The sequence below is a fragment of the Nitrospira sp. genome (assembly GCA_024760545.1).
Lineage (GTDB): Bacteria > Nitrospirota > Nitrospiria > Nitrospirales > Nitrospiraceae > Nitrospira_D.
The window spans coordinates 573,499-631,169 of the sequence record CP060501.1; the positions used below are offsets into that span (position 1 = coordinate 573,499).

Consider the following 57,671-nt stretch of genomic DNA (forward strand, 5'->3'; position numbering starts at 1 on the left):
GTAAGAGGCCGCATGGTCTCGTACAGGTCGTGAAGGCCGGCGTTATCTATTTTCTCGTCGCGATTGGAACGGGATTAGTTCTTGAGGTGATTCGAATGCAAGTGGTTGCGCTGCATGTCAGCGAACGGCTGGCCGAGATAATGGAGATTCCGAACGTTCTGCTGGCCACGATCGTCGGAGCGCGCTGGGTCATCGACCGATTTGCGTTGCCTCCCCTGCCAGGCATCCGACTTGGCGTGGGTCTCGTGGCCCTCTGCCTGATGCTTCTGCTGGAATGGACAGTCATGCTCCCCATCCACGGCCTCTCATTCAGGGAGTACGTCGATGGCCAACAGACCGTCGTAGGAATAGTTCCCCTCGGAGCGCTCAGCGTGTTGACGGTCATGCCCTTTCTCGTCGGGTACCGATGGGAGCGCTGAGAGGGTCTCAATTCATATGATGAATGTGGGATACCAATCTAATCCCGCTACGTCTCCATCATCTCCAGCCTAGTATCGAACTCATGCCCGCAGGCCGTGCAGCGGATACAATCGGATTCCACCACGAATTCGTCGGTTCGGACCCCCATCCCGCCGCAATCCGGACACCTGGCCAGATGGACCCGTTCGTCGTTCACCGTTTCGTACTGAGTCCCACGAAGACAATACACCGGCTTTCCATCGAGCAACCACGGCTGCCCTCGCTTATCGACGACCGGCAACACGAGATAATGATGGTTCACATAGGTTTCAATGTCCTGCCGGCTCGCGAAACCGTCTTTGATCAACTTCCCTCCCAATGCCTCGTAGAGGGCATACTCTTTCACGATCGCCTTCGTCGGACCCATATCTCCCTCCTATCTCTAAGGTTTAGGCCAACCCCTTCGATTGGTGCTGAGATTCCACTCATGAATCCTGTCATTTCAACCGTACAGCACCTCACGCTGGTGCGTGTCTAAAGATCAAGCAACATCCCGCTACTATGCTGCCCTCCTGCTGGTAACCGACGGTGGTATAGGAACGTCAACTGATCTACCGGTACTTTGCTTCGTTCCCTTCTGATCTCTACCTCCTTTTGGGTTGAGCATGGTCATACACGCAAGCAGCATCACGACCAAGGTTGCGAGGCCGATCACGATTCCCCAGTATTCCAATGACATAGGTCACGCCCTCGCGTCCCCCCACGCGAGTCCTTCTGTGAGTTCCCACAGCTCATCTCCGCCTTCGAATGCCATCAGTCTCTCGTACATGCAATCTGGTACCCTGTATAAGGCATAGCGCACCAGGGACACGATGCATTGATTTCGCAGTGTCAGAAGATAGGACTCGTCTAATGAGGAACACACACCCAGCAAGTCCGAACCGTTGGAAACATGCTCCACGGAGGACCATCGTCACCACCTTCAGAGTGAGGCGGCTGTGAAAGGACATTCTCAGCCTACGCCTCGAACGATGGACAGGTCAAGGGGGAGAGTATCGAGACGAGATCATCCCTACCGTAATTTCTATGTTCCGGAGTGTGTCGCTCATCAGGTTCGTCTATCCATTTGTGCAATACTCCGTCCACTCGCCATAGACCAGTCGAAATAGAACAAGTACAATGCCTCGCTGCAGTCCATCAGAAGGGGGGCATATGTTCAAGACGATCGTGGCGCTCAGAACCCTTGGAGTTGTCGTAGCAGTGGGACTTGTTTTTGATTTCGTCATTCCCGGTGTGATGCCGGATGCACAAGCGGAGTCCTTGAATGTCAAACCCGGCGCGTGGGAGATGACGGTTACGACGGTTGCGTCGGGGATGAAACTCTCGCCAGAGATGTCGGCTAGGATGACGCCACCACAACGCACCCAAATGGAGCAGATGATGAAAGCCCGCGAGGGCAAGCCACACACAACAACCGCGCAGTCATGTATTACGAAAGCGGATGTGGCTCACGATCGCATTATCAAAGAGATGGAAGAGGAAGAAGATGATGAGGTGCCATGCAAGATCAAAGTGATCTCGAAATCCTCCTCAAAGCTGGCACTTGATCAGATTTGTCCAGGCCCTCCACCCTCAACGACCCATTTCACGATCGAGGCCAAGACGACGGAAAGCCTTGTAGCAATCGGTGACAGAGAACAATCGGGATCAGGTAAGGTACATATGGACATCAAAGGGAGGTGGCTGGGCGCCGACTGTACCGGAATCGACGATTAGATCAGGAGCTGGCCTTCAGCGACCATCTTGAAGCCATGATGCCGGACACTTCTCTTCGAGTCATTGCGCGCGTCAAAGCCAAGGAGGACCAGATCGCTCAGGTTCGAGAGATCCTCTCGGCAGTCGTCGAGCCAACTCGCCGAGAGGCAGGATGTCTGAGTTATCAGCTTGTGGAGAATACCTCTAGCCCCGCTGAATTCGTATTTATCGAAGAATGGGCAAGTCCTGCAGCAGAACAGGCACATTTTTCGACTCCACACATTTTAGGCGCATTGCATCAGTTGTCGGGACTTCTGATGACGGAGCCGGAGATTTGCCGGTATGTCATTGTGAAATAAGTCACCGGACATGACTTGTAACACCACCGCAGAATCTACAATCGTCATATAGGCACAGCAGCAGTACTTGAAATGATGGGCAGCTTACTTTGCCATCAGTTGTTGCAATGGTATATTGACTGACTGTGAAGCTTGTGACCGCGGATACTGAACTCTCCTTGTCGTTTCAGCAGCAGCGCGCTGTTGTATCTCCGTGGGGCGGGGCATTGCGACGGTATTGGTTGCTCGACGATAGCGGACAGGAAACCGACATCGTGTGGGGCTATTCAGGCGGAAACCACAAGCGAGGTGGACAGGGTGATGTGCTCATTCCATTTCCCGGGCGAATCGGCCATGGGCGTTACACGTTCGACGGGGAACAGTTCCAGCTGGAATGCAACGACAAAGAAGGCCCCAATGCCATTCACGGATTCGTGCGAAATTTGCCGTGGCATGTGCGTGAAGCTCAGGCGAACAGGGCGACGTTTGACGTCCGTCTTGACGCCGATGCGTATGCCGGTCGAGGCTATCCCTTTTCACTTGAGGTGCGGGTGACGTATGAACTCGACGCGCAAGGGCTATCATGCTCGTTTACGGTAAACAACGTAGGGCCACGTGCAGCCCCCGTTGGAGTCGGGTTTCATCCCTACTTCACGGTCGGGACGTCATTAATCGATGAAGCGGAGGTAGAGATCCCAGGTGCTGGCTGTTTGGAATTCAACGAGCGACTCGTCCCTACGGGGGCCATTCTAAATGCGGCCGGCACGCCATGGGACTCTCGCCGCTATCGTGAGATCGGGCGGCAACATTTCAATCATTGCTATGTGCAACTCGAGCGCGATGCGAAGGGAATGGCCACGGCATCTCTGCGCCATACCGCAAGCGGCCGCGCGATCGACGTTGTGATGGATTCCGCCTTTTCCGCAGTAGTCGTCTACACCGGAGATGCGATTGCAGACGCACCACGAGCTGCGCTCGCCATCGAGCCGATGACCTGCGCAAGTGATGCCTTCAATCACCCGGATTGGGGACTGAAGCGGCTCGCTTCCCGTGAGACATTCTCAGGACGCTATTGGGTGAGGCATCGCCGGATATAGTCGAATGCTTTGGAACTAGTGGTACCGAAAGATTCCGATTACATGCGAAGAGAAGGTGTGCAGAGATGATAACTCTTGAATGGATTGGATCTCAGGCGACTTTCCGTAGATGAGTAGGTTTGCCGGCGGTCAAGTCGCGGCAGAGCTGGCGAAGTTTGAACTGCACCTCATCAAAGGACTCCCCTTGAGCCGAATGGTCGGGGTAGCCCTGCAGATAGCCACGCCACTTGCCCTGCTCCTGCGTGAGCACATACCGTGGCGCTTCTACGTGGCCAGACCCTGCCTTGGGTGGTTCAATGCGGGGGATCTCTCGGGAGCTTTTGGCAATATCGCGGCTCAGCTGTTGGACCTTGAACTGCAGCTCGTCGAATGACGCCGCTTGTATTTCGCGATCAGGACAGCCCTCAGGATGCGCACGCCACCTGCCCTGCTCCGGCCAATATACCCAATTTGGTCGTTCCATTCTGGCGATCATAGCGAGACGTTGAAGATCTGACCAGCAATTTCGAAATTTTTGCACGTACGCATATGGATCCGAACTTCTCCGGCACACCGGCCCTATCGTTTCGCCATATCTCAGCGAATCAGCTATCGTTTCACGTCGCTATGGCAGGAACCGGGAATCGATTGGTGCTCTGCCTGCATGGATTTCCTGAATCCGCCGTCTCGTGGCGGCACCAGATCCCTTCACTGGCCCAAGCCGGGTATCGGGTCTGGGCTCCCGATCTCCGGGGATACGGCGGCACGACACGACCGACCGGCGTCGAGGCCTATCGAATTGAGCCCTTGATGGAAGATGTGACTGCGTTGCTTGAGGCTGCCCAAGTTCAGCGCGTCATTCTCGTTGGACACGACTGGGGTGGCATCATCGCTTGGTACTATGCGATGCGGCACAGCGATCGTGTAGAAGCCCTTGTGATTGTGAACGCTCCCCATCCCGCCTGCTTTGAGCGAGAAGTACGGCACTGGCGGCAATTGCGCCGCTCCTGGTACATGGGCTTCTTTCAAATTCCTTGGCTCCCTGAAGCCGCCATGTCCGCCGGCCATGGTTATGTCATCGGCGCAATTTTCAGACATATGGCGATTGATCGCCAATGCATGCCTGACGACCTTGTGCGGAAATACCAACAACAGGCATGCGAACCCGGAGCCCTCACCGCCATGGTAAATTATTATCGAGCAGCCTTACGCGGCGGCGCGTTTCGCCAGCGGCAACTGGGATATCCAGCCGTCGCGATTCCTACGCTGGTGATTTGGGGGCTTCAGGATCATGCGCTGGCCGCTGAGAATCTGGAAGGTTTGAGCAATTGTGCGACTGACTTGACGGTGGTGAAGATCGCCGACGCTGGGCATTTCGTCCATGAGGACAAGCCGGAACAAGTGACGCGTGAGATGCTGACTTGGTTACGCAATAGATTACCGCACGACTGATGGTCATCCGGGTGTCGCGATTGCAGAAGGTGTCGTCCCCGCTGGGAAGGGATTTCCAAACAAAGGGCTTAACGGTGCAAGTCCCCCAGTTCCTTGCGCGATGGCATAAGCCGACACACGACCTCCACGATTCACCACATAAAGAAATTGGCCATCCGACGAGAAGGTCATTGCCACAGGCGTGGTGCCCGCAGGTGCGGGGTTCAGGCTACCCGCTGAGCTCGGCACGAGCGTCAACAGTCCGCCGCTTCCAATAGTAAATGCCGTCACCGTACCTCCGCCATTGGCCGTGTAAACAAATTGGCCATCCTGGGAGATGACAATGGCATTAGGAGTCGTGCTCCCGACCGGGATGGGGTTCGCGCTGGACCCCGCCGGCGGCACCAAGCTTAGGAGGCCGTTTGCCGCGATCTGAAATACCGTGACATCATTGGAGCCACTGTTCGCGACGTAGAGAAACGATCCATTCGGCGAGATAGCGATTCCCTTCGAAGCCGTCCCACCGGTCGAGATGGGATTCCTGCTCGTCCCGGACGGGGGTATGAGCGTTAAGAGCCCTGTTCCTCCGATTGAGAATGCCGAGACATCGTTGGATCCACTATTGGCCACAAAGAGGAATTTTCCAATTGGGGAAATCACTACGGATGCAGGATCCGATCCGCCAACCGAAACGGGGTTCGAGTTGCCGGCCGCCGGCGGTATAGGAGTCAAGACCCCAGCGGCCCCTATATTGAACGTGGTTACGTTATCAGAGCCACCATTGACCACATACAGATACTTTGTGTCAGAGGAGATGGCCATTGCTCCTGGGGTTGTGCCGACTGCAGCCGGGTTGGGATTGAGCCCAGTCGATGGCACCAAGATGAGGCCACCGTCCGTTGACACTCTGAACGCCGTCACATTATTCGCTCGACTGCTGGCCACAAACGTGAAAAATCCATCGGACGATATCGCAATCGCTGACGGACCTGAGAGGTTCGCAAACGGAGAGCCGGCAATCGGCACCAACGCACCAGTCGCCGCATTGATGCTGTATCCGGATACATTATTGGAGCCGCTATTGGTGACATACATGATCGATGTCGTTCCAACACCACCTCCTATGGTTCCTAAACCTCCAAACGCGCCCCCTTCCCCGCCTCCATCGCCACAGCCGGATAGAAGCCACGCGAATGTGAAGAGCCATACCATTAGCCATTTTGTCATGCTCATAGCCTTGTGAATCGTGTGGATAATCACATCTCGGGTTATACCACTCCCACATAGTCAAGACAACGAAGCAGCTGTGGACGGGGCAGTGTTATACAGAAGGAATGTGCTAGGGTCTGCACCGGCCAAATCGGTGGCGAGTGGCTTGTCGTGGTTCTTTTACGTTGGCTGCCGTGACTTTATACATTTTCAAGCGAAGCGTCACCGCGATGAATGCTGCCCGCGGCACGGTGGCTGACCCGCGGGCTATCAAAGTCCCGGAGAAGGCTTATGGTCGGCCTGGTGTGGCAATGCCAACGGGGGTCGCTCCAGCCGGAAACGCCGCACCTAAAGAAACCAACTCACCGGTGCCTGCTGTAATTCGATAGCCGGATACATTGCCACCTCCGCCACTGTTTGAGGCATACAAGAATTGCCCATCCGGTTCTATGGTAATACCGCTTGGAGCTATTCCGGCAGGCTCCGTTTCCACGTTGTTCAAATCACCAGTTGTCCCGTTAACACTGAACACCGATACATTGTTCGATCCTTGATTGCTTACATACAGAAACGCTCCATTGGGTGACACGGCCACGCCGCTTGGCGCCGTTCCCGCTCCAAATGGAGAGTTGATGACCTGGGTCAAGGCGCCGGTGGTTCCGTTGATACTGAACACCGACACATTGTTGGAGCCCTGGTTACTCACGTAGAGAAGTGCGCTGTTCGGTGATACGGCCACGCCGCGCGGCGAGGTCCCCGCATTTTCGTTTTCTTCGAACGTCAAGGCGCCGGTGGTTCCGTTGATTCTGAATGCCGACACATTGTTGGAGCCCTGGTTACTCACATAGAGGAAGGATCCATTCGGCGATACCGCGACCGCGCTCGGTGTTGTTCCTGCAGCAATCGGAGCGCCGACTACGCTCAATGCCCCGGTTGTTCCACCAATACTGTAAACAGATACGGTACCGTTATTGTTCGCAGCGTAGAGAAACCGATCGTTCGGTGAAACCGTCACTGCGTTAAAACCGCTTCCGGAAACGAATGGCGATCCTGTCACCGATGTGAGACCCCCCGTCGTAGCACTGATGGCGAATGCATAGATGCCATCGTTGGTTGCGACAAAGGCGAAGGATCCATTCGAAGACACTGCAATGGATGATGGAACGTCGGTTGTGAGTGAAATGATACCTGCATCCACAAGGCTCCCTCCCCCACTGATCGTGTAAGCCGACACTTCGTTGGGTCCACTGCTCACGACATACGCGACTGGTACTGCCCCCCCTTCAAACCCACCTTCTCCGCCTCCTCCACTTGGACAGCCGGTCACCAGCGCCAGCACCGGTAACATGAGCCATGACAAGAATCGCGTGTTCATATCGTGTCCTTTTGCTGATGTCCTTAATCAGATGCCTGTTTCCCGTATAGCACGGGTGAATACGTACACCAAATGAAATGACTTTTTTCGTTGGACTCCGATCGATTCCCGCTGGCACACTGCACCTCTTAGCACGGAGCACGATCGGGCCTTGCATCAATCACTGACCATTCTCGGATCCGGCTACACCGCCAAGTTCCTCTTGCCGCTCGCCGAGCAACGCTATACCCGAGTCTTTGCCACCAGTCGGAACCCCGAGCGGCACCTCAGTCATCTACGACCTGACCGACGGGTACGATTCGATCTGGCACAACCTGATACATGGCCGTCGATTCCAATGGCGACCGACATTCTGTGGTGCTTTCCTGCAGTGCCGATTGAATTGGTCCGGCAATTCGCTGAAACGGCATCTCTGCAGACCCGTCGCCTCGTGGTGCTGGGGAGCACCTCCGCATACACCGATGGCATCTCTACCGGATATCCTCCATCCTGGGTGGATGAGACAGCACCCATCGATCTAACAAAAGAACGTGTACAGGGAGAAGAACTATTGCGGACGACTTATGGCGCCATCGTGCTGCGGGTCGCAGGGATCTATGGGCCGGGTCGCAATCCCATCGATTGGATCAGAACAGGCCGCGTGAACCGCTCACGCAAATATGTCAACCTCATTCATGTCGAGGATTTGGCTGCGACCTGCCTTGCGGCCCTGACCCATGCCGAACCAAGCGGAATCTACAATGTGAGTGATGGCAATCCCATGACCTGGAACGATATTTGTGAGACGGTCGCGCAGCGGTGGGACATTCGCTCCTCCACCTCTCGGGAACCGGGGCCAACCGGCAAGCGGGTATTGAACAAGCGAATGAGTGAGTTACTGAAACTGGATCGTGTCGGTTTGCGCTACAGTAATCTATTCGAAGCGCTTGAGCTGATGCAGCGGAGTTCGCTCAACGAAGCAAGGCCATCACCGTAAGGCACACCAGCAAGTTATTCATCGCATGGGCGGCCATGCTGGGAACCAGACTCCCTGTCCGCTCGTAGATCCAAGCCCAGAGGAACCCGCTCCACAAGACACTGATGAAGCCGATCAGGCTATAGCCGTGGGCCAACGCAAAGATGCCGGCACTGATGAGTGCGGCGGGAAAGAATGAAAACCGGCGACGAAGCATCGCATAGAGCAGACCGCGAAATACAAGCTCCTCGAAGATCGGCGCGAGGATCACATACTGGAGCAGGCTACTCGCCAACACAGAGGGTGACGCCCAGACGAGATCCTCATCAAACCATTCCGTCCAATGGTTATTCAGATTCAGGAACTCGGCGGTCCGCCCCATCATCCATTCGCCCCAGATCCCCGCAGCGACAACGGCAAGAATGATGCAGGTCAGGCGTCCGAAGTCGGCTCGTTTAACATGGAGGCCGAACCCGTTCAAGAACGTCAGGCCGGAGGGCTTGAGCAGCTGAACATACGCAATCGCAAGCAGGGGAAGGTTGGCCAAAGGGATGGCCAATGCCGACACCGACGCATGCTCGATGGATGGAGCGAATAGCAAGACCGACGTTGCAATCACTCCTAAGGCACCACCACGGAGAATAACCGCAGCAGCATTTCCTCCGGACCAAGGAGGAGGAACGCCTGGTGAGTGCAGGCGCAAGATGTCCACCCGCTGACCCTTGAGCCTGACAATACCCAACAGCATGACTGACCCGATCACCAGACAGATCAATTCGAACAACAGCAATGGGCGAATCCTTTGCTGAACCTGATCCTCCTTGAGCACACTCTGGTTTTTGACCGTCACAAGAAGTTCCTGATTATCAGCTCGTTGCGCGAGCCTGGCGGCAAGATGATCGTAGAACCATCCGGTCGGCAGCGTTTCCGCCAGCAGAGCTTGTAATTCGACTTCATGTTCCCTATTGAGGGGTTGCGCACCATACGCAGCTTCGATCAGTTGTCCAAAGAGCACTGCAGACGTCCCACGATCTTGCCATCCCTTGGCTTCGACTAGTGCCGCCGCTTCACGCCCGGATTCTCCAAGTAGGATCGCCAGCCGAAGCTTGGACAGTGGGTCATCAGTCGTCTCAACCAGCTCGCGATACCATTGGATGGCTTGCGCAGGAGTCTCGTCCTCGCTCCCCATCGTCCATTCCGCAAGCCATTGCTGCCATACCGGGGCTCGTCGAAGAGCGTCTTGTGCTTCCATCATACGGCCGACCATCAGATCGAGCGCACGGTCTGGTTCCTCGAATCGCTGAAGTTTTGGAAAGGTCATCGACACCCACAGAATGTCCCCGAGCGCCGCAATCAGGATGGCTGCGCAGACGACATTCACAAACAGTGACCATCGAGAGCTGTAGGGTTGAAGTGGTGACTGTGAGGCCATAGGGGTTTCGGCATCTGGAAGACCCTGCAGTTGTCCGATCGAACAGGTCTGGTCGCTCATGGGTGCCTGACTATAACACGTGCCTCCGGCGCTCCAAATCCCCTCAAAGTAGCTACTGAGTAGGACGGCGTGGAATTTTCCGCATGGCCTTGCCTTCTGAAGTTGGCTATACTAACCCCGCGACATTCAAAGGGCCTTTTTTGTGATGGACGAATTTACTGCACCGCGCAGATTGCTCTTAGGCCCCGGTCCGAGCATGGTTCATCCCCGGGTGCTGCGTGCCATGGCGACTCCGATCGTGGGACATTTGGACCCGACTTTCCTGCGAGTGATGAATGACATCCAGTCCCTCTTGCGCCATGTCTTTGCGACCACCAATCGTTTTTCGATTGCGGTCTCTGGTACCGGGTCAGCTGGTATGGAGGCAGCGGTCGTCAACGTGGTGGAGCCGGGTGATGCCGTGATCGTAGGCATCAACGGGGTGTTCGGCACTCGGCTCGCAACGATCGTTGAACGTTGCGGAGGCAAGGCTATTCGTGTGGAGGTTCCTTGGGGCCAGATCATCGAACCGGACGCAATTTCGTCGATTCTCCAACGGTCGGGGCCGGTGAAGGCGGTTGCACTCGTCCACGCTGAAACCTCCACGGGTGCGTGGCAACCCATCGAACCGATCAGCGCGATCTGTCGCACATACGACGTCCTGCTCATAGTCGATGCGGTCACGTCGCTTGGCGGGGTCCCCGTAGAGGTCGATCAATGGGGCATCGATGTGTGTTACGGCGCCACGCAAAAGTGTCTCAGCTGCCCACCTGGCTTGGCGCCCTTGACCTTAAGCGAGCGCGCACTTTCTGTAATCAAGAATCGGCGTGCTCCCTGTCAAAGCTGGTATTTTGACCTAGCCCTGATCGCGGATTACTGGGCAGAGCATAGTCGGACCTATCATCACACCGCACCGATTTCTATGCTGTATGCCCTGCGGGAGGCCTTGCGTCTGATCAAAGAAGAAGGACTTCCTGCCAGGTTCGCCCGGCATGAATTGAACAGTCGCGCGCTGATGGCGGGACTGATCGCGCTCGGGTTGGAGCCGTTGCCTCCTCCTGATCACCGACTTCCGACGCTGATCTGTGTCACGGTTCCCACACCTATCAATGAAGCGAGCGTCCGATCTCAATTGCTCGAAACATCGGGCATAGAAATCGGCGGAGGCCTCGGGCATCTTAAGGGGAAAGTCTGGCGAATCGGATTGATGGGAGAATCGTCTACCGAAGCCAACGTGCTGACTTTCCTGAATGCATTGGAAGAGATCGGCATTCGAAACAAGTGGATTTCGACCCCAGGCATTGCACTGCAGGCGGCAGCGCATACCTATAGTGTAGGACGCTAGGTTGTGACGATTGCCATTCATCACGCTCGCCTCATCGATGGGACGGGAGCCGTTCACGACAGCACGACGCTGCTCGTGCGAGATACCAGAATCACGGCGGTCGGCCCAAGCAACGCTGTCACGATCCCGAAGGGGGCTATCCGTATCGACGGCCGCGGCCTCACGATTCTTCCGGGACTCATCGACTGCCATGTCCACCTCTGTTTGGGAGGCGAAGCAGATGTGGTCGCCACGCTGGAATCAGAACATCCGTCGTATACGTTGCTGAAATCGGCCAAGCATGCGAAAGCGACGATCGACGCAGGATTCACCACGGTGCGCGACGTAGGATCTCGGGATCATTCGATTTTTACCCTGAAACAGGCGATCGATTCTAGCCTTCTCCCTGGGCCGCGAATCGTTGGTGCAGGTCTTGCCATCTGCATGATCGGTGGTCATGCGCGGTTCATTGGACAAGAAGTCGAAGGAACCGAGCAAGTCAGGCAAGCTGTCGCTAACCAAGTTGCCGCCGGGGCGGGGGTCATCAAAATCATCGCTTCGGGAGGAGTGCTGACACCCGGCACCTCGCCGGATGAGGCGCAAATGACCACGCAGGAACTTGCGGCCGCAGTCGATGCCGCACGCCAAGCGGGAAAAAAAGTGGCGGCCCATGCCCACGGAGCCTCCGGGATGAAGAACGCGATTCACGCAGGTGTGCATTCGATCGAACATGCAACGTTGTTGGATGATGAATCTGGCGCACTCATGAAGCGGTATGGGGTCTACATGGTTCCTACCCTTTCAGCCCTGGCGACCACGGCAGCCTGCCGACCGAGTTGCGGCATTCCCGAGAGTGCGTTAGACAAAGCCAAGGCCATGACCAAGCGCCATCGGGCCAGTTTCAAACATGCGCACCAAAGCGGCATCTCCATCGCCATGGGGACCGATGCCGGAACACCGTTCAACTACCATGGAGACAATGCGCAGGAACTCGAGCGTATGGTGGCCTTCGGCATGACACCGATGGAAGCCATCGTCGCCTCGACTTCGACGGCGGCTCAATTGATCGGGATCCAGGACTCAGTCGGAACACTGACCAAGGGAATGGAGGCTGATCTTGTCATCCTGAAGGGAAATCCCCTTCGACGGATCGAGATGCTGCGAGACCGTGACAAGATTATGGGGGTGATGAAGGCCGGAAAATTCGTGTCAGGTCTGCTCGCCAAGTAACGCCATCACTCGATCGACATTTGTCACTGTGATGAATCGTCCGGTTTGGCGACTTGACGAAAGACTAAACAGTTCTAGCTGTCTCCCCCCTACACCTCCCCCTTGGAACGGAGTCGATCAGCGAATCTTCAATACTGCTCCGAATTCACGCCTCCACGCACGCACCAGGCGGGGAACGTGTAAGACGCATTGCCGCTGATCGAAAACTTCGATGGTGTTGATGTCGACCAATAGATGGTCGACTGGTGGCCAGAAAAGGCACTCGCTGAGACAGACGGCGACGCCATCGACTGATCCTGCACACTCTTGAGCTCCACCATCGAAGGCAACCGCCACCCAATTGTGCCCCCCGCCGTCTTGCTCGCACAGTAGCGAGTCGCATCGGTCCAGGTCCTGAGAGTGGCATCGGGCGTCTCTTCCCATACCAATCCTGTCTGCTTATCCAGAACCGCACCAGGGAAGGCTGCGACAAAGCGCGTGGCAGACGAGTTGGTGATACCCTTCGCAGGGTGAGATCGCTTGATTGATGACTCCCCGACGGGCGCTGTGATCTGACTCAGCCTGTCGATCATCACAGTCAGTTGATTGGCCAACGAAGTCTGAGTATTCGCCGAAGGGACCTCGGTCCCATAATTCATCAAGAGTCCACTGCCAGCGAGGACGACGCTTACGACCGCACCCGGCCATGTGTATCGCATGGTATTCATATAGCTCCCCTCCTCTGTTGAGGGTGGATCACCTCTGTTCTCGCGTACGTGATACCGAAATACTACCGGCTTGACGCTTGCTACGTAGAAATAGCAAATCCTGTGCTTTTCCCCCGCAACACGCTTCAAATTCTCTGACTGGCACAAGCATTGTGGAAAATCAGGTGGTTTCGCGCGTGCTCGCGGGACCAGAGCTGGCTGTTTTCAACCGACTGTATCGAATCGGTTGAATGGGAACCGATCCAGTGAATCTGATCTGATCCGATCCGATCCATACGGCATCCTCAGTATTCGAATCACGAATGGAGCAGGTGATTCACCGGCCTATGCAAAAAGTCACGGCTGTTAGGCCGTGGAGGAATAGGCGACAGCCGAGTCATGGGATGGGTGACGGTGAGGTACTGATGAGGAAATACTGAGTTGTGAGTCCTGCGGTTGAATCCTAAGGACTGAGCGCCAAGTCAAGTTGGAATGGCGAGATGGCGACGATACCCGGCGGTAATGATTGTTGCTCAGCGCCGGACTCGCCGACCCTGGCCGTGTCTCACAAGGGGATGGGTTGCTGGGAGAGGCTACCCAGCCTCTCCCAGCCTGGGACTTGCTCTATGTGCGCAGCAAGTCCTGTGCTGTCGTCGGCGCACACACTGAAATCCGATGAACAGCCTAATCACCGTGGAAATCATGCCGCTTCGCACGAACTCGCGCAGTCAGGTCTAGCCGACTTTGACCGACTGTATCGAAATCAGCTGAATGAAAACCTATGCTGGTACATCGGGATTGATTCATCTGAATGTGCGCACATCGCTAGAACGTTAAAAATGTACCGGCCTCATTCTCCGCACTAGGCAGCTCTACTTCATCCGGCATCGAACGAGACTATCGCCGTTCGTAGAACAGCTCCAGCGCCGACGCCACGCCTTGGACACGGCCTTTGCAGAAACCTTCATCCAGGCGAGCGCGGAGTGACCGGATTGCTCGTTCATCCCCCCGCTTGACTATCCCCTGAGAGACCATCATCTCCATGGCTACCTCGACGAGGCGTCGCTTCCGCTTATTCATGTCCTCCGTGACGAGGTCTTCCATGATTTCGGACGCCCGGGTCGTGACTATCGGCTCCAGGAATGAATCATAGCCCTGTGCTTGGATTGTCCGTTCTCGAATCACCTTCAATTCCTCGCGCACCCGTGCGACATTCGGTATCAAGATCGCGAACACTTCCTTCCGGCCTTCATCGAACAACTTCTGCTCGATTTCATCGAGAATGAGGCCGGGATCAGCCGCCGCTGAGCGCGGCTCATCTCCCCAACTTAACCGATCGTAGCTCTTGCGCTTTTCTGGGTCACCGACGATCTCATAGGCGACGTTGATCTCGCGGATCCGTTCTTCGGCATCCGTCTTGTGAGGATTGCGGTCGGGATGGTGCTCAAATACCAGTTTGCGATAGGCCTTCTTGATCTCGTCGTCGGACGCCTCCCGTGAAACGCCCAGCACCTGATAGTAGTTCGATCGCGCCATGCGACGAACTATAGCATGGGGTCTCATCAGCTTCACCTTGACAGTAGCAGAGATCCTCCTTAGCCTTGCGCGCACTGTAGCGCCGACCACTGCGCTGACTGAAGAAATCTCGCAGACATAGATCGACAGCATGACTACTCTCTCTTGGCGATCCGGGGTGACCAGCTATCAGTGGTTGGTCTTATTCGTCGCCTGGTTGGGATGGGTCTTTGATGCGATGGACGCGACAATTTACGCGATTGTCCTCCATCCGGCCCTCCACGATCTGTTGCATTCCGCAAGCGGTGGTCCTCCGACGACAGAGCAAATCGGATGGTACGGCGGGATCATCTTTTCCATCTTTCTCATCGGTTGGGCGATCGGCGGCATCACGTTCGGCGTGCTCGCCGATCGATTCGGACGCACGAAAGTCCTGATCGTTACAATCCTTATTTACGCCGTGTTCACCGGGGCCGCTGCATTGGCTGAGACCTGGTGGCATCTTGCACTATCCCGCTTTCTCACAGCACTCGGCATCGGCGGTGAATGGGCGGCAGGTGCCGCGATTGTGGCTGAGACGTGGCCGGAAGATAAGCGCGCCAAAGCGGCGGGTGTTCTCCAGTCAGCGTGGGCGGTGGGATTTTTTCTGGCTGCGACGATGAATCTCACATTGAAGGAAACCTATGGATGGCGCGGCTTGTTTGTGATCGGTATCGCTCCTGCGTTCGTTGCCCTCTTCGTCCGGTGGTGGGTCAAGGAACCGGAACGCTGGACCCATGCACATGAGGAGCACGCTATCCCATTGACGGCCATCTTTCATGGTGATTTACGGCGATCAACGTTGGTGGGAACCGCGCTTGCCTTTGTCGCGGTATTCGGTCTCTGGGGTTCCACAAATTGGGCGCCGACCCTTATTCGTGAGTTGCCGGACCTCAAGGGAGAGGATCCGGCGACGCTCACCAAATACGTCAGCTACGCCATAATGGCGTTGAACGCCGGGGCGATCTTTGGCTACCTGGGCTTCGGCCCACTTGCTGATCGCTTCGGGCGTCGACCGGTGTTCGCTCTGATGTGTTTGGGGAGTTTCATCATGTTACCGGTCACTTACCTGATACCATCGAGTTATAGCGGGATCTTGATGCTCCTACCGATCTTAGGATTCTTTAACAACGGGATTTTCAGCGGGTTTCCGATTTATCTCCCGGAATTGTATCCGACGAAGTTACGGGCAACCGGGGCCGGATTTTGCTTTAATGCAGGTCGCGTGCTGGCCTCGGCCTCGCCATTTCTCACGGGATGGCTGGTCACGACGCTCGGCTCCTTCAGCCGGGCGGCCAGCACCATCGCCCTTATCTATTTGATTGGACTGGTAGTTTTGCTCTTTGCCCAGGAAACCAAAGGTCGTCGTCTGCCCGACTAGAGTCTTTCCACCCTTGACTTTAGATTTTTCGAGTTTATTCTGAAACTTACGATGAACACACCCAATCAAACCCCAAGAGTCTTGACCCATGACGAGCGAAAAGCTGCAGAAGCGGCGTTTTCAGGTCGTCCATTCAATCCTGGTTGGTCGGAATCTGCGAGGAGAATCTATGACGGGCTGATCCAAGCGCTTCCGATTCTGCCAGATGATTCGACCTTGGCGCCTAGCGAAGCGATTCGAGAAGAGAAGGAAACGGTTCAAGCAGATCCCTCGCTGCCGACAGCGGAAGAACCAAAGCTCGAAAGTCCCGCAAGCTTAGGAAAAGCACCCGAGGTCAAGGCAGAAGGACCGGTGAATCAGTTGATCACGAATCGGCAAGAAGCTATTCAGTCTGGTTTCCTGATTGATGTGACAACGGATGCCCAAAAGCTGGGTATCAGTTTCCCGATTACCGTTACGAAGCCTCTGTGGGAAATGGGCATCGCCCCTTCTCAGGCGCTATCGGAGGAAGCCAAGTCCGGACGCCTGCGTGACGTATTGATGGCCTTCCGTATCCGTCTCGCCAGTCAAACCACACTCTCGCCGCTGATCGATTTTCCGGCGATGTTAGCGTTGCCGCCTGAAGGCGTGCCGCAGCCTGTGCCGCTTTTCGCATTCATTCAAGCGGACGAACAGAACCGACCGATGGCCACCCTGCTGCTGCCCAATGAGGTCTCAGCCTCGATCATTCCGACGAACTAGCGAGTCTTCCTAGGCCGGCGAGTTTAGTCGCCAAGTTCCTCTCTTCCGATTCCGTTTTGATCTCCCTGTTCAGGCCTGCATCGAGCAACCGGTCGAGGATCTTCCTAAATTGCGGGCCTGGTTTTAATCCCATTGCCTTCAGATCGGTACCCGTCAGAATCGGCTTCACATGCTAAAACGTGGTGAAGAAGGCCGACACCTGCCGCTTGATCGTTTCTCCTTTGCTCTTGGCCATGAGGGGCAACAGCGTTTCATCGGATAGTCCAGACAAGAGGTGGTACACTTCTGCCGGTTTGTGTGGTCGTTTCGATGCAAACCGACAAACCACGTTGGTAGAGCGCGGCTACTGGTATGGAGTACACGGCTCGAACTGATTCATGGTCTCTGCACGGCCACCATGAGCAGGTTACTGACAGAATCTCGGATCACTTCCATCAGTGGTCCTGGATAGAGTCCTAACATGAGAATGATCGAGGCAACGAATCCCAGAGAGAAAGCAGCCGTCCAGCCTGCCGTCTGGAGAGATTGGATAGGCAGTCCTTGAAGAGCGGTTGCCTGTGCCGGCTCTTCGTCGAACAACGTCACGATCAGTCGCAGATAGTAGTACAGGCTGACGACGCTGTTCCCGATCAGCGCCAGTACCAGCCACCACAGACCGGCGTCGACGCCAGCCGCAATTGCATAAAACTTCCCAATGAACCCCGCTGTCACCGGGATACCGGCCAAGGACAACAGGCTCAGCGCCAGCATGGCGGCGAGCCAGGGCCGCGTCCAAAACAACCCTTGATAGTCCTCGAAACGATTCTTGTCCCCTCCCTCGCTCGAATACACCGTCACCACGCCAAAGGCACCCAACGACATGGCACAGTATACGATGACATAAAAGGTGACTGCTTCGGCAGCGGGAGGACCACCAGCCAGCAGCGCGACCAGCACATAGCCAAAGTGGGCGATTGAGGAATAGGCCAGGAGCCGTTTCACATTCTGTTGTAAGAGCGCAAGGACATTCCCCGTGACCATTGACACAACCGCCAGGAGGCTGAACAGATGGACAACCGGAGGCAGTTCCAACACCCCAACCTCGGTGGCGAATCGGAGTAGCAATGCCACCACTGCTGCCTTGGAGACGGTTGCGATATAGGTCGTGATGGGAGTAGGCGCTCCCTGGTATACATCGGGAATCCACATATGAAACGGTGCGAGCCCGAGCTTCAAGGCGATCCCAATGAGAACCAGGATTAATCCTCCTAACCACAGTGCAGGAACGGACTGCGCCTGTTTCATGATTGCTCCCACACCGTGAAAGGTCATGGCACCGCTTTCGAAATACAGAAGCGCTAGACCGAACAGAAGGAGCGCGGACGCGGTGATGGACAACAGCAGGTATTTCACCGCGGCTTCGAGCGGATGGCGTCTCGTGCGTAAGTACCCGATCAGACTACAGAGGGACAGACCGAGGAGTTCGAACCCAAGAAAAAACGACACGAAATGCGCAGCCGTGGTTAGGACCAATCCCCCGAAGGTGGCCAGCAGGAGAAGCAAATAATATTCCTCCACACCTTCCTTCTCACGAAACTGGAAATTCAAGTATCGGTAAGATAATGCGATGATGACCATCGTGGCAGTCAGGACGAGTCCCATGTACAACAAGGCATGTCCATCCACGACCAGCAAGGTCGTCACGGCTCGTGGGGCCACCGTGGCCGCCCAGGGTAATGTTGCCAGCGTGAGGAGGCATGACACAAACGCGAAGATGGCGATGCGTGCATGGTGTCGCCGACAGGCAATCGCGAGCATGGTCACAAGGGAGAAGGCCCCAAGATCTAGGAGTGGTGAAAGGGCAATGAAGTCTTGGAGTGTCATGGGGCACTCCCTTGCGAGGTCCCAATGTGGGACGACAGCAGAGATCCTGATGGCGAGTGAGTCGGATTGGGTGACGCCACTACCGACTGTACAAGCTGTTCCATGACCGGCCTCGCGGTGGTCAATACTATCTTCGGGTAGAGACCAAGCCAGATCTGCAGGACTGCCATGAAGAGTAATGTCCCAAACGCGACATTCGACAGGTCCGGAGCCATACGGGCATCTCGTTGCTGGCCAAAGAATGTACGCTGCATCATGCCTAAAGAATAAATGGCTGCCATAACCATGCCGATGGATGCCAGAATGATCATGAACGGTTGAGCCGCATAGGATCCGAACAGGATGAGAAATTCACCGATGAAATTGGCCATGCCAGGCAACCCCAGTGATGCGCAGGCAAAGAAGAGCGCCATCGCGGCAAGGCGTGGCGTCACACTCCACAGTCCTCCCATCTGCCCCATCTCCCTCGTCTGGTAACGCTCCTGAAGCGCGCCAGCCAACAGGAAGAGGCCGCCGGTGCTCAACCCATGCGCCACCATCTGCATCACCGTTCCGTGCAGCGCCAACTCCGTCCCAGCAAAGGCACCGAGCAGGATGAATCCCATGTGGCTAATGCTGCTGTAGGCCACCAGTCGCTTGATATCCGTTTGTGCACAGGCCAACACCGCTCCATAGAGAATACTAAGCGCCCCAAGTCCCATGACTAAGGGAGCAACATCACTGATCACTTCCGGAAACATCGGGACCGTGAACCGCAGCAACCCATAGGCGCCGGTTTTAGCCAAGATCCCGGCGAGGATGATCGTTGCTCCGGTGGGCGCCTCTGTGTAGCTATCCGGCAGCCACGTATGGAAGGGAAGCGCCGGCAGCTTTACAAGAAACCCAATGAGAAATGCCAGCATCAACCACCTGGCCATCTCGCTGGATAGGGTCAGTCCCATCAGATCGGCATAGTCGAAACTCGGTCGTCCTGTCGCCTGTTGATGCAGGAGTGCGAGGGCCACAATCGCAACAAGCAGCACCAAGCTGCCTGCCTGCGTAAACAAGAAGAACTTGAATGAAGCGTGCCGGCGCTGTGCATGGCCCCAGATGATGATCAGGAGATACATGGGAACGAGCATGAGCTCCCAAAAGAAGAAAAACAGAAACAGATCGATAGCGAGAAACACCCCGATGACCCCACCAAGGGCCAGCAGGACGTTACAATGAAACAATCCGACCCGGTTCTGGATTTCTGTCCAGGAGGCAATGATGGCAACGACCCCAACGAAGGTCGTCAACAGAATGAGGATCACACTCAGCCCATCGAGGCCAAGATGCAGGCTGATGCCCCAGCGGGGAATCCAACTGACGTGACTTTCTACAAGCCATGCCCCATGGCCTGACGCCTGAAGCGAGAGACCTTGGCTCCCAAAGAAGGACGCCAGCAGAAAATCAACGGACATGGCACTGAGTGCGATCCAACGAGGAGCATGGCGCGACCACTGCTGCCCCATCCAGGCGAGGGGCGCCGCGAGAATTGGAATGAGTATGAGCAGCCAGAGGACCATCGCATTCACATTGCAAAGAGACCGATTAACATCAGTGTCCCAACGGCAATGGTGGCGGCATACCACCGGACATGCCCCGTCTGAGTGTGACTCATCCAGCCATGACAGGATGCAGCGCCAACGGCCAGCCACTCATACCCGCGATCGAGAATATCACCTGGATGTCTGGTCAAGGAGCACCATGGTCGCACAAACATGCGATCATACAGTCGATCGAACCCCCACCCTCCTTGCAGTAAGGTCACCGAAGGCCGATCCTTGGATTGATCTGACCATCGCGCAGTAAAGAGGGCGCCAGGCAGGAACAGAAGAGCGGCCAACCCAATCCCAAGCAGTGCCGCGACTGTGACGGCAATCTGTTCACGAGCTTCATTTGATTCATCCATTCCAGGAAGCAGCTCCATTGCTGGAAGCGCTTGCGACAAGTAGTCACTGAACAGGGTCACATTTCCAAGCGTGTGAGGCATCTCGAGAAAACCAACGGTGAGCGCAAGGAAGGCCAGTACCACCAGAGGTACACGCATGGCCAAACCTGGTTCGCCGGTCGGCTGCGTGCGGACCTCACCAAAAAACACTCGAAAGATCAGCCGGAAGCTGTAGAGGCCAGTCAGCAGCGCCCCGAATAAGGCACCAAACCAGATCCACCGATGGCTTAAGGGTGAGGACCAGGCAGACCACAAGATCCAGTCTTTGCTGTAAAACCCTGACGTAATGAGAGGAACGCCTGACATAGCCGCGGCCCCGATCAAGAATGTCCAAAAGGTCCAGGGCAGATGCCGCCGAAGTCCGCCCATCCGGAAAATGTCTTGTTCATGATGAAGGCTGTGGATGACTGATCCAGCTGCAAGGAAGAGCAAGGCTTTGAAGCACGAATGGGTCAGAAAATGAAAGAGCGCGGCTGACCAGGCGCCGACACCGAGCGCCAGAAACATATAGCCGATCTGGCTCATCGTCGAATACGCGAGCACCCGCTTGATGTCGTGTTGAACCAGCGCGCTCGTCGCAGCAAGCAGCAACGTGGCCAGGCCAAGCACCGCGATGATCTCTTGCACCAACGGGGCAAGCGTAAACAGATGATACATGCGGGCAATGAGGTAGACCCCTGCCGTCACCATCGTGGCCGCATGAATCAGCGCGCTCACCGGCGTGGGGCCGGCCATTGCGTCCGGCAACCACACTTGGAGCGGCAATTGCGCCGACTTCCCGACCGCCCCGATCAAGAAGAGCACCGCCACGATCATGGCAAGGTTTGACCCAACCGGCCACGCCTCTGTCGCAAGGCTCTGGACCTGTTGGATCGACAAGGTTTTGAATTGCGTGAAGAGGATAAATAGCCCGATGGCAAACGCAGTGTCTCCGATGCGAGTGACGATAAAGGCCTTCTGCGCGGCAGTGCCGTATTCTGGTTCGCGATACCAAAACCCGATCAAGAGGTAGCTGCAGAGTCCCACCCCTTCCCAGCCCAGATAGAGCAGAAGGAGATTGTCCGCCAGCACCAGCGTCAGCATGGCGGCCACGAACAGATTCATATAGGCAAAAAATCTGGCGTATCCCTCATCGTCTGCCATGTACTCGGCGGAGTACAGATGGATCAAAAAGCCGATGCCGGTGATCACCGCCACCATCAAGAGTGACAGCGCATCCAGGTACCAGGAAATGCCGACCGTCATCCCGGACGTATCGATCCAATTCCACAACGTTTGATGGTAAGACTCACGACCGGGAAAGATCGGGAGAAAATCCGCGGCGACAAGCGCAGTGGCCACGGCTGCTGCCCCCACTGAACCACAACCGACCCACGCAACCTGGTGCCGGGACAAACGCCCTCCGCACAGCGCCAACACCAGAAAACCGGCGAGCGGAAGCACTGGAATCAGCCAAATCAAGTTGATCATCTCGTCTCTCGTCGTACGTGAATCCCGCTAGAACACGTTTCGTGCCTCGAGTTTCCTGTTTCGAGACGGATAAAGCACACCATGAGACCAGAAACTCGAAACCAGAAACCCTTTGTCCTTCGATCGATCGTTCACATGCTCACCCTCTCATCTCGCAGAATGCATCGGCGTCCAATGTTCGAAACCGATGTGACAGCTGCAGCACGATCCCCAGTGCCACAGAGACCTCAGCCGCCGCCAGGGTGAGGATGAACAGGAACATGATCTCGCCATCGACTTGTCCCCAACGGGCTCCCCCGGCAATGAACGCGAGAGCGGCGGCGTTCAACATGATTTCGAGCGACAGGAGCATGTACAGGATGTTCCGACGACTCAATAAACCGATCAATCCAAGACCGAACAGCATGATGGCCAACACGAGTGCAGGCGTGCTCAACATCAACGAGATTCCTTTGGTATACGACGCCCCAAGTGATAGGCGCCGATCAGCCCAGGCAGCAACAACATGGAAGCCAATTCCACCCCAATAATATAGGGTCCATAGAGGGCGATAGAGATACCTTTCTGTCTCGTTTCCGTGGCAACAATCGCGGTATGGTCCCCAGCCGCAATGAGGTATCCCACTTCCCCCAGGAGGATCAGAGCCAGGATACTGGGTCCCACCCATGCGCCGGGCGTGAGCCAGGTCCGTTCCTGTTCAACCGCGAGCGGCCCCAACAGCATCACGACAAAAATGAAGAGCACCATGATGGCACCGCCGTAAATGATGATTTCGAGCGCCGCGGCAAACTGCGCGCCGAGCAAATAGAAAATCAGTGCCAACGCGATCAGCGCCACGACCAGGTAGAGGAGCGCGTGGACCGCATGCACATGCGTGATGACGCGCACCGTCGCAAGTAGAGTTACGGCGGCGGCGATGTAGAAAAGAATTTCCATAGTACAAGAGTGAGTGCTGAGCAAAACGAGGCTTCGTGCTCAGCACTTCTTCAGGGCATCAAACTTCTTACATCCACCGGTGGAAGCTCGTGTTCACCTTGCCCCTTGTCTTTGTCGCGTGTCTTCACGCCGGCCACTCGATAAAAGTTATAGTCGGGATACTTGCCGGTCCCGCTGATGAGGAGGTCTTCCTTCTCGTAGATCAGGTTCCGCCGTGCATATTCACTCTGTTCGAAATCCGGGATAAGTTGGATCGCATTGGTCGGACAGGCTTCCTCGCACATGCCACAATAGATGCACCGCGAAAAGTTGATCCGGAAGAAAGCAGGATAGCGACGTTCTTGAGCTTCTGGATTGTCCGCGGCCTGAAGCGCAATACAATCGACAGGACATGCCGCAGAGCAGAGGTAGCAGGCGACACAGCGCTCTTCTCCGTCTGGATCTCTGGTGAGGACGATCCGCCCCCGCCAGCGTGGGGGCAAATAGGGTCGCTCTTCTGGATACTGAACGGTGACCGGCTGCGTAAAGGTCCGTTTAAAGACGATCCATAACCCCACGACCAGATTACGGGCATATATCCATGTGCTCTTCATACGTACGGCAGCTCTACAAGTTCGATTTCTCTTCGCCCCAGACCCGATCCATCATGACTGCGGCATGGTGAGTTCCTGTTATCCGGCTCTCCACAACACCACTCCTCCGGTCACCAAGAGATTGATCAACGCGAGCGGCATCACAACCTTCCAGCCGAATGTCAGTAGCTGATCAAAGCGGAATCGTGGCCAGGTTGCCCGAATGAGGATGATCAGGACGATGAAGCCGGACATTTTCAAGGCAAACCACACCACCGGCGGCAACCAGGGTCCGTGCCAACCGCCAAAGAAGAGGATCACGGTCATGGCCGAGAGGAGAATGACACTGAGGTATTCGCCGACAAAAAACATCCCGAATTTCATCCCGCTGTACTCCGAGTGGTAGCCGGCGACCAGCTCGGCTTCAGCCTCGGGCATATCGAACGGGGTGCGATGCGCTTCAGCCAATCCCGCCATAAAGAACCCGAGAAACCCGAGAAATTGAGGAATCACGAACCATTGATGCCGTTGTGCGTCGACAATGTCACTCAGGTTGAATGATCCAGCCAAGAGCACCGCGCCCATCAGCGACAACCCCATGAAAACTTCGTAGCTCAATAACTGCGCGATCGCCCGAAGACTGCCGAGAAACGCGAATTTGTTGTTGGAGGCCCAGCCTCCAATAATGACACTGTAGGCGGCGAGGCTCGACATGGCCAGAAAGAACATGACGCCCATATTGAGATCGGCGACGACAAAGCGGGGAGCAATCGGCACTACGGCAAACGACATGAGTGCGGTGATCACCACGATGGCCGGCGTGATCACGAAGACCGCCTTATCGGCGAAAGGCGGAACCCAGTCTTCTTTCGTGAAGATCTTGATCATATCCGCCAGGGATTGCAGGCACCCGCCTGGCCCCAGACGGTTCGGGCCGTATCGTTCTTGCCAGACCCCTAGCAGTCGACGTTCGACCCAGATCAACATCCCAGCCAAGGTCAATCCACCACCAAGCATGACGGCGATGGTGAGCGCGGTGTGGCTCCAATCGATCATGCCACCCTCCGCCTTTGGTCGGTCTGGATCGCCTCAAACAGATCGACCTGAGTCGGCACGCTTACGCTGGGCATCTCAGACCCACTGAAGAGGCCTGCCGTACCCACCGGGGTAGAAGGATCGAGGCGCACAGCAAGCCGGTATGACGTCCCCTGCACCACCAGATCGATCGTACTCTGCTCCTCCAGGCTCAGCCGCCCTCCATCTGATGGATGCAAGGACAGGAACGGGTGGGACATCCGTTCGACGATCGCCGGAGAGCGATTACTGAGTTCGTCGCTCCCAAACACGGCGAACCGTGGAAGGAGCAACCATTGACGGGAGGCCGGCTGAAACGCACGTGGAATGGCAGTAAACCAACTGGGTGCCTTCGTCACGACTGGCTCAAGGAGCCGAACCCCCGGCATTTCCTCACGCAACGGTCCGCCGACTTCATCCTGATAGGTATTCACGGCCTGGATAGAATTCCAGCCGGGAGCCCAGAATTGGGAAATCAGCGGTGAGGGAAGCGGTCCTCTGTACCCCTCCATCGTAAATCCGAGCGGTGAATCTGGGTCGACAGGGGGGGACGGTTCGTGGATGGTCAGATGAGAGATCAGGGAGGTGCGCCCGCTACATCGCTCAGACTGCCTGGGAACTTTTTGACCCACCAGACGAAAACTTGCAGGGGGTGCGACCTCTCCGATTCGTTCCAGCTCAGGGGCAGCCGCCGCCGTTGCGGAAACCGCATCGTCGAGGTTGCGCCAGGTCGCTACTCCGGATCCGGTACCAGTCTCCTGTGAGGTTGCACGAGCAAGGTCGCTCAGCCACCGCCAACTCTCTTTGACATCATCGTCCGGGACAAACACCTGGTAGAACCGCTGGGCTCGCCCTTCTTGATTCACAAGGGTTCCGTCGGATTCCGGGCCTGTAGCGGCCGGAAGCAGCACGTCGGCTCGCGCCGTTGTGCGATGCTCAAGGGAATCGATCACAATGACTGTTTGGGCGGTATCCAAGAAGGCGTCGATCTTCACCTGCTCCGCGCGTCGATACAGGTCATTCTCCAGCACAATCACGGTATCGGCCTTTCCCTGACTGATCGTGTCGAACGCGTCATTCAGGCTTCTGCCACCGAGCAATGCGAGACCCGCACTATTACACTCCGGAAGAACGAAACTGAGCCGAGGCTGTTTTCCTTGTTGGTGCAAGGCCCAAGCAACATTGGCCGCCGCTTCTATCGTCGCCTGAGAGCCGCTTCCCGTACCGGTAATGATCAGCGGACGTTGGGCATGAGTGAGCGCCTCGGCAATGCGCTGAGCGAGGTTGCGGACGTCGTCGGTGAGATCCGAAACGATCGGCGCATCGGGTCCGATTTTTTCAGCCACCGCGAACCCCAGTCGTGCGACGTCCTCTGGCGCGGCGAAATAGCTGTCTGTTGCGTGCTCATGCAACCAAGTCCGCCGATGCCCGGCCATGAAGAGAGGTCCTCGTCGATTCTGCACCGCATTGCGCACTGCGGCCTCATCCCATCGGGGAATCTTCAACTCGTCGACCCGTTCCATTGGCTGTTGTCGGACTGATTGCAGAAGGGCCAGCGCTAATCGAGGCGCATTATTCAAGAGATCTTCGCCCAGGACGAAGACGGCGTCTGATTGTTCTGCATCGTGAATGGACGCGGAAGGCACCGGTCCGGTCCGAAGAATGGAGAGAATGCCGGACAGAAGCCGGTGTTCCTGTTCGTCAACGCCAAGAAAAAACTGTTGTGGTCCGACCAATGAGCGGAGCGCCGCATTTGCCTCGATTGAGGCACGGGGCGAACCAATGCCGACGATCCCACGGGCACGCTGTAAACGCTCTCCAATAATGTCGAGAACCTGAGACACTCCCTCCGGCTGCGCCGGCTTGGCCCGATCGAGTGCCGGCCGCATGAGGGCTCGCTTGATCCGCTTGTCGCTATTGACATACTCATATCCAAACCGCCCGCGATCGCACAAAAAGTACCCATTCACCTGGCTGTTAAACCGATTGGTGATCCGACGCAGCAGGCCAGATCGCTCGCCAGCGGTCGTATTGCAGCCAAGGCTGCAGTGTGGACAAATCGATTGGGCTGATTGCAAATCCCACTTCCGCGCATAGTGATGGAAGAAGGTTTTGTCGGTGAAGACTCCGGTTGGACAAACCTCCACAAGATTACCGCTGAATTCATTCTCTAAGGTGCCATCCTGTTCCCGACCAAAGTAGAGGGCGTCATGCGCCCCGAATACATTGAGATCTCGTCCACCGGCATAGTCTCGGTAATATCGTACGCAGCGGAAGCATTGGATACACCGATTCATTTCATGGCGAATGAATGGGCCGAGGGCCTGATTGCGATGTGTCCGTTTTGGGAAGCTGTACCGACGGTAGACATGTCCGGTCATGACCGTCATATCTTGCAAATGACACTCCCCTCCTTCGTCACACACAGGACAATCGTGCGGGTGATTGACCATCAGCCACTCTATGACCGACGCACGAAAGGCTTTGGCCTCTGGATCATCAATTGAGATGCGAGTGCCATTGGCTGCTGGCGTCATGCAAGACATCACCAGCCGACCAGACTGATCACGATCGTCTTTGAACTGTTTGACCGCGCACTGGCGGCACGCTCCAACTGACCCCATCGCCGGATGCCAGCAGAAATAGGGCACGTTCAGCCCATGCCCGAGGCATGCGGCGAGCACATTCTGCCGCTCATCGACCGTATACGACTTGTTATCGACGATAATGGTAGCCATACAATTAAACTAAGACCCTCAATTGCGCTGGCTTGTTACTCCAGGGGCATCGCCCTAAGCTGATGTGCTGTTCAAAGTCGTCGCGAAAGTATTTCAAAGCCGATTGCAGGGGGGCTATCGCACCAGGTGCGAGACCGCAGAATGTATGACCGGGAGCAAGCCACTTCGTATGCATGTCTAGGAGTGCCAGATCGTCGTTCGTCGCGCGCCCTACCTCGAACGACTGGAGGAGTCGAGCGACCCACGGCAACCCTTCCCGACAAGGCGTACACCAGCCACAGGACTCACGGGCAAAGAACTTCTCTAGATTCAGCACAAACCCAACCGGACAGGTGTGGTCATCCAGTACGATCATGGTAGCAGTGCCAAGACGACCGACCTCAGGCGGGATCGACGAAAAATCCAACGGGAGATCGACGTGCTCCTCGGTCATGAACGAAGTGGATATGCCGCCTGGCAATAGGCCCCGAAAGTGAACACCATCGGCCATTCCCCCGGCATATCGTTCCAGAACTTCACGCGCTGTGGTGCCGAGTGGCAATTCCCACGATCCAGGATTGGTGACGCGCCCACTGATGCCATAGATCTTCGTGCCACCGTCCTGAGTACGACTCAAGCTGTGATACCAAGCGGAGCCGTGATTCACGATATGCGGGAGGTTGTAGAGGGTCTCGACGTTCTGCACGATGGTCGGTTTCCCCCATAAGCCGACCGTTTGTGGAAAGGGAGGTTTTGCGCGGGGAACGGCTCGCTTCCCTTCCAGCGCATTGATCAGCGCGGTTTCTTCTCCACAGATATACCGGCCGGCGCTGGAATGGAGATGGAGGTCAAAACGAAACCCCGTCCCAGGGAGGGGCTTGCCAAGATACCCTGCCGCATAGGCTTCCGCAATCGCTTGGGTCAGACGCTGGGCAGATAGATGATATTCCCCGCGCAAGAAAATGTAGCCGATCTCCGCGTCGATGGCATAGCCAGCGAGGATCATCCCTTCGATCAGGCCATGAGGGTCCCCCTCCATCAGCACACGATCCTTAAATGTGCCCGGTTCCATTTCATCACCATTGGCCACGATATACTTTGGTTTCGGCGCATCGGGGCCCATCGGGACAAAGCTCCACTTTGTGCCGGTGAGAAACCCGCCACCGCCCCTGCCGCGCAATCCCGCTTCGGTCACCAGTCGCTGCAGGTCCTTGGGCGCCAGCCCGGTAGCGAGCCGTTGAACGCAGCGATATCCACCATCCTTCACGTATTCGTGTAGCGACCGCGTGGTGCCATCCGCATGAATGCGTTGAGTGAGTGGTCGTTCCATCTTCACAATACTAGATTGAGGTTAAGACCAAGACTTTAGCGAACTCCCTAAACCTCAACTGTAAACTCAGCCTTTGCCTGTCTTATTTGTATTTCTCCACGATCTGTCCGATCTTTTCGGGGGTCACGTCGCCATACACATCCTGATCGATCATCAGAGCCGGTGCCCGTTCACACTGTCCTAAACACGCGATGGGCAAAACGGTCAGACGCCCGTCTGGCGATGTCTGTCCCAGATCCACTTCATAGAGTGTTTTGATCTGCTCCTGCACTTGCTCGCAACCCTTGATCCAACAACTAATGCTGTCGCATACGAAGGCCACATGCCGACCGACGGGTTTCCGAAACACGAGGTTGTAGAATGTCGCGATGCTATCCAGATCCTCAGCCGTGATCTCGAGAAATTGCGCAATCTCGAGAAGCGTGTCATCCGAGATCCAGCCGCGCCGTCGCTGGATGGTCAGCAGGGCATCGATGGCAGCTCCCCGTTTATCAGGGTAATGCGTGACAGCGTCTTCAAGTTCTCGTCGTTCAGCGTCTGACAGCATATGGCTGAATCCTGCGTGCTGAGTTATGAGGTTTGGCGCCCGTCGGCTTCATGCTCAGCACTCAGCACTGTGCTTCAGCGATCCACATCGGATAACACATAGTCCACGCTTCCAAGGACGGCCAAGAGATCTGATAACAATTCTCCACGCGCCATCAGTGGCACCATCTGAATGTGGGCGAACGAGGGGGTGCGAATTCTCGTCCTGTACGAGAGCTGCGACCCATCACTCGTCAAGTAATAACTGGTCTGGCCTTTTGACGATTCTGTGGGAACTTCTGCTTCACCGGGGGGAAGCACCGGCCCCCAACTCACCCCGACAAAATGATGGATCAGCGTTTCGATGTCCCGCATTGTGTGTGTCTTCAACGGTGGCGTCGCAAGTGGATCGAGTGATGTATAGGCACCGGACGGCATGGCGTTGAGACACTGACGAACGATCGCCAGCGACTGGCGCAACTCCAAGACATGCACCACTGCTCGGTCGTAACAATCACCATTTGAAGCGGTTGGAACTTCAAAGTCGAACTGGTCATAGCCGGAGTACGGGCGGGCTTTGCGCAAATCCCACGGCAAGCCGCAGGCTCGCAACATGGGGCCGGTGGCACCCCACGCGATGGCGTCATCGAGGGACACGGCGCCGATCCCGACGGTCCGTTGCTTGAGAATCGGATTGTCCATCACGAGGCGCTCATAGTCATCGAGCCGGCTTGGAAACCACTCGACGAACTGTTTGACCAGTGTGTCCCATCCGATGGGAAGATCCCGTGCTACCCCACCGATCCGGAGCCAATTCGGATGCATACGGCCACCACAAATGGCTTCGGCGATCGCAAGGATTCGCTCTCGATCGTTGAACATGTAAAAGACCGGTGACAAGGCGCCAATGTCCGCCGCAAAGGTCCCATACCAGACGAGATGACTGGCGATTCGATAGAGTTCGGACATCATGACTCGGATGACTTGCGCCCGTGGTGGCACGGTGACACCCGCCAATCGTTCGACCGAGAGACAATATGGCATTTCGTTCAGCACACCCTGGAGGTAGTCCACACGGTCGGTGTAGGGGATGAAGGAATGCCAGGTTTGCCGTTCAGCGATCTTTTCCTGGGAACGATGGTGAAAACCGATATCCGGGACGATATTGATGATTTCCTCACCCGCGAGTTGCGCCACGAGTCGGAGCACGCCGTGCGTGCCGGTATGTGCCGGGCCGAGGTTGATGAACATATAGTCGAAGTCGGAGTCGTGATCGTGATGGGTTCTGGCTAACCCCCAGTCCTCGGGCTTGAATTGCAACGCCTCCTGGGTCATGACCAGCTTGTCCGGCGGCAGTTGGAACTGCCCGATTTCCGTCGCACGCGAGGGATGATCCTTGCGAAGTGGATACCCTTCCCACCACGAAGGCATGAGGAGGCGGCGCAGAAATGGGTGTCCGTCGAAACGTATCCCAAACATGTCGAAGATTTCTCGTTCATACCAATCGGCGTTTGGCCACAGATCTCTGCTCGACGGCAGAGAGAGCGGCTCACCATCGAGCGCCACCTTGATGCGAAGTGATTGGTTCCGATCAAAGGAAAAGAGGTGGTAGAACACGGTAAAAGTTCCGATTGGCAATCCATCATAATGGCGGCGGAGCCGTTCGTCTGTCGCACTCAGGTCGAACAGCATGGGAAACGGACGAGGGAGTTCAGTCTTGACATAGCGGAGAACTTCACGAAGCCGGTGTTTCTCGACCCAGATCGTCGGTATCTCATCCTTGGTGGCTTGCACGGCAGTCAGATATCCTTCCGAACCGAAGTGCGTCATGAGCTCCGCAACCAGTCCAGTTTGTTCACCGATCGTGGTGTCTCGTAGGGCCGAGGATCGTGGAGTCATGACTTGCCTTTCGAACGGCCGTCCGGCTGCCCTGCAAAGTGAGGGGAGAGGAGATCGGTCCGAGGGAGCACATCGATACCCGGATATTCACGCTGACTCATCCGCTCGGCCCGTTTTGCGTCCCGCATCGAGGGCACAATGGGTCTCTGAACTTCCTGTGGACCAAAGTGCCAGCTCAAGGGTCGGCGCTCTGATCCCACCATGTTCTGGAGGAGCAGCAGACATTCCATAAAAGCATGTGGCGGCGGCGGACATCCCGGCATATACACGTCCACAGGAATGAATTTATCGACGCCTTGCACGACAGAATAGGCGTCAAACATGCCTCCGGAGTTCGAGCAGGACCCCATCGAAATCACCCAACGCGGCTCCAGCATCTGTTCATAGAGCTGCTTGATGACGGGAGCTACCTTCATAAACACCGTGCCCGACACGACCAGCACATCGGCCTGCCGCGGTGAACCGCGTACGACTTCTGCGCCAAACCGAGACACGTCGTAGACACTGGTCAAACTCGTCGCCATCTCGACGAAACAGCACGACAAACCGAAGTTCAACGGCCAGAGTGAATTCTTCCGTCCCCAGGCCAGAAGATCCTGAAGCTTTGCAAAGAGGACCGAGTCACCAACGACAGCGGTCAACGAGCCATCGCCGCCATCGGTAATCCGCACACCCTCCAGTCGTCCGTTACGCCACTCGGTCATCGTAGAACTCCGTTGACTCATTCATGCGTGGCGGCTGCTCATGACGAACCCGCGGACGTTGAGACTGTGCATACCAGTCGAGCGCTCCGGTGAGCCACAAATAGGCAAGGGATGCCAAAAGAATGCTGACGAAGATCGTCACTTCAATAAAGCCAAGCCAACCGGTCTCCGGTACCGCGACGGCCCAGGCATAGAGGTACGCCGCCTCCACATCGAAAATGACGAAGAACATGGCGATCAAATAATATTGCACCGGTGGACGGACTTGAGCGTTGCCAGTCGGCCGAATCCCACATTCATAGGGGATGTCCGTTGCGCTGTCGGAGCGGCGCTCAGTCTTTTTCCAGTGGCGCTCGCCAAGCAAGGGCGGGAGTCCCAGCATGACGGCGATCACCAGGCCGACACATATCCCGTAGACACAAATTTGCCAAATAGCGTCATCGACCATGGCAACAGTTAATGATGTAATTATGTTAACTATAGTCTTCCTAACTTGTGGATATCATGTTGAGTTCGGTTTGGCTCCCAAAAATGAAAATTCGGCAATCGTTGACGGGAACACTACTGCGAACAGTGGGGAGAGAATTAGTGGAGAGACTATTCCTGCGGGTACTCTTCGGTTCTAGGTGCGTAGGCTCGCAGGCTGTTGAGCAAGTTCTCCTGCGTGCACCATTCCATACTTCGCATGCTTGATCCGATTTTTCCGATACTTCAAACAGTTCGCTTTTGGTCTCAACCTACCTGTTGAACCAGCTGTCGTTCCTCTGCCTCTGTCTTCACCTCCCCGTTCAGACGCGCGTCAAGCAACCGGTCGAGAATCTTCTTGAACTGCGGACCCGGCTTAAGTCCCATGGCCTTCAACTCAGTACCGGTCAGCACCGGCTTCACGTGTTGATAGGTGGTGAGGAACGCTGACACCTGCCGCTTGACCGTTTCTCCTTTGCTCTTGGCCATGAGGCTCAAGAGCGTTTCATCACACAGTCCTGACAGAAGATGATAGACGTCCGCCGGCTTTGGCGGCGGTTTTCTTCCAAGCCGGCGAAGTACCGCATGGCTACCCATCCGGGATGTCTTGAGGCACCTGGCTTCCAATTCGGAAAATGGGAAACGCTTGAGAGTCTCCAGAACGGGGCGTTCCGGCAAGACTTCCAGTAGCGCCATGAAATACACCAACCACACGTCCATCTTTCGATCGAGAAACAGCAGCCGATACCAATCAACCGCCTGATCTACGGCATCGAGCAGCGACTCCAAGCGGCTGGACCACACTAACTTAGGATGGATGAACTTGAGCAAGTCGAGATCGGCCAGTCGCTTCAGAGCCTGTTTTGGTTCACGCTCTCCTAACAGCAATTTCAGTTCTTCCAGCAGACGGTGACCAGATAATCGTTGAAACAGATTCATCTTGACGGCGCCGGCGATCAACGCCGCGGTATCCTTGCCTAAATGAAATCCGAACCGGGATTCAAATCGCACAGCCCGAAACACTCGGGTCGGATCTTCGACAAAACTCAGCCCGTGCAAGACTCGGATGACCTTGTCATTCAGATCTCGTTGACCCCCGTAGAAATCCAAGACATCGCCAAAACCTTTTGCGTTCAAGCGGATGGCCAACGCATTCATGGTGAAATCCCGGCGGTACAGATCTTTCTTGATTGAACTTTGTTCAACCGTCGGCAAGGCGGTGGGATACTCATAATATTCTGTTCTGGCGGTTGCCAGATCGAGCTTGAATTCATCCGGCAGGAGAAGGATCGCCGTACCGAATCGCTCATGCACCTTCACACGGGCGTGCATCATTTCACCGAGTTTTCTGGCAAATGAGATTCCATCCCCCTCCACGACGAGATCCAGATCGAGGTTCTCGATCCCCAGCAACAGATCTCTGACGCAGCCGCCGACGACGTACAGCGGCACATTGCAACGATCAGCGAGGCGCCCTGCTTCTTTGAGAAGCGCTACCACGTGCTTCGGCATGCGGTTCTGAAGCAATCCCGTCACGTTACGATGGGCTCTTCCGGTGAGATGCTCTGATGGATTAGGCAGAGCCTGCCTACCGGCAAGCTTGAGAACATCCTCGTGCATCACTCTCAGCAAGTCCGTCCTGGTAATGACCCCCACGATCTTCGTCCCTGCTAGAACAGGGACGAACCGCTGATTCCGTTCGATCATGGCAACTTCAACGTCATGAAACGGCGTGTCTGGCTCTGCCGTATAGGCATCAGTCTGCATGATGTCCTGAACAGGTGCTTTTCCGAGCCGGTGAAACTCGGCTTTTTGAATCAACTCACGGCTCACTATTCCTATGAAGTGATCATTCTCATCGAGAACCGGGAAGACATTGATTCCATATTTCGTCATCCGCTGCCCGGCGGCTGCAATCGTCGTTCTCATTCCAATGCATTTCACCGGCGTCGTCATCACGTCGCGCGCCAACAGCGTAGGCCGATAGCGAGTCGTCAACAATTCGACAAGACGTTCTTTGACTTCTGAGAGCGGTCGTCCTTTGACTGTCGCGGCGGCTGCGACGGCATGGCCGCCGCCCCCAAATTCCCGGGCGATCCATCCCACGTCGATTTCTGGACGGCGGCTTCGTCCGATCACCTGCACCCGGTCTTCCATCATCACGGCGACAATGACAGCATCGACGCCCTGCATTTCGGCAAGCAGGTGTACGACTCCGGCCGCTTCACCCCGGCGGCGATCGATGGCGCTCGTCGCGATCAGGACTTTTCGCCCCTCGAGGTAATGGACGTCGCTGTGTTCCAACAAATCGTTCATGAGTGCGACGGTATCGGGATCCAAAGGACGGCGAAGGGTGTCCAGCACGACGTTTAAGTCTGCGCCCATTTCAAGCAGGAACGCCCCGGCTTCAAGATCTCGGGGAGTCGTGGAGCCAAAGCCAAACGAGCCAGTTTCTTCGTAGAGACCCAGTGCTATCACGGTCGCTTCAAATGGTGACACCGCGACGCGGCGCTGACGTAACTGCTCAACCAGTAACGTCGTCGTGGCACCGACCGGTTGGACGACGGACAAAAGAGAGCGGCCGTTACATATAGATTGGTCTTCAACATGATGATCGAACACCACCACCTCTACCGATGGATTATCAATGCAAGATTTCAGCACACCGATTCGATCAGGATCCTGAGTGTCGACCAATATGAGTCTGGAAATCTGAGAGAAGTCGATCGATTGCAGTTTACTGAGTCCTAGGTCGTGAGCGGCGAGAAACGTGCGAACCGCCTCCTGGGCTCCGGCCGGCAATATCAGCTTGGCGTCCGGAAAGAGTTTGCGGGCGGCAACCATGGAGGCCAGGCCGTCAAAATCCGCATTGCTGTGCGTGGCGATCACATCCATGTCGGCATTCTAGCAGGGTCTTTCTCTACACGAAATGCCGCGTTGAATCATGGCTGGAAGGAGAGAAGACAGAGAAGCACCGTGGCGCCCCACGCTAGCCGCTGCTCAGATCTGCACAGCGACATGCCGTTTTTTTTCCACCTCAGAGAGACCATCCGCTGCTTCATCCGGGAGGATTCGTAAGCCACGGAACTACCCGGTCTTTTTGTGCGCATGACGTCCGGCACATGCTTTGCTCCATAAAGCCCTCCAGTCCGAATGATTCTTTATACTGGAGGCGCCCAATGACAGAACATCGTAGGAGTACCATGATGGTCATCTTGGGAGGGCTGGCCGCTATTGCATTGGTCACACCATCTCCCTCCACAGCGAGTTCAAAGAATGAGAAGAAATCCCCTCCTCATTCCGTCTCCTCGGCAGCAGAAACCTCTGTGTCTTCCGGCGCAAGCCATTCGGACCTCAGGCCAGGTCCGGCATGGAAAACAATTGGAGGCACTGTTAAAAATATTGCCGGGGACGTCTATACAGTCGAGGACTATGAGGGGAACCGGGTTCAGCTCTATGTGAGCCATGAAACCAAGCAATTGCGAGGTCACAAGAAAGTTGGTGATCCGGTTCGCGCCGAAATCACCCAGAGCGGATTCGCTAACTCCATTCAATGATCACCATCAGCACCCCTTAGATTACCCTAGAGGGTCGGTTTGAGCTGGAAACTCAGGCCGACCCTTTATGCCGTTCGCTCTCGAGCCATCACCAGTCTCAACGCCGATGGATCAGAAAGGAGTTGTCAGACCTGCGTCAATTCCCGTAGTCTGCCTCTCAGGAGGCCACCATGGATGAACCGAGCAGGCTAACGAAGACCAAAGAGCAATGGGCCAGGGCTCGGCGAGGCGGAGAAGAACGTGAAGTGTTCTATGAAGGAGACGACCGTCTCCCCCCCGGCCAACACCTCGTCGAGAACTTCCCCGTGTTGGATCTTGGGTTCAAGCCCGAGATCCTGTTGAATGAATGGAAGCTCAGCATTGGTGGATTTGTCACCACACCTGTCACATGGACATGGGAGCAATTTTCGGCCCAGCCTCCATTCAACGACCGATCGGACTTTCACTGTGTCACGTCATGGAGCCGGTACGACAACGATTGGGAAGGGGTCAGTTTCAAACACCTCATATCTGTCGTGAAACCGTTGTCGCTGGCGCGGTTTGTTCTCTTCAGGTCATACGACGACTACACGACGAATTTACCGCTCGATGTCTGTGACGACGCCGATGTGCTGTTGGCCCACAGCTGGAACGGAAAACCTCTCTCTCGAGACCATGGCGGGCCCGTACGTGTGATCGTCCCAAAACGCTATGCCTGGAAGGGAGCGAAGTGGGTGAAGGAGATTACGTTTTCAGATCGGGATGAAAAGGGGTTTTGGGAAGTGCGTGGGTATTCCAACACCGCATTGCCGTGGCAAAACGATCGCTATGGGTAGCGATCATCTCTTGATCCAGCCGCCCGGTCCTTCAACAAAGTTTCCCGGTCTGGTGTTCTGTATGGCTTTCTCTCCTGCCAGCGATTCAACTGATTGGACGTTGGTCCGGTTTCGTTTTGCGATATCCTCATAGGCCCGCCGACGTTTCTGATTCACGTCCTCAAGCAACGCCCGGGCTTCCGCATCGGGAGGGATGACCGCCCCCAAGTAACCGTTGGCCTTCTCCCCCACCAAACCTTTCATTTTGGCTTCCTCCAAGGATAGCGCCAAGACAGAGGATTCAGCCATGAACCAGGTAGCCAACGCACATAACACCAGAACCAGCCGACGTCTGAACATCTGTTCCCCCACAGCTAAAATAGTCCGCTCTCATTCGACAAGACCTGATCCAATTCTTTGTCGACTTTCACACGGATCTCATGATCAATTTTCACGTTGAGATTGATCGTAATCGGCTTCTCCGGCGCCGTCACTTCGACCCGTGGGGTACAGGCGCCCATCATGACCAGCAGAGTCCCCCACGTCACGAGCACACCGCTTATCCGTACAACCTCACTCAGCATGGTCAGCCTCATGATGTTCATAATCGTTTGTATTTCTTCTCGATTGTGCCTTGAATATCTTCCACCAAACGAAGGCTTTTCAAGAGCGTGGGAATATGTTCTTGCACGGTCAGGTTGAAGTGAATCGGCGGTGTCGTCTTCAGATCCGGATTTCTGCCTTCCAACCGTGCGATCAGATCCAACATTCCGTTCTCACCGTATTTCATCCCCACGCGCAACACGCTGTAATGAAAGTTATTGAGGGCATGGGCTACCAGCCGGAGTTGGCTGTCGGACTCTGGAAGCACCCTCGATGACTCCGGTGGTGACACATATTTTATGACCCCACCGGGAGGTTGTGCCTCGACCACTCCGTCCTTCATGATGACCCCGCCACCGGAGGTGATCGTCACAGGAAGTGTCCCGTTCAACGTTCCCGTTCCGTGGAGCCCTTTTTGCTGCTCCACACTGAGAATTTTCGCCAGATCGAGATTCCGTAGAGAAAAGGTCGTCCCAAAGGGAGGTCGGGCCACGTTTCCCACCGGTCCCAGACTTGCGACAGTGCCTCCGAAGACCTCGCACTGAAAGTCATTCACGTCAACGACCGGCCGCTCTTCCGCCAACTTCCATCTCATCTGGAACGAGGCTGCGAGGTTGGTGACTTCAACCCCGCTCTGTATCGAAGTCACGAAAATGGGAGCCGGCTGGGTCGTGGCAACCGACTCCAGTCCCGGCGCGCGCAATTCCATCGCGGTGCTAAAGCCCTTTACAATATGATCATAATAGAAGCCTGACAGCTTTTCGGCCACAACCTTCGTCGTCGCCGACGTTAATTTCATGCCATTGATCGGGTCGCCGAAGCCGCCGGACCAGGCCGCATCGAAGCGAACGGTAAAGGTCCCATCTATGAGATCGATCGAGGGAGGCAGGCCCATCATGATCCTGCTGAGTCGCCGCTCGGCCCCATTGAACGTCAGAGGACCGATGGCGCCATGCAGAAGCCCTTGAGCCGCCTGCAACGGTTGCTCGATTCTGGCTGTCATGAGCCCTTCTTGCACGGGAGTATTGACCCGAAGGTCGGCTTTGATGCCGGTCTGACCAGCCGTAAAACTGACGACCCAATCACTCGTGGAGGGGCCCCAAGAACCTGAATCCGGACTCACTCCATTCACCGACAATGTCCCATGGGTGCTCCAAGCAGTTCCTGCGGTCTCGAGTTCCTGAACTCTCAGAAGGCCTTGTGCGACATGAGCGTTCCAGCCGCCTATTCTCATTGTCGGGGCCCGCACCGTTGCGATCATGGGTCCCCCATTGCAACGAATCGCTGTCAGATCGCATTCCACTGTCAGCGGCTCCGATAGATGCAATGTCAGGGTGGAAATATGCGTCGTGCCGCGTCCGATCTGTTTGGCCGTCACCGAGGATGTCGGCGACAGAACTCCCTGCACATGTGTCCGGGCCAGTTTCACCGTCCCTCGGACTCCTCCCATCGCTTCTTTGGCCGAAAGGAACTCGGTGACTGCTTTCGGGAGGCTACCCTCCAAATCGTAGGCCCCCTCGGCCAACACCAGCTCATTTCCGAGACCTTCGGCGCGGGTCGTTTCAAACTGCGCCACAAGCGGCCCAGGTGTCCGCCCGTAGGTCACATGTAATGGTCCTTGCGCCACCATGCGTACAGGCGCTTCCGTCCAATATAAGGTCCCCTGTACGGGTTTCCTATTTTCGATCCGCACCGGCTGATCACCGCTGGGGAGAATTAATCGAACCACTTCTGGAATGATACGAGGTTGAGTGTTAATTGTGGCCGTGAGCAGAACACCGGGGCTCAATGCCCACTCGACCTGTTTCGCATTACCTCCGAACGTCCCCTCATAGGCCACGGCGATGTCCTTTGCCACGCCCTTCAAGGCCGGCAAGGTGGCATTCACTCTCATATTGCCGTCCAAATGCGTGTGCTCGTCCTCCCACAAAGAACTCAACGTCGCTTCGGCCGCCGCGTTTCCGGCCCAATCTATCGCCACATGTCCCGTGACCTTCTCCAATTCCGGACCAATGGGAACAAGAAGCGCGATAAAGGGAGCCAGTTCTTGCACATTAATCTGGAGATTCCCATTGACTTGAATCTGCGAGCCGTTTGGATGCGCCTGGGACTGCCATGACACAATGGGTGCCGCTTGAGGCCGTTGGGATGCCAAGGTTGCCGACCAAGTACTTGCGGAATTCCCGACCACGGCGAGGCCATAGGAGGCCGTATCGCGTCCCCGGAACGACAAGTGACCTCCCAACTCTCCGCCTCGATAGGTGAGACTCCCTTCTATCGTCACCTTGCGGAGCGGTCCTGTCGCCTGTTCACGAAAAATGGTGAGATGATCGAGTTGCAACTCATCGAACGGAAGAATCGGCAGGCTCCGCAAGAGATCGCCCGCGGTCAACAAGCTCCACGGTGATTCTTCGTCATCGACACGATCGGCGGCCCTGCTGTCCGTCTGAGTTGGACCTGTCGACGGAACGTTCAGCACATGGACGGCGGCGTCTCGAAGCACAATATGATTCACACGGCCTTGGAGCAACTGAGTCAGATCATACTGGATCTCCGCATCCGTCAGGGAGACCATCAATCGTTCTTCACCCAAATCCTGTTGAAACGAAATGACCGGGATGCGCATCCGGTCCCAGCCCGGATAACCGAGTTGAAGGATGACGTTGCTGTATCCATGCTGGCGAAGGCCTCGCGTCAGTAGATAGGATACACTCAGCGGCAGCAGTAAATAGCTGCTAAAGAGCGCCACCAGCCCGAGAAGCACAGCCATTTGGTACCGTTGAGTCAGCATGTTTTTCCTGACCCTGGTTCGAGAATGCGATGCTGGTTCTCAAACAAACTCTCAAGCTCTGTCAAGATGTCCGAACGGCTCTGCACAGGACTTAGTCCGATAGTCCCGCTCGCGTCGTGCTGGTGTCCGGACCATTTCGTCGCCATTTTAAGCCAGTCCGCCGTCTGTTAGCACAATTGAGAGCCCATCTCCACATGCTTGCTGCTATCACGACGGAAAGAACATTAGCCGATCAGCTCCGAGCGTAAAACAAACGACCCCGAGCTAGGTAAGGTTTGTTCATAAGTTCGGAAGGATTACTTGAAGCAGAAGTTCATATCGAGCAACCCATCTGCCGCGACGGTAGCCTCGCCCCCTTGTCTGCAATTGGCTTTTGCTGAGTTACTTCCTGCCCCAGCACCCGCCCCGCCCGTCCCCTGATCTGCAGAAAGGGCCCCGCCGGACTCAGTTGCGCCTCCACTTGGTCCAGCTAGCTTCACCGGATCGGTCCTCTGCAGAAAGGTCCCATCCTTGCTATGCGTCAAGACCAAGGCCGGCTGTGTCTTTTCTCCGGAAAGGGAGATCGCGCTTGCTTGGAATGATGCCCCTCCCTTCTCTAGGCGAACCGTCACCTTGTAGTACCTGAGAGTCGAGCTCAACGAAAACCCGATCGCATTGAGATCACCCGAATACGTTCCATGGTTGGCGTAGTAGAGCGTTTCAAGACGGTCGATTTCTGCCAGCGCCACCTCGGCTTCCACGGATCGCGCTTTCTCCACAAAATGTCTATGCGAAATCATGGCCAATGCGGCAAGAATGCTGAGGATGGCTAAGACCATCATCACTTCAATCAACGTGAAACCAGTGTCTTCCCTGATTCGCTGAATCATCGGGGTTTCGTGCGTAACTCGCGACGCGATCCGAAGTCGAATCGCTGTACGGTTGCAGCAATGTCCTCGATGGCATGACGCGCCTCTTCAACATCCGACGATCCGGTCTGTTCGATTTTCAGCAATGCCGCTCGCAGCGTGTGCGCCTGGTGCTGAATATGGGCAAAGGACTGCTCAATATTTTCCAAGGCCTGATTGGCGGTCGCAGCCAGTCCATCCAATCGGTCACTCGAGCGAAACTGCATTCTCCAACGAAGATTTCCCTTTGCCCATTGCTGAATGCTTTCGTCGAGCCGATAGAGCGGGCCTGCAACCCGCCGTGTCACCACGAGACTGAAAATGACCGAACCAAAGAACAACACGGGAACGGCAACCCAGACCGTCTTGCTCAGCATCAGCATTTCTTCCGCGGCGACTTGGCGTTCTTCTATCGAATCGCTGGTATACAGCGCCACCATGGGTTTGATATGGGCGCCGTAGAAAGCCATCGTGAAGAACAGTGCCGAGTAGAGGAACAACAACAGTCCGATCCAAGCGACATAACCCTTTTGAATTCGATGGACAAAAAACCCATCTCGACGGTCGACAGTGGGGGAAGCAGGTTTTGCGGCGGTGGCTGTCTTCATCTTTCCTCCCGTTTGTCCCTGGCATGACAACCGGCAATATCTCTGCGATTCAAGGTACCATTGAGTGTGTCACTGACCAAGGAAATGGAGGCTTTTGTGAGGGAGGAGAATGCTATGGCAGGGCTTGTTCGGAATCTCGGGGGGTCTCAGCCGTCGGTTCCTCACATTTCTTGCAGTTCAGGATAGAGCCTAGATGGTGGGTGCGCCCGGCCAGGGTCAGGACCCAAGGGCGATCGATAAACGGAGGTTGATGCCGTACGTGCTGCCCATGACCACATGCCAGATCAGCCACCCAGTCGCCATATTCATCCTGGTGATATCCGATGATCGGCTGTTGCATTTCACAGCACTTCCGTCATTGCATTTCTTTCGGCTTGCGCCAAGGTTAGCGCTTCTCAAACGGCAGTTCACGTCGATGAGCAGCAGAAAAATACTTCCAGTGCTTTTGCTCATCTTGATCGAAGCTTCCGACGAATATCACATGTCCGTCAAGGTGGCGAAACTCTGAGAGGGTTGTTCGGCAATTCTTGGAATCGATGACACGCGCATCGAACTGCCCCACCACATACACCATGCCTTTTGCCGCCTGATAGATGTTCCGGCGCCCTGCATACCCTGTATCAGGAAACAACTCAGTTGAGGACGAACAGCCTCCCATCCCCTTGATATTCATGGTGAGATTGAATCGCTGAAGGAATGGATCCGTTGCCATTCTGACGATCGTCAGTTGAAGTCCCGCCGAAGCTATTTCAACCGAAGCCGGCTCGGGGATATTGCTATTGCACCCTACACAGAGCAGTATCGCACTTCCAAGGATGGTCAACCATACTGGCTCGTTCACTTGGCTGTAGGAACCTTAGGGGCTGCACCGATCGCGTCAAGGCCCTCCTGGGCGCAGGCATCATCCAGATGGGCGCCTGGCGCTCCACCGACACCAATTCCCCCAACCACGTCTCCGCCGATTTCGATGGGAAGTCCTCCACCCAGAATCAGAATCTCACCGTTCATGTCACGAAGCGCTTGCAAGGTGGGAACTTTCGCGATGAGATCGGCCAACTCACTTGTCGGGCGTCGCACACTCGTTGCCGTATACGCCTTCTTTCGGCTGCTATCGACGGTATGCGGTCCGGCACCATCGGCACGCCCCATCGCACGAAGGACGCCGGCACGATCAACGACAGAAACGCTGACTCGATACCCATCTTTCTTGCAAGCTTCCAATGCAGCTTGAACCGCTTTGTTGGCTGACCCAAACTGCAACACGGATTCTTTCTGCAACTCGTCGGCAGTAGCCAAGGAAGGCGCGAACAAGCTTCCTAGTGACACCATGGCGATGACGGAGACGACCAACCGATTCTTTTGTTTTGGCATCGACAGCTGCATCATTGGTCCTCCTATCCCACCTGCTCAGCGTACGGATGCGTGTGGGGCGCTGTCAAGAGATCGGCCGGCGTCAGTGGGATGGAGTACTTTTCGCTACCGAGTGATCGTACTTTTTCGTCGCGTTGGACGAACCCGTTCGGCGGTGATCGCTGTTCCAAGGTCCTCGACCATCGCACGTAGCGGCTCCGCGATCGACCAAGCTTGCGCCGGACATCCGCGTGGCCGATGGGGAGGATCTCCGTCAAAAACCTCAGAAACATGTCCCACGCAAACCTCTCGTAAATGAGCCGCCAGACCTTCGAGCGACAATCGGGCCTGGCTTCTTGCTTTGATACCCGTACCGAATGCTTTCACCCATGCCGTCACAAAGGGCCCGAGTAGGTAGGGCCACACTGTTCCCTGGTGGTACGCACTATCGCGTTCCGAAACTCCACCTTCAAGCCGCCCGCGATAGCGGCTATCCGTCGGCGAGAGCGTTCTCAGCCCCACGGGAGTGTGGAGATGGTCTTTGACGATGTGAAGAATTTGTCTGGCTTGGTCCTTTGTCAGAAGATCATCGCACAGAGAGATCGCATAAATCTGATTGGGGCGTATCGACCCATCATTACCCGCGGGACCATCGATCGTATCGTACAAATAGTTTCCGTCCTCGTACCAGAATCTCGTTCGGAACGCCTCGACCGCTCGTGCCCGATCCGTCCGACAACCCATGGCATAGTCCGGCTCTCCAAATTGGGCGGCAAGACGTGCGCCGATGTCCAACGCCCTGATCCACAACGCCTGAATTTCGACCGGTTTTCCATGCCGCGGCGTGACCACCCGATCGCCGATTTTCGCGTCCATCCACGTGAGTTGGATACCCGCGGTTCCGCCGCTGATGAGCCCGTCTCTGTCCATATGGATGTTATACCGCGTGCCGCGACGATACCCATTGAGAATCTGTTTGATCGCCGGCCAAGCGATCGATCGGACATGCGGCGTATCCTGACTGTAGGCGAGATACCGATCGACGGCGTACACGAACCAGAGCGATGCATCGATCGTGTTGTACTCGGGCTCTTCTTCATTGTCAGGAAATCGATTGGGAACCATCCCTTCCGATATATGAGGAGAAAACGATTCGATAATCTGCCAAGCAATTTCATGCCGTCCTGTGACCAGGCACAGCCCCGGAAGGGAAATGAACGTATCTCGTCCCCAATCCGTGAACCAAGGATACCCTGCGATCACGGTCTGCTTATCGCCTCGCACAGACACAAACGCTTCCGCTGCGCGCTGAAACGCCACAGCCAGCGGGTCAGCTTCCGGCATGGCCTTTCGTAACCGCGCACGACGAGCGCGCTCACGGCGAGTGAGGACGGCGATGTCGAACTCGCCGATGTCTTCGCTGCTGAACGTCAGTGTGTGTTCCTTTCCCGGTTGCAATTCGAATAGAAACTCTCCTGGTGACCACCAATCCTCCTCGCAATCAAGCCCTCGCTCCCGTTCCACCGGAAACTCCAGGCGACGGTACCAATCGGGGACATGTCGATAGGCACCTGAATGGACCGCTTGTATGCCCGGCAAGTCACGGTAAGGCCGCCAGTACACCTGTCCTTCCTCGAGTTTGGCTTCTATCGAAAGCGTTCCATTCTCGCGATGCAGTCCATGATAGTCACGGCCCGTCAACATGGGCCGGACGCGAAGAATCCCGCCGGCCTTTGTTGCGTCTGCCAACTTCCATCGCACGATGACAAGGTCGTGTCCCCGAAGGCACAAGATCTCGCGTTGAATCTTTTTGCCATGATACACAAAGGTCCATGTCGGCCAGGGCGTCGATGTGAATGAGGTGCAGTGGACATATCCCTGAGGATGGACTGCGCCTGGGTAGAGATTAGTCGATAGAGAAAACTCTTCGCCGTCGATGTGAACCCATTCCTCGACATGATTGACCAGCACATACCGATCACTGGGCGGTTTTCGCGCGGTCAACAAGAGCGCATGGTAGCGGCGTGTATTGGCTCCGGCGACGGTCCCTGAAGCGAACCCGCCACGACCGTTCGTCTCCAGCCATTCAAGGCTGAGTGCATGATCGAGACTTTGGCACTCTTCTTTGCGGATCACTATGGTCCGTATCTCGTCATCCGCGACATTAGCTTCATGAACGACGTGTGACGGTTTCATTCCCCTGATTGTTGAATCAACTTTGCAACAAGTCCCGTCCATCCGGTCTGATGGCTGGCGCCGATACCGGCCCCGTTGTCGCCATGGAAGAACTCGTAAAAAAGGATCGCGTCTCGCCAGTAGGGATCCTCCTGAAACTTCTTGGTGCCTCCGAACACAGGACGCCGGCCGGTTTTGTCTCGAAGAAAGATATGCGTGAGTCGGCGCGAAAGTTCTGCGGCGACCTCATTCAGGGAAACCGATCGACCGGATCGTGTCGGATATTCGACTTTGTACTCATCACCGAGAAAATAGTGGAATTTCTGGAGCGACTCGATCAACAGGTAGTTGACCGGGAACCAGATAGGTCCCCGCCAATTCGAATTGCCTCCGAAGAGCCCGGTGCTCGATTCGGCAGGCTCATAGTCCACTCGATAGTCTCTGCCCATGATAGAAAGCACATAGGGATGATCCTTGTGGTAGCGAGAGAGCGCGCGAATGCCATAGGGCGAGAGAAATTCTTCTTCATCGAGCATGTACCGTAGGACCGACTTCAGCCGCACGGGATTGACGAGGGACAAAAACCTCCGGACTTCTCCATCCCGTGAGTGGGTCTCGACATGGGCGCTGAAATCCGGACGGTTTTCGATAAACCACTGCATGCGGTGCTTAAACCGAGGGAGCCTGTCGATCAACTCAGAGTCGAGCGTTTCCACGGCGAAGAGCGGGATCAGCCCGACGAGCGAGCGGACCTTGAGCGGAAGGGTTTGTCCGTCCGGCAGATGCAACACGTCGTAAAAAAATCCGTCTTCTCTGTTCCAGAGCTCGATTTTTTCACCGCCGATGTTGTTCATGGCCCTGCAGATGTACACGAAATGCTCGAAGAACTTGCTTGCGACATCTTCGTACGCCCGATCATCACGCGCCAGCTCCAGTGCAATCGAAAGCATGTTCAAGCAATACATCCCCATCCAGCTGGTGGCATCCGACTGTTCGATATGCCCGTCGGTCGGCAGCGGAGCGCTGCGATCGAACACACCGATATTGTCCAGGCCCAAAAACCCGCCTTGAAAGATGTTTTTTCCATCGGCATCTTTTCGATTGACCCACCACGTAAAATTCAAAAGCAGCTTATGGAACACGCGTTCGAGAAAAACGCGATCACCGGCTCCTCTCCTCTTTTTTTCGATCTTGTAGACACGCCAGGCAGCCCAGGCATGGACCGGAGGGTTGACGTCTCCGAACGCCCATTCGTACGCCGGAATCTGCCCGTTTGGATGCATGTACCATTCCCTCAACATGAGGATGAGCTGTTCCTTGGCAAAGGTCGAATCGACAAGGGCCAATGGAATACAATGAAATGCCAAGTCCCAAGCGGCATACCACGGATACTCCCACTTGTCCGGCATCGAGATCACGTCGGCGTTGTAGAGATGTGTCCAGTCGGCATTCCTTCCCCGGAGTCGCTCGTGAGGAGGATCCGGCATTCCTGGATCGCCGACAAGCCAACGCTTCAGGTCATAGTGGTAGAACTGTTTGCTCCACAATAATCCGGCAAATGCCTGTCGCTGCACCCGTCTCGCATCCTCCGACAGATCAGGCGGGGCCAGTTCGTCATAGAACTCGTCGGCCTCCTGAATCCGCTTCTTAAAGAGGCCGTCACACTTCGTCACGTCGAAGCCGTTTGCGTCCATTTCATTGGTCAAACGCAGGCGAACAATATCCGTGGCACCGGGAGACAGAGTGAACGTATAGTGAGCGGCAGCTTTTGAGCCCACCTTCTCGGGACTCACGGCATCCTTCTGGCCCTCTATCACATAATCGTGAAAACTGTCCTTGACATATTGAGCACCCTCCTGATCGCCGTACAATCGCCGGGTATTCGTTTCATTCTCAGTAAACAGCAACGTCGGTTGCCTTTCGCACCAAAGGCGACGCCGGCCGTAATACTCGTGATCCAGTTCGATCACGCTCATCTCGTTCACCGCTTTCCCTTCACGTAACCTCGGTCGGCGCGCATCCAGTCCCCACGACCAGGTATTCCGAAACCAGAGAGTGGGCAACAGCGTCACCCCTGCCTGATCTGGCCCGCGATTGGTGATGTGAATACGAACATAGAGATCTTCTGCGGTCGCCTTTGCATACTCCACGACGACATCGAAATAACGATTCTCGTCAAAGATTCCTGTGTCGACGAGCTCATATTCGAGGGCCTCACGTGGGCGACTGCGATTCTCCTCGACTAGTTTTGCATATGGAAACTCAGACTGTTGATACTTATACAAATACTTCATGTATGAATGTGTAGGTGTTGAATCTAAATAGAAATAGTACTCTTTTGAATCTTCGCCATGATTTCCCTCATTGCCCGTCAAACCGAATATCCGTTCCTTCAGAATCGGATCGCGCCCATTCCAGAGAGCGATGGCGAAGCAGATGTATTGATGACGATCAGAAATACCGGCAAGGCCGTCTTCGTTCCAGCGATAGGCGCGCGAGCGAGCGTGATCATGCGGAAAGGCTTCCCAGGCTGTTCCGTGAGGACTATAGTCTTCACGCACCGTTCCCCACGCGCGCTCACTCAGATAGGGTCCCCACCTCTTCCAATGCCGTTTGCGGGCCGCATCTTCGTCGAGCCGTTTCCGCTCAGCGCCTTGAGGAAGTTGAGATTGAGAAGAAGGCCGGCTGACTGGTCTCACAAGATCTGACTCCGCACGAGCAAATTAAGTATTCGATGGGAGTACGATGCACCCACCGCGGACGGGAATCAAGCCGGTCCTCAATTGGTATATGGGTCTCGGCTTGTCTTCCTCTTCGGTCTGTTGAAGCTTTCACTGAACAATACTACGGCCGTGAGCCGAACAAAAGTCAGTGCTGTACAAAGAGGATGAGTTTGGAGAGAAAACCAACTATCGTTATCGGATTGTCAAGGGAGAAACCGGTAGGCGTTGAGTAGATCGAACTTTAACTCCAGACCACTCGCTCTTGATTCAGCAGATACTCAATTACTTCGATGCTATTCCGCATTTGGATCTGAGCCTGCTCAGACATGGGGAGCACTGCGCCGACGAGCTTGCCGGACTCCATCTCTGACAATGAGGGAATGCCCTCACCGGACAACTTTTCAAGCTCACTACGGAAACTCGCCAAGGGAAACCTCCTGCTGAATCCTTCTCGGCATCCGGATGTCGTTACTTGAGAGGATAAACCGGAAGGACAGGTGCCAGTGAGTAAGCATACCATACGCATTCTCCACAATGGAGCCTTCTCTATCTTATTGTTTTAAAAGCGTTATTGATGCTTCGATACGGGCGGCATAAGAGGAGGGAGCGCTCCAAGATACCGGAACCCTCCGTGATCAAGAAGAGTCGTATCCGGCCTTAAGCGAAAGTCATCGTGCGCCGCATCTACAAAGTGTGGGTCAGCAGCAATATCCGACTCGGCTTTCAGCTCCGGCGCGTGAAGATTCGGAGATCCGGCCCTCATGTAGTTCGCCTCATTGTTGAACAGAGCGTTATATGAGGTCTTGGTTTGACTTGATGGCGCGACGAGAAAGCCGATCTTGTTGAGGCTCAAAATATTCCCCGATGCCTCGTTCACAGACGTGCCGAGGAATGCCGCTCCCCCACCGTTTTTGACGAGAGTGTTATTGAGCAAGACCGCCTTTGCTTGATCGCTCACCACCACAGCTTCAAACAGATTTTTTGTGATGACGTTTCGTTCAAGCCGGAGGGTGGACTTTCCTGTCACATTCACACCATGGTCGTTGTCATGGATCACATTGCCGGTCAGCAAAGCCTGAGAATCAGAGAAGTGTACCCCCGTCGTTTCACTCCCGCCGATCACACAGTCCTCGATACGAACGCCTTGCACCTGCTGGCCGAACACCATCCCCTTCACATGGAGATGACGGAGCGTGATTCGGTTTCCATTAAAAATACCGAGGGCATGCCCTCCATGTTCATTGATCGTAAGATCGCTGATCTCGATATCCGTCGCTCCGTACGGCCACTTGCCCACATGCAGCACGCCGACCATTTCACCTCGTCCAGACAACACGACTTGGTCCGTTCCGGCACCGGCGATCTTGAGCTTTTCTTTACTGTGGACGGTCAGATCCTGCGCGTAGACACCGGCCTTGATCAGCACCGTATCGCCTTTCCCGGCGCTGTCGACTGCCTCTTGGATGGACGAGAAATCTCCGGAGCCGTCGAGCGCCACAGTGATCGTCCGTGGGACCGGTATGGCATTCTCGGCGCCCGCAGTACTGATCCCAGCGCTCACGAGAAAGAAGCACATCGAACAGAGTAGAACCTGTCGCATACGGAGTTTCATACAAGCGGGAAACCAGCGATGTCAATCGCGGTTTCTTGTAGGATGCGACGCATGATAAGCTGCGCGGCCATGATTCTGGTTGGACTCACGGGAGGCCTCGCCGCCGGGAAAAGTACCGTCGCGAACATGTTTCAGGCGTGCGGCGCCGTCGTGATCGATGCCGACGAATTGGCTCGAAAGGTCGTCCAGCCCGGCCAGCCGGCCTGGCGAGACATCGTTCGCCGATTTGGAAAATCCATCCTGAACTCTGACGGAACGATCAATCGGCAGAGATTAGGCCAGACCGTGTTTCATGACAAGACGAAACTCAGGCAACTCGAGCGAATCATCCATCCTCGCGTCGCGCGCGAGCAGGCCAGGCTGACAAAGCAAGCAGCTCAGCGAGACCCGGATGCTGTCGTGGTGTACGATGTTCCCTTGCTCTTCGAAGCCGGCATCCACACACGCGTCGATACGATTATCGTCGTCTCCGCCGATCAGAAAACTCAATTAGCGCGCCTCAAGAAGCGTAATGGCCTCACCGGCGCCGAGGCTCTCCGCCGAATCCATAGCCAGATGCCGCTCGCGATGAAACGGCGCCGTGCAGACTATGTGCTCGACGGAACAAAGACGCGTTCAAACCTTGCTCAAGATGTCGCCCGACTTTTTATGCACTTCAAATCTCCGTCGCACTCCATAGCCTCTCCAAAATAGCCCCCTCGATGTGGCTGCCCTCAATGGTTGAGAGTTGTCCTCCGCACCCCCGGACCACATTCTATCCTCTACTTCCCAGGCTGTGTTACAGTCTACGGCGACCATGCGCAACCTCGTGATCATTGGCTCTGGTCCCGCCGGGCTGACGGCAGCCGTTTATGCCGCCCGCGCAAATCTCGCTCCTCTGCTCATCGAAGGATGGCAGGCGGGTGGCCAACTCACGACCACCACCGAAGTTGAAAACTATCCCGGCTTTGCAAAAGGCATCATGGGTCCGGAATTGATGAAGGAGATGCGGGCCCAGGCGGAGCGGTTCGGCACGGTTTTTCGAACAGGCGACGTCACCGCAGTAGACGTCAAAACTCGACCGTTTACAGTGACGGTGGACGGTGAAGATACCGTGGAAACGAAGACCTTGATCGTTGCAACCGGTGCGTCTCCAATCACGCTGGGCCTCCTCAACGAAAAACGTTTGTGGGGGCATGGGGTTTCGAGCTGCGCAACGTGCGATGGGTTTTTCTTTAAAGGTAAGGAACTCGTCGTCGTGGGTGGTGGAGACAGCGCGATGGAAGAAGCGATGTTTCTCACCAAGTTCGCCGCCAAGGTATCAGTCGTTCATCGTCGGGACAAGCTGCGCGCGTCCAAGATCTTGCAAGACCGGGCTATGAAGAATGAGAAGATTGCATTTGTCTGGAACAGCGTTGTCGAAGAGGTGCTCGGGCAAAACAGCGTCACCGGCGTTCGGGTCAAGAATATTGTCACGGGAAAGGTTTGGGACCTGCCCTCAGCAGGCCTCTTTTTGGCGATCGGCCATCGCCCCAATACAGCTCTTTTCATTGATCAGCTGAAGATGACTGACACCGGCTATCTCATCACGAGTCACGGCACGGCGACAAGCATTCCCGGTGTGTTTGCTGCTGGAGACGTACAGGACGCCCATTATCGTCAAGCCGTGACGGCGGCCGGTACCGGCTGCATGGCTGCCATCGACGCTGAACGTTTCTTGGAATCGCTCAGCGCGTGAATCGTTATTCGTGAATCGTCTCTCGCTGGCAACGATGATGCGCAAGACCACTCTTTCCTGCCTTTCACGCTCCACGAACGGCCCACGACGAACGATATGAGATGTGCCATTGTCCATTATCATGAGCTAGCTCTTAAAGGTCACAATCGTGACTACTTCGAGCGATGCCTCATTCGCAATATTCGCACTTCCCTCAAGGACACAAGAATCCGGCGGGTCGAGAACCTCCACAGTCGTATACGGATTTGGCTCCCGCCGGAAGCGAACCTCGAGGTGGTTCGTGACCGGCTGAAGCGGGTGTGTGGGATCGCAAATTTTTCGCTCGGCCGTGTCATTCCACTTCAGTTATCCAATCCTGACTTAGAGTCTCTCGCTACAGCCGCCGTCGAAGAGAGCGACGCACGATCTTTTTCCACCTTCAGGATCACAGCCCGACGGGCCGACAAACGCCTGACCTTGACGTCAATGGACATTGAAAAAGCGCTTGGTGCTGCGGTCTGCGACAGAACCGGCAAGAAAGTCAGTTTGAAGAACCCTGATTTGACGATGTATGTCGAGCTCCTCTCAAGAGACGCATTTTGCTCTGCCGAAAAGATCGAAGGACCTGGAGGGATGCCGGTGGGAGTCAGCGGGAACGTGGCGTGCCTTACTTCGGGAGGTATCGATTCACCGGTGGCTGTCTATCGCATGGTGAAACGCGGCTGTGTCGCCGTCTTCGTGCACTTTTCCGGCCGCCCCTTAGTCAGTCGAGCCTCTGAGGACAAGGTTCGTGATCTCGTACAAACCCTGACGACGTATCAATATGATTCCCGCCTCTATGTGATACCTTTCGGAGAGATCCAGCGTGAGATTGTCGTCAACACACCCGCCCCATTCCGTGTGGTGCTGTACCGGCGGATGATGGTTCGAATCGCCGAGGAACTGGCGAGGAGGGAGCATTGTTGGGCGCTGGTGACGGGCGATAGTCTGGGCCAGGTGGCCTCGCAAACACCTCAGAACCTCTGTGCTATTGAAGACGCAGCGGAATTGCCGATTCTCCGCCCGCTCATCGGAATGGATAAGCGCGAAATCGTCGATGAGGCAAAACGTATCGGCACGTACGAAACCTCAATCGAACAAGACCAGGACTGCTGCAAACTATTTGTGCCTCCCCACCCGAGCACCAAAACTCGTATCGACGATGTGCGAAAAATTGAGCGCATGCTGGATGTCGTGGCCTTGGTCAAACAAGGGCTAGAGAAGGCTGAGCTGACTGAATTTTCGTTTCCTTCTCCAGTTGAAGCCATTGCAAAACCTTATCGGCCAAGGTAAGCTCGGCACGCCCATCGAGCATGTTGTCCTCACCTGCTCGATAATCAAACACGCCGACGATCTACCATACCGGAGAGGTGCGAGAGCGGCCGAATCGGGCAGTCTCGAAAACTGCTGTCGGGGTAACTCGACCGTGGGTTCGAATCCCACCCTCTCCGCCATACCACACTTCGTGTATACCGCCGGCTCACCAGGCGCAGCCTTTCTTCATAACGCCGGCGGATAAACACCTTCAGTGTCGGGTTCCCCCGCGTGGGGAGCATACGAGGGGGCTGGCCCCCTCAGTAGGAGCGTGAGCAACCAGCGAACGCGACTTCGAATTCCCACATTGTCCGCCATGAGGTCTCAAGACGAGTTATTTCGTCGTGAGGCCTTGTGGCGAGATCACACCATTGGCCTTCTGGTCCAGTACTCTCCGCAATTCCACCATCGCCAATGTATCTCTCGCGCAGTACCGTAACAGAGCGTCCTGGATCGCAGCCCGTTCCACCCAGTCGGTTTCCAGAAACACCATCTGGTAGTATTGAGCGGCTGCCTGCCCTCCTTCTCGAATCGCGAGGTCGTCATATCCCAGGGATGGCACGACCGCCGGCAACACAGATTTAATCGAGTACGATCCGTTGAAGGCGGGATGATAATAGTGACTTTTGATGACGGGAAGCAGGTCCCAGAGCCGCTTCACAATCGCGTTGAACGCCGACTTGAACTCAGGAAAGGTCTCCACAAGTTGGCGTATGACGGCTTCCTCATAAGCTGAGTACACGACGATACTGCCTTTATCGCCCAGCGATTCGATCAACGCTTCAGCCCAACGCCTGCGAGGCTCCGACGCCTCGATGTGAAGAAACTCCTGGTGCGACACTTCGCCGGATTCCAGCTCGATGTGATTGGACCATTGAACAGGAATAGGCTGATACGGCCGGGTCGAAGGAAACCGTGGTGCCGCCAACATGACGGTCTCAATATCCACGTGATGCACAGGATACCTCACTGAACGCAGGGTCTGTCGCAAGTTCAATGAGATCCATTCGACATTGTCTTTGACTCTTCGTTGGGCATCCGACAGTTTTATTCCATCCGGAATTTCGTCGATTGTCGTGATGCCCTGTTGCACGAGCTGGCTCACAATCTCCTTTTTCCCCGGCAAGTAATGGATCCAGCGCGGCGGTTTCTCTCGCGTGCAATGAGACCAGAAGGGACAGTCATAGGGAGTGTGACAATGCTGAGCCGGCTCGATCACCGGTGCCTGCGGCGCCGACAAGACGGCTTTCATAGCAGCCAACTTCTCCGGAACCTGTCCTCGCCGATGTGTCATGGCTTCCGATACATCTTCAATCGAAAACAGCGCCCGCAGATCAATCTCTCCGCCTTTGTAGAGGTATCGTGTATCGATATGCATGAGGCCTACGGCCTCGAGCCTCACTCCGGCGCCTTGTACAACATAGCTTTGAACGGATAGGTCGTCGAGGTGGACCTCCTTCACTCTTGTCGATGACTTCACTTCAATCAAACGCCAGGATGGCGAGACCTGCTCATCCGTTGGAATCCGCTCTAAAACATCGACCCGTACAACCACCCCGTCATATTCGAACGCTCCTTCAAAGATGGCCGTGACGGAAGGATCTTGAAGCAGGGCTGCGGTCTCTGCGATTGCCGTTTGCCGCTGACGGTATCCCGCCTTCACCAGTACGCCGCCGTGAAAACGCGCTTGTGCGAGGATGCCGATTTCGGTCCCCATATCCAGGATCGCTTGGGTCGACGCATCCGGCGGCGTCGCCAATTCAGGATGATGAATTTCCAGGTATACCCGCTTGTGACATTGCAAACCTGAAAGAAATTTTGATTTCGACAAGCGAGGAGGTGTGGAAGCGCCGGAGAATCCGTTGCGAGAATCGGCCATCATCATGCCGTTCACAGTAGGATCAATGAATTCTCAAAAGGTGAGTTGAAGAATTCTGTTAGGATAACGTCCCATGGCCAAAAGTGTCACCCAGATCCGACGATCCGTAATGGTCCTGGCATTCCCCGTCACCGTCAGCAGTCTCCTACAACGGGCCGAAGGCATTGTAGCAGTATTCTTGGTCGGCGGTCTTGGCGCAACTTCGATCGCAGCGGTTGGGTTAGGCCAGCTTCTTGCGTTTGTCGCGACGACCCTGATCTCCGGAATTTCGGTCGGCACGAATGTCATCGTCGCGCAGCTGTGGGGAGCCAGACGCCGGCAGGATGCGGGAGAGGCTGCGCGGCATTTTCTCTGGCTTTCGTTTGGCGTGTCGCTGGTTCTGGCGGGCCTTGGGATGGCCGGCAACGGATTCGTGATGCAACAACTGGGTGCGGAGCCGGCCGTCATCGAGCTGGCCCTCCCCTATTCCACACTCATCTTTCTTGTGATCCCGTGCACCGTCCTCATACAAGTCTTGTCATCAATTCTCCAGGGCACGGGCGATACGCGCACCCCGATGTTCGCGATGATCGGTGTCAACATTCTCCATGTCATTGTCGCCTATCCACTCATTTATGGACGATGGGGAATTCCCTCCCTGGGCCTCAAGGGTGCAGCCATCGCGGTCGGCCTCGCGGAAGCGACAGGTACCCTCTACCTGTTGTTACGGTGCCGCCCCATCTTGAAATCATCTTCCACACTCCGTCTCGACCTGATCCGATCGATCTGGAATGTCGGAGCGTCGGTCTCCGGTGAACGGATCGTCCAACAAGCGGGAATTTTCATCTACACCAAGCTGGTCTTGTTGTACGGCACCGTCGCCTATGCCGCCCACCAAGTCGGCTTGTCGATTGAATCACTCTCATTTTTGCCCGGGTACGGACTCGCCATCGCTGCCGCGACGATGGTGGGGCAAAGCATCGGAGCGGGGAAGTACGCCAGGGCCAAGCTGGAGAACTGGGAGGCTAATCGGATCGCCATTGTCCTGATGGCCTGCATGGGGATCATTTTCTTCTTTTTTCCTTATGCGCTGCTTCGTGCGTTCACGACCGATGAGGCGGTGATCGAGCTTGGGACCATGTTTTTGAAGATCGTCGCGTTATTACAAGTGCCGCTGGCGCTCACCATGGTCTTGGCCGGATCGTTGCGCGGCGCAGGCGACACCCGGTTTATCATGGGCGCCACTGTGATTGGCATGTGGGGCGTCCGGGTGCCGTTGGCGCTAATCGCCGCCCTCTGGATGCGTCAGTCGGTCCTTTATATCTGGGTGGCGATGATTGCGGACTGGACCGTGCGGATGGGATTGTTGCTCTGGCGATATCGATCGGAACGCTGGCGGAAAATTCAAGTGATTCGGTAAGGGATGATGCGACGACTCGTTAGATCATCTCTTACCGCATGGCGTATCAAGACTATCGGCAAAGGCCTCGCGAGGTGCGGCCTTTTCGTACAGCGAGTCAAACTCCTGCGATTGAAAGTCATAGACCCATATATCCCCGGTTGAAATGGAATACACCCACCCATGAAGATCCACTTGGCCTCTACGTAGTTGAAGGGCTACCGACGGATGTGTGCGAAGGTGTTCCAGTTGGGCGTGGACGTTCTCCTGGGTCGTCTTGATGAGACGATTGTCGCCGTCGATATCTGCATACATCTCCTGCATCAATCGTCTGGTGGTCTCGGCCTGCCCCATCCATTCTTTGACCGCCGGTAAGTTCTGTACGTCATCCGGACGCAACAGAGCCTTCATAACACCGCAATCCGTATGGCCACAGACAATGATGTGCGGCACCTTCAAAACCGCCATCGCGTATTCGATTGTCGCAGTCGTACCGCCCTGCATCGACCCATACGGGGGCACAAGGTTCCCGGCATTTCTCAAAATAAACAACTCACCCGGGTCGGCCTGTGTCAGAAGTGTGGGGTCGACTCGCGAGTCGGAACAGGTAATGAAGAGTGCTCGAGGAGCCTGACTTTGAGACAGACGCGTGAACAGTGCTTTCTTATTCCCGAACACTTCACTACGAAACTTCAAGAAGCCTTTGACAAGCTTTTCCATGATCGAGCCTCATTCTTATCGCCAACCGGTCGCGATAAGTCATCATCACAATGGTCAGAAATGCCAATCTCCGTTACTACCGTAACTCGCGCGCAGATACGCGCTCGCTTTCTCACCGTTGATCCCGCGTAGAACGCACGTCAGCGACGATCGTCCACGACTCGATGCGACATCGGTAGTCCGTGTTCTTCGCTCTCACACACCTCATCGGGCAAGAACTCGACTCCTCCCGTGACAACGTCGTACATCGCGCCAACGATCGCGAGCCGTTTCTTACTCATAAGACCGTCGATCGTTTCACTTCTCTCCCGCAGTTGTTCAACGACTCGCGCAACATTCCGGCTGGCAACGACATCGACGAACGCGACTGTTTCGTCGATGGATCGCCCCGGCTCAGCTGATCCGGTCGCTTGGTCGGCCGCTTGCTGAAGATTGCTGACGATGTAATCGAAGTGCTCGCACCCGATCGCTTCGGTCGCCGTTTGCGGGGAACCGAGGAGCTTGACGGCCTCCGTGACCGCACCGCACCGTGTATGCCCCATGACAAGAATGAGTTTCGCTCCGGCTACTGCGCAGCCGTATTCCGCACTGGCAATCACCGTTCGGCTTGAAATGTTGCCGGCGATGCGGACACTGAAGATATCGCCCATACCCAAGTCAAACACTCGCTCTGCAGGCGTCGGAGAATCGATGCAGCTGAGGACAACGGCTAACGGATGCTGCGCCTCGGCCGGCGCCCGGACTTGCCGGTTGAAATCTCGCGTCAGACGCCGCCCGGTACGGGCTCGTTCATGGCCGTCTTTTAGAATTTGCAGAACCTGGAGCGGCGTGATGGTGTCTTGGAGTCCGCGGGTTGAATAATCCACATACTGAATCTGGTCCTCAAAGTTGTACTCATTCCGAAATCCGACAAGACTGACTTCGACACCGTGAACAGGCCCCGTTTGTTCTTTGAAATCCCGGATCAAGTCCAATATGTCCGGATCGATGTAGTCGGTGCTCCGTGCGTCCAGGAGAACACGGCCGTTGCGGGGCACTTCATCCAACACTTTCGACAGGGCGGCACGATTCAAGAAGCTCACCTGGTCGG

The 57,671-nt window shown here is 55.7% G+C and carries 52 protein-coding genes and 1 tRNA gene (2 of these 53 only partly in view); 17 read left to right on the plus strand and 36 right to left on the minus strand.

Going from position 1 to position 57,671, the window contains the following annotated elements; genetic code table 11:
• A protein-coding gene (locus H8K03_02750; GenBank protein ID UVT20857.1) for a hypothetical protein crosses the window boundary here: on the plus strand, nt 1-419 show its 3' portion. 31 nt of this gene lie to the left of the window's left edge; 419 of the gene's 450 nt are visible here — the last part of the coding sequence; its start codon lies off the left edge, out of view; the stop codon is at nt 417-419.
• A 47-nt stretch (nt 420-466) separates the two neighbouring features.
• On the opposite strand, the gene H8K03_02755 is transcribed toward H8K03_02750, so the two are convergent.
• Nucleotides 467-826 (minus strand): hypothetical protein, encoded by a 360-nt coding sequence (locus tag H8K03_02755; GenBank protein UVT20858.1) that lies wholly within the window; start codon nt 824-826, stop codon nt 467-469.
• Nucleotides 827-1,611: 785 nt separating this feature from the next.
• On the opposite strand from H8K03_02755, the gene H8K03_02760 reads away from it, so the two are divergent.
• From H8K03_02760 to H8K03_02770, 3 genes are all read left to right on the plus strand, one after another.
• A complete protein-coding gene (locus H8K03_02760) occupies nt 1,612-2,175 on the plus strand; it encodes a DUF3617 domain-containing protein (GenBank protein ID UVT20859.1) in 564 nt (187 codons plus the stop codon).
• A complete protein-coding gene (locus H8K03_02765) occupies nt 2,139-2,513 on the plus strand; it encodes an antibiotic biosynthesis monooxygenase (GenBank protein ID UVT20860.1) in 375 nt (124 codons plus the stop codon). Before H8K03_02760 ends, H8K03_02765 begins: the two co-directional genes overlap by 37 nt.
• 125 nt (nt 2,514-2,638) lie before the next feature.
• On the plus strand, nt 2,639-3,589 hold the full coding sequence (locus H8K03_02770) for a hypothetical protein (protein UVT20861.1): 951 nt from the start codon (nt 2,639-2,641) through the stop codon (nt 3,587-3,589).
• 91 nt (nt 3,590-3,680) lie between these two features.
• Here the strand turns inward: H8K03_02770 and H8K03_02775 are convergent, their stop codons facing one another.
• Nucleotides 3,681-4,052, minus strand: a complete 372-nt coding sequence (locus H8K03_02775) for a hypothetical protein (protein UVT20862.1) — start codon at nt 4,050-4,052, stop codon at nt 3,681-3,683.
• 65 nt (nt 4,053-4,117) lie between these two features.
• On the opposite strand from H8K03_02775, the gene H8K03_02780 reads away from it, so the two are divergent.
• On the plus strand, nt 4,118-5,020 hold the full coding sequence (locus tag H8K03_02780) for an alpha/beta hydrolase (protein ID UVT20863.1): 903 nt from the start codon (nt 4,118-4,120) through the stop codon (nt 5,018-5,020).
• Between the two features lie 3 nt (nt 5,021-5,023).
• Here the strand turns inward: H8K03_02780 and H8K03_02785 are convergent, their stop codons facing one another.
• Together H8K03_02785 and H8K03_02790 are read right to left on the minus strand one after the other, a co-directional pair.
• Nucleotides 5,024-6,226 (minus strand): beta-propeller fold lactonase family protein, encoded by a 1,203-nt coding sequence (locus H8K03_02785; GenBank protein UVT20864.1) that lies wholly within the window; start codon nt 6,224-6,226, stop codon nt 5,024-5,026.
• A 271-nt stretch (nt 6,227-6,497) separates the two neighbouring features.
• On the minus strand, nt 6,498-7,583 hold the full coding sequence (locus H8K03_02790) for a beta-propeller fold lactonase family protein (GenBank protein UVT20865.1): 1,086 nt from the start codon (nt 7,581-7,583) through the stop codon (nt 6,498-6,500).
• 151 nt (nt 7,584-7,734) lie between these two features.
• Between H8K03_02790 and H8K03_02795 the strand changes: the two genes are divergently transcribed.
• Nucleotides 7,735-8,559, plus strand: a complete 825-nt coding sequence (locus tag H8K03_02795; GenBank protein UVT20866.1) for a hypothetical protein — start codon at nt 7,735-7,737, stop codon at nt 8,557-8,559.
• Here the strand turns inward: H8K03_02795 and H8K03_02800 are convergent.
• Nucleotides 8,534-10,030: a CPBP family intramembrane metalloprotease gene (locus H8K03_02800; GenBank protein UVT20867.1), complete on the minus strand. Its 1,497-nt coding sequence runs from the start codon at nt 10,028-10,030 to the stop codon at nt 8,534-8,536. The genes H8K03_02795 and H8K03_02800 overlap by 26 nt on opposite strands.
• Before the next feature lie 145 nt (nt 10,031-10,175).
• Between H8K03_02800 and H8K03_02805 the strand changes: the two genes are divergently transcribed.
• Complete coding sequence (locus H8K03_02805) at nt 10,176-11,354, plus strand: alanine--glyoxylate aminotransferase family protein (protein UVT22357.1); 1,179 nt, start codon at nt 10,176-10,178, stop codon at nt 11,352-11,354.
• Nucleotides 11,355-11,357: 3 nt separating this feature from the next.
• The gene (locus tag H8K03_02810) at nt 11,358-12,563 is read left to right on the plus strand and encodes an amidohydrolase family protein (GenBank protein ID UVT20868.1); all 1,206 of its coding nucleotides are present in this window, start codon (nt 11,358-11,360) and stop codon (nt 12,561-12,563) included.
• A gap of 128 nt (nt 12,564-12,691) precedes the next feature.
• Here the strand turns inward: H8K03_02810 and H8K03_02815 are convergent, their stop codons facing one another.
• A complete protein-coding gene (locus tag H8K03_02815) occupies nt 12,692-13,270 on the minus strand; it encodes a DUF1566 domain-containing protein (protein UVT20869.1) in 579 nt (192 codons plus the stop codon).
• Between the two features lie 876 nt (nt 13,271-14,146).
• Nucleotides 14,147-14,785 (minus strand): J domain-containing protein, encoded by a 639-nt coding sequence (locus tag H8K03_02820; GenBank protein ID UVT22358.1) that lies wholly within the window; start codon nt 14,783-14,785, stop codon nt 14,147-14,149.
• Between the two features lie 130 nt (nt 14,786-14,915).
• Between H8K03_02820 and H8K03_02825 the strand changes: the two genes are divergently transcribed.
• Both H8K03_02825 and H8K03_02830 read left to right on the plus strand, forming a co-directional pair.
• Nucleotides 14,916-16,184 (plus strand): MFS transporter, encoded by a 1,269-nt coding sequence (locus H8K03_02825; protein UVT20870.1) that lies wholly within the window; start codon nt 14,916-14,918, stop codon nt 16,182-16,184.
• 51 nt (nt 16,185-16,235) lie between these two features.
• Nucleotides 16,236-16,925 carry a hypothetical protein gene (locus H8K03_02830; protein UVT20871.1) on the plus strand — a complete coding sequence of 230 codons (690 nt, stop codon included), beginning with the start codon at nt 16,236-16,238 and terminating at the stop codon, nt 16,923-16,925.
• A gap of 375 nt (nt 16,926-17,300) precedes the next feature.
• Here H8K03_02830 and H8K03_02835 read toward each other — a convergent pair whose 3' ends face one another.
• The 14 genes from H8K03_02835 to H8K03_02900 all read right to left on the minus strand — a co-directional run bounded on the left by H8K03_02835 (nt 17,301) and on the right by H8K03_02900 (nt 35,350).
• Nucleotides 17,301-18,788 carry an NADH-quinone oxidoreductase subunit N gene (locus H8K03_02835; protein ID UVT20872.1) on the minus strand — a complete coding sequence of 496 codons (1,488 nt, stop codon included), beginning with the start codon at nt 18,786-18,788 and terminating at the stop codon, nt 17,301-17,303.
• Nucleotides 18,785-20,338, minus strand: coding sequence for an NADH-quinone oxidoreductase subunit M (locus tag H8K03_02840; GenBank protein UVT20873.1), 1,554 nt, complete (start codon nt 20,336-20,338; stop codon nt 18,785-18,787). The genes H8K03_02835 and H8K03_02840 overlap by 4 nt, the downstream gene beginning before the upstream one ends.
• A gap of 5 nt (nt 20,339-20,343) precedes the next feature.
• Nucleotides 20,344-22,233, minus strand: coding sequence for an NADH-quinone oxidoreductase subunit L (gene nuoL, locus H8K03_02845; protein UVT20874.1), 1,890 nt, complete (start codon nt 22,231-22,233; stop codon nt 20,344-20,346).
• 139 nt (nt 22,234-22,372) lie between these two features.
• Nucleotides 22,373-22,672, minus strand: a complete 300-nt coding sequence (gene nuoK, locus H8K03_02850) for an NADH-quinone oxidoreductase subunit NuoK (GenBank protein UVT20875.1) — start codon at nt 22,670-22,672, stop codon at nt 22,373-22,375.
• A complete protein-coding gene (nuoJ, locus tag H8K03_02855; protein UVT20876.1) occupies nt 22,672-23,169 on the minus strand; it encodes an NADH-quinone oxidoreductase subunit J in 498 nt (165 codons plus the stop codon). The genes nuoK and nuoJ overlap by 1 nt, the downstream gene beginning before the upstream one ends.
• 50 nt (nt 23,170-23,219) lie before the next feature.
• Nucleotides 23,220-23,762 carry an NADH-quinone oxidoreductase subunit NuoI gene (gene nuoI, locus H8K03_02860; GenBank protein UVT20877.1) on the minus strand — a complete coding sequence of 181 codons (543 nt, stop codon included), beginning with the start codon at nt 23,760-23,762 and terminating at the stop codon, nt 23,220-23,222.
• Nucleotides 23,763-23,840: 78 nt separating this feature from the next.
• Nucleotides 23,841-24,794, minus strand: coding sequence for an NADH-quinone oxidoreductase subunit NuoH (gene nuoH, locus H8K03_02865; protein ID UVT22359.1), 954 nt, complete (start codon nt 24,792-24,794; stop codon nt 23,841-23,843).
• Nucleotides 24,794-27,553 carry an NADH-quinone oxidoreductase subunit NuoG gene (gene nuoG / locus H8K03_02870; GenBank protein ID UVT20878.1) on the minus strand — a complete coding sequence of 920 codons (2,760 nt, stop codon included), beginning with the start codon at nt 27,551-27,553 and terminating at the stop codon, nt 24,794-24,796. Before nuoG ends, nuoH begins: the two co-directional genes overlap by 1 nt.
• Before the next feature lie 4 nt (nt 27,554-27,557).
• On the minus strand, nt 27,558-28,862 hold the full coding sequence (locus H8K03_02875; GenBank protein ID UVT20879.1) for an SLBB domain-containing protein: 1,305 nt from the start codon (nt 28,860-28,862) through the stop codon (nt 27,558-27,560).
• An 82-nt stretch (nt 28,863-28,944) separates the two neighbouring features.
• On the minus strand, nt 28,945-29,409 hold the full coding sequence (gene nuoE, locus H8K03_02880) for an NADH-quinone oxidoreductase subunit NuoE (GenBank protein ID UVT20880.1): 465 nt from the start codon (nt 29,407-29,409) through the stop codon (nt 28,945-28,947).
• A gap of 74 nt (nt 29,410-29,483) precedes the next feature.
• Nucleotides 29,484-31,286, minus strand: a complete 1,803-nt coding sequence (gene nuoC / locus H8K03_02885; GenBank protein UVT20881.1) for an NADH-quinone oxidoreductase subunit C/D — start codon at nt 31,284-31,286, stop codon at nt 29,484-29,486.
• A complete protein-coding gene (locus H8K03_02890) occupies nt 31,283-32,011 on the minus strand; it encodes an NADH-quinone oxidoreductase subunit B (GenBank protein UVT20882.1) in 729 nt (242 codons plus the stop codon). Before H8K03_02890 ends, nuoC begins: the two co-directional genes overlap by 4 nt.
• Nucleotides 31,974-32,438, minus strand: coding sequence for an NADH-quinone oxidoreductase subunit A (gene ndhC / locus H8K03_02895; GenBank protein UVT20883.1), 465 nt, complete (start codon nt 32,436-32,438; stop codon nt 31,974-31,976). The genes H8K03_02890 and ndhC overlap by 38 nt, the downstream gene beginning before the upstream one ends.
• Nucleotides 32,439-32,722: 284 nt before the next feature.
• The gene (locus H8K03_02900) at nt 32,723-35,350 is read right to left on the minus strand and encodes a CBS domain-containing protein (protein ID UVT20884.1); all 2,628 of its coding nucleotides are present in this window, start codon (nt 35,348-35,350) and stop codon (nt 32,723-32,725) included.
• A 284-nt stretch (nt 35,351-35,634) separates the two neighbouring features.
• On the opposite strand from H8K03_02900, the gene H8K03_02905 reads away from it, so the two are divergent.
• Together H8K03_02905 and H8K03_02910 are read left to right on the plus strand one after the other, a co-directional pair.
• Nucleotides 35,635-36,012, plus strand: a complete 378-nt coding sequence (locus H8K03_02905) for a hypothetical protein (GenBank protein ID UVT20885.1) — start codon at nt 35,635-35,637, stop codon at nt 36,010-36,012.
• Nucleotides 36,013-36,182: 170 nt separating this feature from the next.
• Nucleotides 36,183-36,827, plus strand: coding sequence for a sulfite oxidase-like oxidoreductase (locus tag H8K03_02910; protein UVT20886.1), 645 nt, complete (start codon nt 36,183-36,185; stop codon nt 36,825-36,827).
• Between the two features lie 3 nt (nt 36,828-36,830).
• Here the strand turns inward: H8K03_02910 and H8K03_02915 are convergent, their stop codons facing one another.
• The 12 genes from H8K03_02915 to H8K03_02970 all read right to left on the minus strand — a co-directional run bounded on the left by H8K03_02915 (nt 36,831) and on the right by H8K03_02970 (nt 49,543).
• Entirely contained in the window at nt 36,831-37,166 is a 336-nt protein-coding gene (locus H8K03_02915; protein UVT20887.1) for a YdbL family protein, read from the minus strand.
• 14 nt (nt 37,167-37,180) lie between these two features.
• Nucleotides 37,181-37,390 carry a YnbE family lipoprotein gene (locus H8K03_02920; GenBank protein ID UVT20888.1) on the minus strand — a complete coding sequence of 70 codons (210 nt, stop codon included), beginning with the start codon at nt 37,388-37,390 and terminating at the stop codon, nt 37,181-37,183.
• A 17-nt stretch (nt 37,391-37,407) separates the two neighbouring features.
• Nucleotides 37,408-40,200 carry a YdbH domain-containing protein gene (locus H8K03_02925; GenBank protein UVT20889.1) on the minus strand — a complete coding sequence of 931 codons (2,793 nt, stop codon included), beginning with the start codon at nt 40,198-40,200 and terminating at the stop codon, nt 37,408-37,410.
• Nucleotides 40,201-40,496: 296 nt separating this feature from the next.
• Nucleotides 40,497-41,069, minus strand: coding sequence for a prepilin-type N-terminal cleavage/methylation domain-containing protein (locus H8K03_02930; protein ID UVT20890.1), 573 nt, complete (start codon nt 41,067-41,069; stop codon nt 40,497-40,499).
• A complete protein-coding gene (locus H8K03_02935; GenBank protein UVT20891.1) occupies nt 41,066-41,695 on the minus strand; it encodes a methyl-accepting chemotaxis protein in 630 nt (209 codons plus the stop codon). Before H8K03_02935 ends, H8K03_02930 begins: the two co-directional genes overlap by 4 nt.
• A 112-nt stretch (nt 41,696-41,807) precedes the next feature.
• Entirely contained in the window at nt 41,808-42,035 is a 228-nt protein-coding gene (locus H8K03_02940; protein ID UVT20892.1) for a DUF3565 domain-containing protein, read from the minus strand.
• Between the two features lie 45 nt (nt 42,036-42,080).
• A complete protein-coding gene (locus H8K03_02945) occupies nt 42,081-42,407 on the minus strand; it encodes a hypothetical protein (GenBank protein UVT20893.1) in 327 nt (108 codons plus the stop codon).
• Nucleotides 42,408-42,532: 125 nt separating this feature from the next.
• On the minus strand, nt 42,533-43,066 hold the full coding sequence (locus H8K03_02950) for a heme-binding protein (GenBank protein UVT22360.1): 534 nt from the start codon (nt 43,064-43,066) through the stop codon (nt 42,533-42,535).
• Nucleotides 43,067-43,171: 105 nt separating this feature from the next.
• Nucleotides 43,172-45,241, minus strand: a complete 2,070-nt coding sequence (locus H8K03_02955; GenBank protein ID UVT20894.1) for a glycogen debranching enzyme family protein — start codon at nt 45,239-45,241, stop codon at nt 43,172-43,174.
• Entirely contained in the window at nt 45,238-47,919 is a 2,682-nt protein-coding gene (locus H8K03_02960) for a glucosidase (GenBank protein UVT20895.1), read from the minus strand. Before H8K03_02960 ends, H8K03_02955 begins: the two co-directional genes overlap by 4 nt.
• 265 nt (nt 47,920-48,184) lie before the next feature.
• Nucleotides 48,185-48,370, minus strand: a complete 186-nt coding sequence (locus H8K03_02965) for a hypothetical protein (protein ID UVT20896.1) — start codon at nt 48,368-48,370, stop codon at nt 48,185-48,187.
• A gap of 141 nt (nt 48,371-48,511) precedes the next feature.
• The gene (locus tag H8K03_02970) at nt 48,512-49,543 is read right to left on the minus strand and encodes a right-handed parallel beta-helix repeat-containing protein (protein ID UVT20897.1); all 1,032 of its coding nucleotides are present in this window, start codon (nt 49,541-49,543) and stop codon (nt 48,512-48,514) included.
• Between the two features lie 81 nt (nt 49,544-49,624).
• On the opposite strand from H8K03_02970, the gene H8K03_02975 reads away from it, so the two are divergent.
• From H8K03_02975 to H8K03_02990, 4 genes are all read left to right on the plus strand, one after another.
• The gene (locus H8K03_02975; protein UVT22361.1) at nt 49,625-50,248 is read left to right on the plus strand and encodes a dephospho-CoA kinase; all 624 of its coding nucleotides are present in this window, start codon (nt 49,625-49,627) and stop codon (nt 50,246-50,248) included.
• A 103-nt stretch (nt 50,249-50,351) separates the two neighbouring features.
• Nucleotides 50,352-51,272: a thioredoxin-disulfide reductase gene (gene trxB / locus H8K03_02980; GenBank protein UVT20898.1), complete on the plus strand. Its 921-nt coding sequence runs from the start codon at nt 50,352-50,354 to the stop codon at nt 51,270-51,272.
• 96 nt (nt 51,273-51,368) lie between these two features.
• A complete protein-coding gene (thiI, locus tag H8K03_02985) occupies nt 51,369-52,583 on the plus strand; it encodes a tRNA 4-thiouridine(8) synthase ThiI (GenBank protein UVT20899.1) in 1,215 nt (404 codons plus the stop codon).
• Between the two features lie 71 nt (nt 52,584-52,654).
• A tRNA-Ser gene (locus tag H8K03_02990) sits at nt 52,655-52,744 on the plus strand.
• 194 nt (nt 52,745-52,938) lie between these two features.
• Here the strand turns inward: H8K03_02990 and H8K03_02995 are convergent.
• The gene (locus H8K03_02995; protein UVT20900.1) at nt 52,939-54,489 is read right to left on the minus strand and encodes a DUF2779 domain-containing protein; all 1,551 of its coding nucleotides are present in this window, start codon (nt 54,487-54,489) and stop codon (nt 52,939-52,941) included.
• Nucleotides 54,490-54,556: 67 nt separating this feature from the next.
• Here H8K03_02995 and H8K03_03000 point away from each other — a divergent pair, with 67 nt between their 5' ends.
• Nucleotides 54,557-55,882 carry an MATE family efflux transporter gene (locus H8K03_03000; GenBank protein UVT20901.1) on the plus strand — a complete coding sequence of 442 codons (1,326 nt, stop codon included), beginning with the start codon at nt 54,557-54,559 and terminating at the stop codon, nt 55,880-55,882.
• A gap of 24 nt (nt 55,883-55,906) precedes the next feature.
• On the opposite strand, the gene H8K03_03005 is transcribed toward H8K03_03000, so the two are convergent.
• Both H8K03_03005 and H8K03_03010 read right to left on the minus strand, forming a co-directional pair.
• Nucleotides 55,907-56,581 carry a carbonic anhydrase gene (locus tag H8K03_03005; protein UVT20902.1) on the minus strand — a complete coding sequence of 225 codons (675 nt, stop codon included), beginning with the start codon at nt 56,579-56,581 and terminating at the stop codon, nt 55,907-55,909.
• Nucleotides 56,582-56,721: 140 nt separating this feature from the next.
• Nucleotides 56,722-57,671: the end of a bifunctional SulP family inorganic anion transporter/carbonic anhydrase gene (locus tag H8K03_03010; GenBank protein ID UVT20903.1), read on the minus strand. The gene runs 1,342 nt beyond the window's last position; only the last 950 of its 2,292 coding nucleotides appear in the window; its start codon lies off the right edge, out of view; the stop codon is at nt 56,722-56,724.

What these genes read in the sequence shown, in the direction of transcription:
- H8K03_02820 (UVT22358.1), bottom strand. Translation starts at nt 14,785, where the DNA reads ATGGCGCGATCGAACTACTATCAGGTGCTGGGCGTTTCACGGGAGGCG.
- H8K03_02875 (UVT20879.1), bottom strand. Translation starts at nt 28,862, where the DNA reads ATGGAACGACCACTCACTCAACGCATTCATGCGGATGGCACCACGCGG.
- H8K03_02940 (UVT20892.1), bottom strand. Translation starts at nt 42,035, where the DNA reads ATGCAACAGCCGATCATCGGATATCACCAGGATGAATATGGCGACTGG.
- H8K03_02910 (UVT20886.1), top strand. Translation starts at nt 36,183, where the DNA reads ATGGATGAACCGAGCAGGCTAACGAAGACCAAAGAGCAATGGGCCAGG.
- nuoG (UVT20878.1), bottom strand. Translation starts at nt 27,553, where the DNA reads ATGGCTACCATTATCGTCGATAACAAGTCGTATACGGTCGATGAGCGG.
- H8K03_03000 (UVT20901.1), top strand. Translation starts at nt 54,557, where the DNA reads ATGGCCAAAAGTGTCACCCAGATCCGACGATCCGTAATGGTCCTGGCA.
- H8K03_03005 (UVT20902.1), bottom strand. Translation starts at nt 56,581, where the DNA reads ATGGAAAAGCTTGTCAAAGGCTTCTTGAAGTTTCGTAGTGAAGTGTTC.
- H8K03_02930 (UVT20890.1), bottom strand. Translation starts at nt 41,069, where the DNA reads ATGATTCAGCGAATCAGGGAAGACACTGGTTTCACGTTGATTGAAGTG.
- H8K03_02975 (UVT22361.1), top strand. Translation starts at nt 49,625, where the DNA reads ATGATTCTGGTTGGACTCACGGGAGGCCTCGCCGCCGGGAAAAGTACC.
- H8K03_02970 (UVT20897.1), bottom strand. Translation starts at nt 49,543, where the DNA reads ATGCGACAGGTTCTACTCTGTTCGATGTGCTTCTTTCTCGTGAGCGCT.
- H8K03_02900 (UVT20884.1), bottom strand. Translation starts at nt 35,350, where the DNA reads ATGGATGTGATCGCCACGCACAGCAATGCGGATTTTGACGGCCTGGCC.
- nuoC (UVT20881.1), bottom strand. Translation starts at nt 31,286, where the DNA reads ATGACTCCACGATCCTCGGCCCTACGAGACACCACGATCGGTGAACAA.
- H8K03_02825 (UVT20870.1), top strand. Translation starts at nt 14,916, where the DNA reads ATGACTACTCTCTCTTGGCGATCCGGGGTGACCAGCTATCAGTGGTTG.
- trxB (UVT20898.1), top strand. Translation starts at nt 50,352, where the DNA reads ATGCGCAACCTCGTGATCATTGGCTCTGGTCCCGCCGGGCTGACGGCA.
- H8K03_02920 (UVT20888.1), bottom strand. Translation starts at nt 37,390, where the DNA reads ATGCTGAGTGAGGTTGTACGGATAAGCGGTGTGCTCGTGACGTGGGGG.
- H8K03_02780 (UVT20863.1), top strand. Translation starts at nt 4,118, where the DNA reads ATGGATCCGAACTTCTCCGGCACACCGGCCCTATCGTTTCGCCATATC.
- nuoL (UVT20874.1), bottom strand. Translation starts at nt 22,233, where the DNA reads ATGATCAACTTGATTTGGCTGATTCCAGTGCTTCCGCTCGCCGGTTTT.
- H8K03_02995 (UVT20900.1), bottom strand. Translation starts at nt 54,489, where the DNA reads ATGATGATGGCCGATTCTCGCAACGGATTCTCCGGCGCTTCCACACCT.
- H8K03_02955 (UVT20894.1), bottom strand. Translation starts at nt 45,241, where the DNA reads ATGAAACCGTCACACGTCGTTCATGAAGCTAATGTCGCGGATGACGAG.
- H8K03_02815 (UVT20869.1), bottom strand. Translation starts at nt 13,270, where the DNA reads ATGAATACCATGCGATACACATGGCCGGGTGCGGTCGTAAGCGTCGTC.
- H8K03_02760 (UVT20859.1), top strand. Translation starts at nt 1,612, where the DNA reads ATGTTCAAGACGATCGTGGCGCTCAGAACCCTTGGAGTTGTCGTAGCA.
- H8K03_02805 (UVT22357.1), top strand. Translation starts at nt 10,176, where the DNA reads ATGGACGAATTTACTGCACCGCGCAGATTGCTCTTAGGCCCCGGTCCG.
- H8K03_02950 (UVT22360.1), bottom strand. Translation starts at nt 43,066, where the DNA reads ATGCCAAAACAAAAGAATCGGTTGGTCGTCTCCGTCATCGCCATGGTG.
- H8K03_02785 (UVT20864.1), bottom strand. Translation starts at nt 6,226, where the DNA reads ATGACAAAATGGCTAATGGTATGGCTCTTCACATTCGCGTGGCTTCTA.
- H8K03_02775 (UVT20862.1), bottom strand. Translation starts at nt 4,052, where the DNA reads ATGGAACGACCAAATTGGGTATATTGGCCGGAGCAGGGCAGGTGGCGT.
- H8K03_02925 (UVT20889.1), bottom strand. Translation starts at nt 40,200, where the DNA reads ATGCTGACTCAACGGTACCAAATGGCTGTGCTTCTCGGGCTGGTGGCG.
- H8K03_02840 (UVT20873.1), bottom strand. Translation starts at nt 20,338, where the DNA reads ATGGTCCTCTGGCTGCTCATACTCATTCCAATTCTCGCGGCGCCCCTC.
- H8K03_02890 (UVT20882.1), bottom strand. Translation starts at nt 32,011, where the DNA reads ATGAGTCAACGGAGTTCTACGATGACCGAGTGGCGTAACGGACGACTG.
- H8K03_02905 (UVT20885.1), top strand. Translation starts at nt 35,635, where the DNA reads ATGACAGAACATCGTAGGAGTACCATGATGGTCATCTTGGGAGGGCTG.
- H8K03_02935 (UVT20891.1), bottom strand. Translation starts at nt 41,695, where the DNA reads ATGAAGACAGCCACCGCCGCAAAACCTGCTTCCCCCACTGTCGACCGT.
- nuoE (UVT20880.1), bottom strand. Translation starts at nt 29,409, where the DNA reads ATGCTGTCAGACGCTGAACGACGAGAACTTGAAGACGCTGTCACGCAT.
- H8K03_02945 (UVT20893.1), bottom strand. Translation starts at nt 42,407, where the DNA reads ATGGCAACGGATCCATTCCTTCAGCGATTCAATCTCACCATGAATATC.
- H8K03_02915 (UVT20887.1), bottom strand. Translation starts at nt 37,166, where the DNA reads ATGTTCAGACGTCGGCTGGTTCTGGTGTTATGTGCGTTGGCTACCTGG.
- nuoK (UVT20875.1), bottom strand. Translation starts at nt 22,672, where the DNA reads ATGTTGAGCACGCCTGCACTCGTGTTGGCCATCATGCTGTTCGGTCTT.
- H8K03_02790 (UVT20865.1), bottom strand. Translation starts at nt 7,583, where the DNA reads ATGAACACGCGATTCTTGTCATGGCTCATGTTACCGGTGCTGGCGCTG.
- nuoI (UVT20877.1), bottom strand. Translation starts at nt 23,762, where the DNA reads ATGAAGAGCACATGGATATATGCCCGTAATCTGGTCGTGGGGTTATGG.
- nuoJ (UVT20876.1), bottom strand. Translation starts at nt 23,169, where the DNA reads ATGGAAATTCTTTTCTACATCGCCGCCGCCGTAACTCTACTTGCGACG.
- H8K03_02800 (UVT20867.1), bottom strand. Translation starts at nt 10,030, where the DNA reads ATGAGCGACCAGACCTGTTCGATCGGACAACTGCAGGGTCTTCCAGAT.
- H8K03_02830 (UVT20871.1), top strand. Translation starts at nt 16,236, where the DNA reads ATGAACACACCCAATCAAACCCCAAGAGTCTTGACCCATGACGAGCGA.
- H8K03_02835 (UVT20872.1), bottom strand. Translation starts at nt 18,788, where the DNA reads ATGACACTCCAAGACTTCATTGCCCTTTCACCACTCCTAGATCTTGGG.
- H8K03_02755 (UVT20858.1), bottom strand. Translation starts at nt 826, where the DNA reads ATGGGTCCGACGAAGGCGATCGTGAAAGAGTATGCCCTCTACGAGGCA.
- thiI (UVT20899.1), top strand. Translation starts at nt 51,369, where the DNA reads ATGAGATGTGCCATTGTCCATTATCATGAGCTAGCTCTTAAAGGTCAC.
- ndhC (UVT20883.1), bottom strand. Translation starts at nt 32,438, where the DNA reads ATGGTCGATGACGCTATTTGGCAAATTTGTGTCTACGGGATATGTGTC.